This window comes from Paenibacillus sp. DS2015 (genome assembly GCF_050433705.1).
In the GTDB taxonomy this organism is placed as follows: Bacteria; Bacillota; Bacilli; order Paenibacillales; family Paenibacillaceae; genus Paenibacillus_AQ.
In genome coordinates this window covers 1-57,671 of sequence record NZ_JBNPWS010000011.1, presented here as the reverse complement: position 1 = coordinate 57,671, position 57,671 = coordinate 1, and the positions used below count along the sequence as shown (strand labels likewise).

The following is a 57,671-nucleotide window of genomic DNA, read 5'->3' as shown; positions in this document are numbered from 1 at the left end:
GAAATGAACCTGAGGAAGGTGGTTGATGCGATGGGGCAATTAAGTGATTATCAAGACCCACTTATCCGTCGAGAAATGGAACAATCAATCCAAGATCTATTGTTCGCCTCAGCCGATTTCAATGAAGTGGGTGATGTTTTCGTAGATTGGCTGCAATCAATAGTCAAGCCTTCGAGTCAACCGAGCGAGAAGAAAGGCAAAGCGTTATTCCACCGGATTCAGCAGTATATTATGGCCAATTTGGGGCAACCCTTGAACCTCTTGGTACTGACGGAAGAGTTTAAAGTTTCCAGTACTTATTTATGTAATCTTTTTCGTATCTACTGTGGGGGTTCATTTGTGGAGTATTTTACAGATCTTCGTATCAACAAAGCGAAGGCCTTACTCCATGATCATCCTGAAATTCCAATTAAGGATATATCGGAGATTGTGGGTTATATTGACCGCCATTATTTCTCTAAGGTATTTAAGTCCTCAACGGGTCTGACCCCCTCAGAATTTCGAAACCAAATAGCCCATCCCTCATCTATCTGAGGGTGGGCTATTTGGTTTGAGAGCTCCACTAAAGGATCACCTTATCCTTGTTGCAAGACGGTTTCGCTAACTTCTGCCGTATATCCCTCTGGAATTCTGACTTTCAACTCTATGCCCTCCGGGTAAGCTATGCTAAGCTTTATCGTCTTGAGGGTCTCGTTAGCAGTCCAAGAGACATCGATGCGCCCGCCAGCTGGATGTGGCACGCTGCCGCGAGCCCATTCGATCCCATTTGGGGCCGGAGCCACTTCTACCATACTCCATCCTGGGGCAAGACTTCTCACTCCAAGTACTTCCCTTCCGAGGAAATAAGCGGGTGCGGATGACCAAGCGTGACAGTGGCTGCGTGAAAGCATATTTGGATTGGCGCGATTCTCTGCGAACATCGGATATTGCTCCCAACACGTCGTTGCTCCATGAGCGATCATATTTCCATAATTTTTACGGATATCATCTAGAATCATCCCGACTTTGCCTAATTTCCCTAAAGCTTCGTAGTAAAAGAAGGACATGAACGGGCTACCGATTTGTACGAAGTGTGCGGGTGGAGCTAGCAGATATTGATCGATGACCTGTCTTCGCGCGCCTTGCGCGACACCCGTCAGCGACGCCACGACCTGTGTTTGCATACTGAGTACGTCTGATCGTCTGCTATCGGCATGGATACAGTCAATATACGCCTGTTTATCTTCGCTCCACAGGTGTTCGTTAATTGCCGAGCTGAGTTGATCGGCCGCAAGCGCGAACCGAGAGCTGTCTTCAACTTCTCCTACCAGATGACCCATATCCGCTGCAACACGGAGAGTTCGAACAAGGAACATATTCTGATGAGTGACGATACCATCATTCGGCTGATCGATTGGCGACCAGTCTAGTAAATTCCAGCCTTTGACGTTGAATAGTCCGTTACCGTCTAGCTTCAGTAAATAATGATGGAGAGTAAAACAGATGTCTGAATAGATCTCTGTTGCGAAATCTTTGTCTCCCGTCTGTTCATAATACTCATAGCATGCAATCGCCCAGAAGAAGGTCCAGTTCGGAATAACGCTGCTCCAGCCACTGGGTACTTGGTCCGCGAAGAGGGGGGACTGATCCTTTGAGCCCGGCACGAGGCGAAGGCAACGCTTGACGATATCCTGCACACCATAGAGATAGTTGCTGACTAACGCTTCATTGCGGCTATCACCGACCCAGAACACTTGCTCATAAGCTGGGCAGTCCACAAAGGTGTCTTCCATACACAGTTTCGTCGTATGGCGACTGATCTCCCAAATGTCGTTCAAGAGCGGGTCTGAGCATTCGAACCTACCTACCTCGGCCATCGGGTAATTGCTTTGGGACATACTGACGCCGTAGATCCGCACAGGAACTGCCGCATTCCTAACGTTAAGCGCCAAATAACGGAGCCCTCTGCGTATCGGGGTCTCGTATACTTGTCTACCAGACTTACATACATACCGTAGGGTATGGTCTAGGCCAAATGTGTCCTGACGGTAGTTATCCGCCATATACTCAAAACCGTACCAATCGAGGATCGTTCCTTCCGCTGCCTCCACTTCAAAAGATAAATAACCGGAATACTCTTTGCCGAAGTCTAGGATGAGTTCGGTGTCAAAGCCTTCATAAGTCGGAATCACACCTGCGTGAATATTGGGAATGACTACGTTCTGCAACTGAGCAGGTACAGCGAACTTGATGTTTTCCTTTCTCCACACACAGAGGCTGAAGACATCCACATCTGATATATACTTCTGCTCAATCGGGCGTAACCATGCACTGTAGGAATCGAGATCTTCTGCCTTCTTAACGAGCCCTAATAACTCTTTGTATACGGGGTGATCCCAGTCTAGCGGACGATTTTCTTGATGATCAAGGAGCATGACATGGTCGAAAGGACCGATGCTGCAGAACGCAGACTCTCCTGATAATTTCGAGTTTGGAGAGGTAAACGATAATATAATAGGGTCATTGGCATACACGCCAATTTGTAGTTTACCTGTATGTACGCCTCCTGAAACGTCAATGATCAGTAAATTGTCCCCTTGATGCAGTTCAAGGTCTACATAGCGTTCGGGTTCAGTGCCGTAATATTGACTGTCTGCTACTTGTTCCCCATTGAGAGAGCAAGCACGCATGCATTCTCCCCAAGCAAGAAATCCAATCGTAGCCTTGCCAGCTTGACTCGCTCGTAGTGTTGTCGCAACATATCCTGTAAATTGAAGAACATTAGCGTGATCCTCGCTACCTGTGATAAGTGCATTACGCACGTCAATTGCCGTGGAAAGGCTGAAAGTCCGTACTTTCGCTAGTGATTCTACACGCACTGGGTAGACAGTTTCATCCGTTAACATAGGGATATCGCGTGGCTTCACTGTCGTCCAAGGTTCCATACCTACTGGGCCTAGAACAACGGCAGGATCCCAAGTCGAGTCATCATAATCTCCAAGTATCCAATGATCGTCCCAAGCCGAAGCATTGATGGATTCGGAAAAGGCTTGTTGGCAGGACATTCGAGGTGCATGAGGATCCTGGCCTAGGTGACGGGACGTCTTCCATGTTGCGTCTGTAGAAACGGCTACGGTTCCATCCTCATATGCAAGATCGATTAGCAGTCCGCCTCTTCCCCGTACATAGTAGAATGTCGATACCCCGAAATGTAGTACCAGCGCGGATATTGTATTCTTTTGGCCTGCTTTCAGTAAGTGACCAACATCGTAAGTGTCATAGGAGAGCTCGGACGGCCATGAACGAACAGGTCCCCGACCTAATTGTGTACCGTTCACAAACAATACGTAACGAGAATCCGCGGTAATCCGAAGCGTTCCCGAAGGTTCAACATCAGGAGGTACATCAAACGTCTTGCGGAAACATCTCCATTCATTTCGGGGACTTGCTTCGCCATCACCCCATATCCATTGGGCTTGCCAATCTCTGTTCATCATGTGCTTCTCGCCTACCTGTCTATTGGAATTACTCTGATTATAAAATACTCACACCTAGATGTTATGGGTTGAATGCGACTTTGTATAGGTATATGATGACATTGTAGTATTTCAGTTGCATGGTGAAGGATGAGATCATATGAAGAAGCCAAGTCCTAGGGTAGAAAGAGGAGAGCAGTTTTTCTCGGATGGTCTTTCCCTGTATGTTAATCGGGTGTTTGAGGAGTTTGAATTGCCAGAGCACGAACATGACTTTATTGAAATTTGTTACGTATGGGAAGGGAACGGCTTCCATTATATAGAGGATCACACCATTCGCGTGAAGAAGGGGGATCTATTTTTTCTACCTATTGGCGTATCCCATATTTTTCGACCCTCTGCCCATCATCCCAAAGACCCACTCATTATAGGAAACTGTATTTTCGATGAGAAAATTTTTAGGTTTCTAACCTCCATTTTGCCTGTTGAGTATGGTCTTTATCTCTTCGAACATATTAATGCCAAGACAGACCGCTTTATTCAAATGCGGGAGTTGTCTGGCGAGTTCGGTCATTTATTCGAGTCCTTACATAAGGAGTTTCAGCAGAAACATATGGGGTATGAGACGATGTTATGCGGACTGCTCCTCCAGCTGTTGATCGGGATGGAACGTGCTCTGAATCGAGAACAAGAAATAGTGGATCCTGTCACCGAGAAAGTGGAGAAGATTAATCGGTATATACGAGGGCATCTGCAGGAGAAAATAACGCTTACCGCTATTGCTCAGCACATTGGGCTTGGTGAGAGACAACTCCAACGAATTGTGAGTATACACACAGGACGTTCTCTATCCACTCTAATTCAAAAGGAAAGGATCGACCGCAGTTGTAGACTGCTATCCGATCCTTCATTAGCTTCCCTCACTATCGCGGATATCGCCTCTCGCGTCGGGATTCACGACCTTACAAGATTCCATTATTTGTTTAAGTTGTGGATGAATAATACCCCGGCTCGTTATCGTCTCGAGAAGGCTTTGCAAAGCAGTCTTTTATAGGATGAACCAACAGATAGAGGGGGCTTATACGCTATTATTCCAGTATCTAAACGATGTTCTTACTTTTATGGGAAATTAGGAAATAACACCTAAAATAATCGAGGAATTTCATATCAAAAATGGTACAATGGTTGTAGGTTTAAATATCTACTACTTAAGGATCAGGAGTGGTTGCTGATGATTACGTCATATATCCAATTAACTCTTTTTACAGTAATGATTGCAGTCATTACTAATTATTGTCGCTTTAAAGGTAGTCAGGCTCTTAATAAATGGATCCTTATTGTATCGAGTCTTGTGTTAGTAGAGATAGAAGGATTATTATTTGAATTCATACATACAAATTGGATAATGTTAGTGTTTATTGGCGTCTCGGTGGTGTGTTTTCATACTTATGGGGGGGCAGTAAGTGCTTGTGCAGCTTGGCTTATTTTATTTATGCATACAGATGAAAGCGATTTATTCATTCTATTCAGTTATTTGATATTTGCGACGGTTGTATATTTAATCACCGATTATATAAGAAATATTCAAGTAGAAAGTGATGCTTGGTTAAGAAAACTCTCTGAGAACTCTAAGCAATTAAATGTTTTTAAAGAAGTAAGTTTCTCGATGCAACAAACACTTAATTTACAGAAGTTGTTGCGAACCATCTTAACGTCCGTGACTGCGGGTCATGGTCTAGGGTTTAATAGGGCAATGATTCTACTGATTGATGAAAGTGGGACAAGATTAAAAGGAACGATTGGCACGGGTCCGATGACGGTTGAAGAGGGTTATGCGGTATGGGATAGAATCACCAAGAATAAGTATAAACTCGTAGACTTAATTGAAATCAAGGAAACTGAAAAGTCTGCTGACTTATTGCTCAATGAACGGGTAAAAGAGCTTGATATCTCATTAGAGGAGCCTAATTTTCTATACAAAACCTTGGAAAGCGGAAGCCCGCTACATATCAGTGAGATCGATGAGAACGATATAGCGCTTCAGCTATTTACAGATCAATTCAACATGAGTGAGCTGGTTGTTTTTCCTTTAATTAGTCAGAGTGTCAAGGTGGGGGTTCTCATTATTGATAATCCTGTGAATAAAAAATCGATTACTGCGAATGATGTGGACAGTGTGATTCCACTGGCGACTCAAGCTGCTATAGCTATACAGCATATTCATTTGTACGCCAAAATTGAGGATATGGCACATAAAGATGGATTAACAGGACTACTCAATCAGCGAGCTTTTCAGACCTCATTGGATCAACACTTGCCACTTGGTCAGCAAGGGACAGTATCTCTGATCCTCTTAGATATCGATTGCTTTAAACACTATAATGACACGAATGGTCATCTGCTTGGTAATCAAGTATTAATTCAACTAGCGGATGTCATACGAAATTCCATACAGGAGCATGATTTAGCATTTCGATTTGGCGGAGAGGAGTTTGTCATTCTTCTTCCTCATACGACGAAAGAAACAGCGATTAGGGTTGCGGAACAAATTCGTGTAAATGTAGAAAGTACGTCGTTTCCATGTGGAGAAAAGCAGCCATTAGGTTGCTTAACCATTAGTCTAGGCGTTGCTTCATCTGTGGAATTTCAATCATCCACCCCGTTTGATCTAGTAAATACAGCAGATAAGGCACTGTACAAGGCTAAAGAAGCTGGGAGAAATAAAGTTGTTTCATGAGAAGGGATTGGAGAATGATGACTGGACTCAGCGTTATTATAGTCTTTGTGATTTTCATATCCATCATTGTGGTGAGCGGCAGATTCTTTTACGGTATGGAATTAAGGTCAGTTACTAGAAGATTAACAAGGACTCATGGGTTTCATACCCTGGAATCAGAGTATTCCTTTGAACAAATTGTAACCTTCGTTTCTTTACCCAGTAATATACCGATAATAAGAAATGCGAAGCAAGAAGACTTAGTGATTAAACTTCATTATAGATCGCTGTTTTTCCCCCGTTTATTAGGAGTTAAAATCATGATTAGAACGGATACGGACAATCTTATTCTTGCTTATTTGCCTATTAAAGATTTTCGGCTTCCGAAACTAGATCAGATTCTTGAGAAGGGAAAAATTGACGAAACGGATTATCTTAAAGCGAGTACTTACAAGTTAATGCATCAGACCACATTGAAAGAGATCTCAGATGAGGTGTATAAACAGATGCAGGTGGGCAGACGTGGAAAGGTTGCTTCACAACTTTGAGTCCGTAACGGATTTACAAAAAAAGCTGTCGGGTTAACTCGGCAGCCTTTTTGTATGGGGTTGAGCTGATCTGCTTTAGATAACGCTTAACCAAAGGTCTAAACTTTCATTTACAGAAGTACTGACTAATTGAATAAATAGTTCATCGTTTCCAGTTGTATGTGCATGATCCAATGCATCGTAATATTGTGCACGATTATTTGCTTTGATAACAGCAGGAGGGAAGCCAGCTTTCATTAATTCATAGTTCATCAGCAACCGGGAAGTCCGTCCATTTCCATCTATGAATGGATGAATTTTCACAAATTCCGCATGAACTTTAGCTGCACGTTCTACTGGATGACATGTTGACCATTCGTTTTCAACCGTTTCAACAAAACGCTCCATTAACTCCTGAACGACTACATGGTCTGGTGGACGATGGGACGCGCCCCCGATTAAGACATTTTCTTTTCGATAGATACCCGCATTTTCATCGTGTATTCCTTCTAATACCACTTTCGTTTCGGAAATAGTCAATGTATTTCCTTCAATTGCGTTTGAATTGTAGGTCCAGTCAATTAGCACATGATTTAATAGTGACTTCACTGAATGGATAGGTAGGGGGCGAGCTTGATCCGAGCTTGATCTAATCTTTTTTTCTTCAAGTCAATTTCTTGAAAGTTCACGAACAATCACCTTCCTAGTCATTCAGTATACTCATTGTATCCTTTGTCTTTTCTTTTAAACGTTCTTCGTCTCTTACTTTCATTATAAGATATGCGGTTGGACATGACTAGCAGATCGTGCGTCTCCGGTCTCGCTAACACTGTCTTTACTGTCGATGCGGGCTTCGAATGCGCTACAAGCATTCAATCCATTCCCTGAAATTACATTGCTAGAACCAGGATAGAACCCAAGAGAGGCTTTCCATACCCGGCGGTCCATCTTTATCGTTATATATTATTTAGATATTTCCCTCGTGAATACTACTTCTGATTGCCCAATCCATCTGTTTTGGTAAGACATATCATATAGCAAATACTTGATAGGTGGAGTTGAAACGATGCCAATCCCGCAAAAAAGTCAATTAAGCAGTAAGACAAAAATAGATATCTTAATTCCCGCAATTGAAAAGGATTTAGGGACACTTCCCTTTGTCATTGATGCGGCAAGGAAATTTGTGATGCACCCGATTGGTAAGATTATGATTGTTGCCCCGAGAAAGAAAAGAATCATGGATTTATGTGTTAGAAAAAAATGCAAGTTCATCGATGAGGATACAGTGCTCCCTATTACTAAAAAAAATATTAATTACCGTTCAAGAACATGGGATCGCTCAGGGTGGCTGTTTCAACAATTATTGAAATTGAATGGGGACACTTTGAGTTCCTCAGACTTTTTTTTGGTGATGGATGCAGATACGGTGTTAATTCGCCCTCATATTTTTAGGTCCGGTAACAAGACCGTTTTTTATTGCCGTAACTGGAGCAGAAGTGAATATTTCGCAACCTATCGTAAACTAATGGGGAGAAAACGCTCCTCGAAGACATCTTTTGTAACTCATTATATGCTGTTTGAGAAATCTAGACTTATACAGTTAAAAAAGGCTATTGTAGCAAAACATCATACGAGCTGGCATTCTGCGATATTACGGAGTATGGATTTAACGAAGCAGTTTGCTTTCTCGGAATTTGAAACGTACGCAAACTTCCTCCATTCTACGGATCGGAAGAGTCTCATTCTTAAGAAAGCTCAGAACAAAAGTCTGAATATGAATGTAATGCAAGCATCGAAATCAAGAGTTGAAAGCTTATCTCACCAATATAGGTCGATCTCCTTCCACAAACGTAAAGACTATACAACGAGACCGACGGTGGGGAAGAAATGACAAACTTTCAAAACTATCAAGTGGTATGGAAAGGTCCTGTACACAAAGCTTCAGGCCTCGGCATAGCGAGCAGAGCCTATGTGCAGGCCTTGAAGCGACAAGGTGTGAACATCAAGGTGGGTACTGGATTGAACGGAGGTGTCACGAATCGCAAAAATAAAGTGTTAATCTACCATTATCCTCCTCATACGATTAACTTCAAGAAAGAAAGAGCTAATTTCAACCATATCATTCTGAATACGGTTTGGGAGACAAGTAGAATACCTAATCGCTGGGTGCCCTATATGAATAAATATGATGCGGTATGCGTGCCTTCCCAACAGAATAAGCAGGCTATGCTAAATAGCGGTGTTCGTGTTCCTATATTCATCGTTCCGCACGGGGTGAATACATCGATGTATTCTCCTGCCAATAAGCCAATACATTTGCGAGAAGCAAATGGTAAATTTGCCTTTGTGTCTGTGTTTGGATTTCAACATCGGAAAAACCCGGAGGCCTTGTTGAGAGCCTACTGGGAAGAGTTTTCAGCTGCAGATCATGTCGTTCTGGTCATTAAGACTAACGGATATGCGGCATATGAAAATGAACAATGGATTCGGAATAAAATTCAGCGTTACAAAGTGAGACTTGGCATCCGAAAGCAAACAGCGCCGATTATACTTACAGCCCGACATCTGAATGCTCAGCAGCTAAAGGGGATATATACACGAGGTCAAGCGTTTGTTCTACCTACCCGAGGAGAAGGAGTGGGGTTACCTTTTCTTGAATCGTTAGCCAGCGGTACCCCTGTCATCGCGACAGGATGGGGAGGGCACATGGATTTCTTAAACAGTAGCAATTCATTCTTAGTGCCTTATAAATTAAGTAATCCTGCGACTAGAATGAATAGTAAACAATCGATATCACGTGAGTTTCGTAGTTTGTTTGCACAAAAGGGACAGCGTTGGGCGGAAGTGGATATTCGTAGTTTAAGACATAAGATGAGATTAGCTTATAGTAACCCTCTTTTATGTAAGGAAAAGGGGCGTAAAGGTAGGCAGGATGTGCTTAAACTATCTTGGGATAGGGCGGGGTATTCCTTGAAACAAGCGATAGAAAAAGTCATGCTGACTAGAAAATATCAGTCATAGAATCATAGGATACTACACATCTTTTCTGAAGGGGGAGGGATACATTGTGAGAATCGTTCTATTGTCTGGGGGTTCAGGAAAAAGACTTTGGCCGCTCTCCAATGAGATTAGATCTAAAGTATTTCTTAAACTGCTCAGATCTGACGATGGCAGTAAGGAGTCGATGATTCAAAGAGTGTGCAGACAATTGGATGCAGTAGGATTACTTCAGTCTGCCTTGATCGTTACACATAAAAGCCAAGTTGAGATTACACAAAACTATGTCGATGCTGGGATATCGATCCTCGGTGAGCCGCACAAGAAGGGAACGTTCACGGCCATTGCACTAGCTGCAAGTTACTTTCATTCACAGATGAATGTGGATCCGAACGAAACGATATGTGTTCTTCCGGTTGATTCATTCGCGGAGTTGGCATTCTTTCAGCTACTTCATACATTTCCCGATGTCTTATCTCAATCCCAGGCTGAACTAGCTCTTCTTGGAACTGTACCTAAATATCCGTCCGATCAATATGGTTATATTGTGCCTAATTCCGATCGTAACGAAAATACAGAATACTTATTCGTCACTCATTTCGTAGAAAAGCCCGATGAGCAGCATGCCATACGACTCATTAATAGGGGAGCATTGTGGAATTGCGGTGTCTTCGCGTTTTCTTTAAAGTTCATGCTGTCATTTATGAAGAACAAGAGTCTACCTACGGATTATGATGAATATCTTCTTCATTATGAGCAGTTTCCAGAGCTGAGTTTCGATCATGAGGTCGTCGAGAAAACAAGTCATTCTGTGGTTATTCCGTATAATGGATCGTGGAAGGATCTTGGAAGTTGGGATACACTGTCGAGCCATTTCGAGAGTAGTGTTGTCGGTGCAGGGCAAATTTCTAATGATTCCATCAATACACATCTAGTTAACGAGCTTTCATATCCAATTCAGGTTATCGATGTATCTAATATTATTGTAGCCGCAAGTCCAGATGGGATTCTTGTTGCAAGTAAAAGTAATTCCAATCAAATAAAAAATAAGCTTCAGAAGGCCCAGCAAAGACCCAGATACGAGGAAAAAAGATGGGGGACAACTCTGGTATTGGACCATTCTAAGTTAGTTGGTGACGGAACAGAAGCTTTGACGAGGAAAGTGAATATGTTGCCAGGAAAAAATATAAGTTATCATATGCATCGAAAGAGAACAGAGATATGGACCATTATTTCAGGATTCGGAGAGGTGATCTTGGACAACAAACGATTCTCTATTCAAACCGGAGATGTAATACAAATCCCTTGTGGTGCCCAGCATGCAGTGAAGGCTATTACGGCACTTGAATGTATTGAAGTTCAAATAGGGGCGGAATTGGATGAAGAGGATATCCTGCGTTTGGCGATGACGTGGGAGGATGCAATCCAACTGTGTAAGAATGAAGATGAACATATTTAATTAAAAGATAGACTCCAACTAAATAATCAAGAGTTGAAAGCCTGAGGACATCACTCTAGGCTTTTTTGCTTCCAACAAGGAAGCGTGCTTAATCTAGCATCGCAGACAACACGGGAATTGCAATGTAATATCAAACTTGAAACTTGTATCGCCTCAAGCCAGTCTATATTATGTATAGGTTACAATTATTAACAATAAAAATAATGGAGGGATTATCCATGAAAAGGAACTGGAAGGTCTTGATTGCTGCGTGTGTCGGATCCATGATTTTATCAGGCTCGGTTCTAGCTGTATCACCTGGTGTACGGATTTTTATCAATAATGTAGAATTTGCTAGCAGTGCCTTTAAGTTGAATGTGGACAAAGGAACAACGATGGTATCCTTGAGGTCTATAGTGGAACAATTTCGTGGAAAATTGACTTATAAAGATAACAGCATCTACGTGACTATGCCTGAATCATCCAATGTGTCTATGCAAGTGAATAGTCTGGAGAATGCCCTGAGCGCAGGCTCTGCAGAAGAAGCAGTTCAGACCTGGATCAAGGGAGTACAAAAGAGAAGTGGTGCAATGCAGTATGCGGTATTATCGCCGACTCTCCGCCAGAATACCAAGCAAGAATTCGAAGATAATTTCTGGGTAACCGGTGGCTCTAGTCCGCATATGGGAGAAGTCGAAGCCACACAACTGCATTCCAAGCAACTAACGCCTGATAAAGTTGAATTTTCATTTGATTATCCACTCGTGGTGATGACGGAAACGATTGGAACGGGCAGTGCTTCCATTACGGTGGACAAGATAAAACGTGAATCGGTTGATTATTGGGCCATTTCGGATATTTCCCTAAGGGACTCGGGTGACACAGGGATCATGATCGGAGCGACTGCCGCTAGCATCACTTATCAGAATACTACATATAACTTCACGCTCACCCTTCCTAAGAGTTGGGAGGGGAAATATGAGGTGAGGGACAGGGTATCTGACCGTGCAGGTCATAATCTTGATTTTATTAATAAAGTAACTAAAACGGGGACGTTATTCACGATCTCGGTATGGTCTAAAGAATTTTGGCAAGCTAATGAGGCAGATATTAGTGGTATGATTCCTGCGGAAAAAGTGGGCGAAAAAGGAAACAATGTGTACATTTATCATCCACCAACCGATGTCCAGTATGATTCAAGTGATGAAAAGGCAATGGAGGACTATCTGACGATGTCTAAGGATGTAAAAACGATTAAGGCCTCGTTTAAAATTATAAAATAGCCGAATATCAAATGCGTTAATTTCATGAAAATCATGAAGATGATATTCTCATATACAAATTAGGGGAATATGGATTGAAATTTGTAGGTCCATAGGATACACAAGTGCCAAACCATATTTCCGTATATTTATCTAAAGCTGCTGCACTTATGGGGATAATTCGCATAGTCAAGTCTAGCGTGACTTCAGTAGACAAGTCCGATAGATTGATTAATATAGGAGTCTTCTGTAAGAGACTTAAGTAGGAAATGAGCAACATCTGCTCTAGAGATCTTCTGTCCCCGACTGGCAATACCCGTTTCAGATTCACGATAAATTCCAGTTCTAGCCTCGTTCGTTAACTGCATGGGCCGAGCTATCGTCCATTGCAGACTACTGTTCTGAAGATGTTCATAAGATCTGCGGTGATCCGCCAGTGGATTCCTTAGCATGAATCCGACGATGGAGCCGATGATACCTTGTAATTCTTTATGAATACCTGCTGATCCAACGTACGCAATTCGAGTTACACCATTCTGCTCCATGCCTTGTACCAAATTACGTGTGATATCTGACATTAACGTCGTTTTTCCCATCCCTCTATTCCCTACGCAGCATACGACGGCATCCTGTCCTTGGATGGCATGACTGACTGCGTTGTTGTCCAGTCCGTCCCCTTGAATAAGGGTCAAATGGGGATGTTGGATAGAGATTTTATCAGGATTTCGTACAAATGCCCTTACTTCGTGGTTGGCCTCTAGCGCCTGCCGCACGACTTCTTGTCCCACGCCTCCTGAGGCTCCGAATACAACGATTTTCAAGGTTATTCCTCCTATGATTCTTTTGATTTCATCATAGTACATATGTCCATATTTATCTATGTAGATATTAGTTGGATGTGCTGCAAAGACTCTTTCAACGTCTCCGGACGTCAGATAAGATATCTTCCGATCCTAAAACAACCTTAGGAAAAATTGAAATATTGGATTATTTAATGAGAAAATGATATATAATACCAATGATACCGATATGTTACTTTCGGTACCAAGGGGGGCGTGATATGAAAGAAAGAATTATTAGCGAAACAATATCGTTAATTCAGCAAAGGGGTTTCAACTTTACTCTGAGCGACCTGGTCAAGCGGATTGCGATCAGTAAGCGAACCATTTATGATCATTTCGTTTCTAAAGATGACATTATTGAACAGGTCATTCATCGACTGATCCTAGAGATTAAAGAAAAAGAAATGCAAATCGCAGCAGACGTTCAGCTTGACGAATTACATAAAATTGAGCAAATCCTGGTGTCCATCCCTACGGAATTTGCAAGGATGGGTACTCATCTATTATCTGAACTGAAGCATTACCATTATGACCAATGGAAGATGCTTGACTCCTTCCTAAAGGAGGAATGGTCGATTGTTCTGGAACTTATGAAACAAGGGATAGAACGGGGTGTGATCAGGAACATCCATATGTCACTATTTATTGAACTGTACTTGGGAGCAATTAACCAAATCTATGATGCGTCGTCTTCTTTGAAAGATGAATTGACGATGGGAGATATTCTGCAATCGGTAGTGGATATTCTGCTGTATGGCATTTCCGCACAACAGCCGGAAAGGGGTTGAGGGTTCAAATGCATTGGATTTATTTATGTTTGGCAATTCTTTTTGAAGTAGCTGGGACGATAAGTATGAAGTTGTCGGAGGGGTTAACCAAATGGCAACCTAGTGTGTTACTCGTGTTTTTCTATGTCTGCAGTCTTGTTTTTCTAACGTTGACATTGAAGAATATTCAGGTTTCTGTCGCTTATGCCGTCTGGTCAGGTATGGGAATCGTGATCATTACACTTATTGGGTTATTGTATTTTGGCGAGAGTATCAACTTGGCGAAGGTATTATCCATTGCACTAATTATCATTGGAGTTGTCACACTGAACCTTACGGAAGAGAAGGCTGTCGTAGAGAAGTCCGTGGTCAGTCCGTCCGTCAAGTAAAAAGATACGGAATCCGAGGTCATTATCTATCTGGTTAGCAAAAAAATGTATCGTTGGAGGAACAGGATGAAACGTCTAAAACCTTTTTTTCTTATTACCGATATTGGATTTATTGTATATTGGATTATTACATATCTTCATATTATTCCTACAAGTTGGGCCTTTAAAGATTACGATAACCCGATTATCATAGCTTGGAACTGGTCGTTCTTTCCACTAGATATTATAATTTCGCTGACAGGTCTGTACAGCTTGTATTTATTTCGAAAGAAACGTTCAGCCTGGCAGGGATTTGCATTGACGTCGCTAGTGTTGACCTTCTGTTCTGGTCTGCAGGCAATCGCCTTCTGGTCGTTCAGTCAAGATTTCGATATTACGTGGTGGGTGGTTAATTTGTATCTATTGATATATCCCTTGTTCTTCATTAACCTTGTTACGCGACGAGATCACGTGAACTATTGAAGGGGTACGGTATTTAATTTATCCTGAAACAGTTTACAGCCCAGATTCATTGAGAAGCTGGGCTGTAAACTGTTTTTATATAAGAAGGTAGTTTCAATTATACTCGGCTTATATTGTTATGAACACCAGTTACGCCACACTTTGTTTGCGTTCTGTAATATAGCTGGCTATTCCGAGTAGTAGCCCCAGCCCAACAAGGATTGCGCCAACCCAAGGGAGGGATGTTAGACCCATCTGGGTAATAACCCACCCGCCAATGAATGCGCCCGTAGCATTGCCTAGATTACCGGCCGAATGACTGGTGGTAGAGGCAAGTGCGGGGGCCTCCTGCGCTAGGCTCATGATTCGTACTTGCAGTCCCGGCATAACAGAGAAGGAAGCAACACCCCAGAAGAATACAGTCACTACGGCACCTACAGGACTATGTACCGTAAAGGTGAAGACGGTAAGGATGACACATATCACAAGGTAAATCCCTAGTATGGAAGGTGTCAGCTTCCAGTCGGCAAGTTTTCCGCCGACGATATTGCCGATGGTAACGCCACACCCGAACAAGACCAGAATCCAGGTAATACTATGTTCAGCAAAGCCAGATACCTGTTGAAGTAATGGTGCAATATAAGTGAATACGGTGAATAAACTTGCATTACCTAGTGCCCCAATTAGCAGGTACAACAGTAACTTGGGCTGAATGAGGGCATGGATCTGCTTGGATAGACTTGCCGGTTTATCCAACCGAATTTGCGGAATAAACATAAGTATACCGATGAGGGCTACGACTCCGATGATGGCAATCGTACCAAACGAAGCTCGCCATCCTAAGTGTTGTCCGATAAAAGTACCTAGTGGAACACCAATAATATTCGCAATTGTTAAACCCGCCATCATAATGGATACGGCTCCAGCTCGCTTATCCGGGCGTACAAGATTGGAGGCGATGACCGCACCTACTCCAAAGAAAGTACCATGTGTTAATGCCGTAATGATGCGAACGACCATCAGAACAGTATAGTTTGGCGCGATTACAGAGATACCATTGCCCAGAATGAATAGAACCATGAGCAGACTTAACAGCATCTTTTGCGGGATTTTGCGGGTAAGGATCGTCATTATAGGTGCGCCGATCGCTACCCCAAGGGCGTAACTTGTAATGAGTTGGCCCGCTGATGAAATACTGACATTTAAATCTGAAGCCACATTGGGCAAAAGACCCATAATCACAAACTCAGTCATACCGATCGCAAAGGCTCCTACTGTAAGAGCTAAGATGGAAATAGGAAACCGTTCTTTAACTGCTTGTGTCCTGTTGATACTGTGAGAAGTATTCATGATGAAAAAGGCAACCTTTCTTTTATCAATGATGAAATAACCTAGTATTGTTATGTAGCGATATTTTAGCATGAAGAACCCAATCTAATGGGCTACGAGGTGCGAGACAGGTATCAGTCATCGGGTTGCTATTTTGTTTAGATGAAATAGTAGAGCCTAATGCAGCTACATCCTCTCATGGCCACGTACATGCAACAGTAACTTCTCCAACCACTCTACTTCGAGCTCCATTTGTCTAAGAACATGATCTCGTATAAAGTGAACGGTTTGAGGTGTATCTTGTTTGAGGATGTCCCATTCGTCATGGTTCCGCTGTATTTTATCTCGTACTTTTGCTATACCTTCTTCAATGATAAAACCAAGTTTAGTTAAATCGGTGTATTTTAGAAAGAGTGTGGATGAGTATAGAGACTGGATATCTTTGAAGTTCTTGAAGTTCGTGTAAATTTCCTGTTCTAGCGTTGCCCGTCCTTTATCTGTAATGCCATAGGTCGTTTTCTCTGGACGATTCTCATCACGTAGGACTTCAATCTTTTCAATACAATCTTTTTTGAGCAGTACTTCAAAAGTATAATACAAGCTTCCGTCGTTGATCTTGTACACGTCCTCCATATTATCGCGTTTGAACATTTTTTTTATATCATATGGGTGATGATTTTCTTTACATAGAACTCCCAATATAAAAACTCGAAGTGACATTCAGTTATCCTCCCTTTTGTACATACTAAGAGCCGGCATACTCGATATGAGTAGCTGGCTCTTAGTATACATCTGACGGATTTCTAAGTCTTGTCGTACTTGGTTAATCATCCATCATATATTTAGTTCTTTCATTATAGCTTAAGATGCAGTGGTGGGTGTAATACTCTCATCCTTAGAGACTGGAGATGTTAATAAATAGGACAGGCCAGCGATTAAGAAGGACGCTAGGGCCATAATAATTAAACCCGTGAGATGCTGGGTAGTCTTGCCGCCTCCAAAGAAGAGGCTGAAATCAGTCTGCACGGTATAGAACATGATAGAAATGTGACTTAAGAATTTGAAGAATCCAGGCATCATATCATAGTCCACAGTGGCACCACTGCTAATGGTTTGGATCAGCATAAATGTCAAATTGATGAAGATAGCCTTCTCTTTTAACAAGAAACTGAAGATGGACATAAACTGAATAGCTGCGAACAACTCGAGTGAATGTAACAGCCATACCTTTATGAAGGTTTCTGCACCGTATCCGCCTTGAATACAGAAATAAATGGTGATCCCAACAAGTGGCGCAATCAAAGAAACGACAGCAATGACAGCTTGAGAAGACCAGAATGCTTGCGCTCTACCCATTTTAGCTTTAAGGAAGTTGATTGCACCTACAATCATCATGGAGAAGATCATAGCCCCTGTATAATTAACCATCGTCAAGAAGAATGGAGCCATTTGGTTGTGCATTCCAGCTGGAGTTGGGTTGGTATTCACAATATTAGATGTCATTTTTACTGGAATATCTGCGGCAAGCTCTTTAGCTTGATCAGTAGGCATTTTCATTCCTTCTAGTATGCCTTGAACGCCCTGAATAGCAAACTGTTGATTTAAATTAGCCGCGATCTGTGAAGATACAGTCTGCATGGTGCTGGAGATCATTGCAGAATTAGATTGGTTAATGAAGAAGTCCATCTGAGGATGCTCACCTTGCTTGGATAGCAATTGTGTGAAGTCAGCTGGAATGTGGACAATCATATGAATATCACGATTATCTAAATCTTCCTTGGCCTCATCTAACTTCAGATCTGAAACGATATGAAAAGGAAGTTGTTTCTCGAACTGTTGTGCAATTTCTTTTCCTGCAGTGGCATCTTCATTGACGATAGCAATCGTCAATTTACTGATGTTCTTAGGGATTGCAGAATACCCGCCCATAAAGACCGATATCATAACGATTTGATAAAAGACGACCATGGTAATACCGCCGATTACGGAACCATTTTTTAACATGGTAAGGAAATTTTTCACTTACAACTACACCTCTTATTATATTTAATTTTGATTACTATAATTAAAGTAATTATGATTTGACTATTATACTTTCAGAAAAGTCATGTGTCAATAAGTACATAATGATACTCAAATGAAGAAGAAAGATATTAGTTTAATGCACCCTATGTGTGAAGGCCGATTATTAAATTTACAATTGTAATAGTTACCAATATGTGATATATTACAATTGTAATAATTAGAGATGTAAGTAATTTGGAGGCTAGCATATGAAGGATATTCCTAAGATAACCGACTCAGAGTGGGAAATTATGAAGGTGATTTGGAAGAGTCATCCGATTCAGACAGAACAAATTTTAAGCCAACTTCCGGGCATGATTGTGTGGAGCGATCAGACGGTAAGAACATTTATCAACCGATTATTGAAGAAGAAGGCGATCGGGTTTGAGAAATCAGGCCGAAGTTATTTATATTACCCACTAGTCTCAGAGAAGGAATGCGTTCAAGCTGAGAGTCAGTCTTTTCTGAAAAGGGTGTTTGGTGGGGCAGAAGCGATCCTTGTCACAAATTTCCTGGAAGAGGCGCATTTATCGGATCAAGAGATTGAAAGATTGGAGCAGATCTTATTGGATAAGAAAGAAAAGAAAAACGAGGAATGACGACTATTATGATCTTACAGACAATCCACTATGATGAGGTAACCTATGACGATACTATGTAATGTGTTTCTATGGTTCTGTAATTCTACTTTGATGGCAGGAGCAGTGGCGCTACTGGTGATGCTGGTACAAAAGTTGTTCAACCGTCACCTGAACCCGCGGATCCGTCAGATGCTGTGGCTCATTGTCATACTAAGACTACTGTTACCTGTCCTTCCTAGCAGTTCTATGAGTGTTTTTAATGCGGTGGATTGGATAGGCGGTATGCAAAATTCCGCAAGCACCCTAATGAAGCCGGAAATAAGTCAGATAACAACGGATATTCCATCTTGGCGTGAGGGGAACCAAGAATTATCACCAGCGGAATTGAATCTGAATAGGCAATCATCAGAAGTAAGAGAAGTTTATACGGGGAGTACAACAGAACCTGAAAAAGTGAATTATCCTTTATACTTTCAAGTGGCCGCTGTGGTATGGATCATTGGGGTAAGCGTAGTTTTACTGTATTTAGTGGCTTATCAAATCGTAATGAGAAGAACATTTAGATCATACCAAAGGGTGACCGATAAGCAGATTGTAGCTGCGCTGGATGATTGTAGGAGACAGTTCGGTATACAGAGGTCGATTCCTTTGTATACGGGCAGGTATGCGAGAAGTCCATATATTGCAGGTCTGATTCGGCCATGGATTTATATTCCTGAGGGGATGGACAAACACCTGAATGAGACGCAGCTGTACCATATCTTTGCCCACGAGCTAGCTCATTATAAGCGCCGAGACGTCGTCTGGAATTTTATAGGTAGTCTGTTGCTCGCCGTTCATTGGATGAACCCAGTCGTGTGGATGACGGTCAAACAGATGAAGGCAGATCGAGAGCTGGCCTGTGATGCTTGTGTACTTGAGACCTTAGGGGAAGCAGAAGCACTGTCCTATGGCATGACGATGATTACTTTGGTCAAACATTCATCTGTGAGAAGAGATCAACCTCATCTCCTGTATTTCTATGGTCATGATCCGAAACGTCAAATTATAAGGAGAATAACCATGATCAAGTCTTTTCGAAAAGGTTCCTATAGGCTATCCCTCATTGCCGTGGTATGTCTCGCGCTAATCAGTGCAGTTACGCTGACCAATGCGAAGAGTGATGTGCCGTCTCCCACGGCCAAGACAGAGAGTAACTCCTTCTGGTCACCAACAGGGCGTGTCCTATTCGACTCCACTTTCTGGACCTATGATAATATGTCCAAAGCAGTCGATGTAGCGAATTTCAAATTTAAAGTTCCTGGAAATTTACCTTCAGGATTTACGTTTGAAGAGGTTAATCTTCTTCCAGCAGGTACGGTACAGGAACAGGGACAGGGACATACAGGGGATCAGGTAAGGATGACGTTCACAGCATGGACTGGGATCAACAGCAGTTTTGGAAGCTTTATTATTAAAGCATATCAAGATGGCAAGGGGCTGGAAGAGGCAGCTGCTGATATTGAAGCATGGGAGAATCAGGGTAAGACAGAGGATAGTAGCGTTCATATCCAGAAAGAATCACTTCGTCTGCAGGGTCATGATGCGATTAAGCTGACTCTAACTTACAGTAGAAACGAAGAACGCTATTATTATCTTTGGTTGGACGAAGGAGTAAGGTATCAGATCGAGGAACACTTCACCTTAAATGATAAGGCGTTACAAGATGTGATGGCTTCAATGACGTATCCTGATCAGCGTTTATTAGATCGTGATGTTAATCATGATCATATGATGATGGCTAATATTTACGATACAGGGGATATAGAGCTGGCTAAAGAGAGCATCGGATTCACACCGAAATTTCCACAGCTAATTCCGGGTTCATTTAAAGCTAGCAAGGCCTATGTGACGCTTAAGCTGAATTTTAGCTATCCGAAGGACGATACCGATTATAGACGAAGATTACTTGCAATTCAGTATGATCGGGAAGAGTCATCTACATCAGGCATCCAAGGTGTAGAATTTTCGCAGATCAAGGATAAGGGTATATATGATGAAATGAAGAGCGGCAATCAGGCAGACTTTTACCAAGTCTTCGATCGAAATAGTGCGAAGAGTAGTCGTCCTATGAGAGTTGAGGAAGTGAGGAATGGCTTCGGTGAGGTAACCTATATCCAAGTGGAGGGTCAAAAGAATACGGTTAAGCTTAGTCCCGTTATGATTGACGGTCAAGAAGCGTTACGAACGGAAAGTTACACAATCGGTGGATCATTTAGTATGCCTAACGACAGCGATAATGTAAGTTACTTCTGGAAAGAGAATGATGTTTGTTATCAAGCCGTTCTACAAGGCGAAGGGCAATACACGCAAGAGGCTGAAATTGTAGCTTATCTCATGAAAGAAGGTCCGGTCTCTATTAATGATCTACAATAATTGAGTTCGTACATACCGCTGCAGAGTGTCTGCAAGCGGTTTTTTTGAGATAACAGTTCCTCTATATTAATGTGAATACGAATTAAAGTACCCCTCATTTGAGATAATAGGAAAAAGATCGAACCGATATGCATTCGCAGGCGATACCGTTCGCTCTGCTTATGGAGCCTCTAAGGCAGCCGTTGTAAATCTTACCCGGTACATTGCTGCACAGTACGGTAAAGATAAGATTCGTTGCAATGGGGTCGCTCCAGGACTTATCTTAACTCCTGCAGCTAAGAATAATATGCCGGAAGCTGTGCTGGATATGTTCATGAAGTACAATGCATTACCTTATCATGGGGAAGCAGATGATATTGGAAACACGGTTCTATTCTTGGCATCTGATGAATCCAAATTTATTACTGGACAGACTATTCAAGTTGAGGGTGGGCATTATATAGCCAACCCGACCGTGCCAGATTTCAATCAATTTCTGGAGCAAGCTCGATCTAAATAAAACTAAGAAATCAGTGGACGAATATAAAAATAGCTGCTGAGAATGTCTCAGCAGCTCGGACAGACCTTAGGGTCTGTCCTTTTTCTTTGGAAAAATAGGCATACCCAAGACACAATGTTACACCGAGGATCTAAGAAAAGTTTGTTTTATGCACAGCGCTTTATGTCATGAGCAAGTCAGTGCTATTAAGCGTCGCCCCATGTTCGATCGCCTGTCAAATACTTTTCAGTCAATATGGAGAGCATTTGAATGCCGACCTCATTATGCCCGCCATCAGGAATGATCAAATCGGCATATTTCTTGGAAGGCTCAATAAACGCTTCGTGCATAGGCTTTACCGTAGTTAGATATTGGTGATGAATCGATTGAATGGTACGACCACGTTCTTCGATATCTCGTAATACACGACGGAGTATACGCACATCCGGGTCGGTATCCACGAATACTTTGATGTCGAGTAATGTCCTAAGTTTCTCGTCGGATAGCACATGAAGTCCCTCGAGGATGACGATATTGTTGGATTTCAGTTCTACTGTATCGATAGTGGAGCGGGCATGGACAGTGAAGTCATATACTGGTGCATAGGCGAGGCGACCCTCTTTTAGAGATTTGAGATGTTCAATGAGTAGCTCATTATCAAAGGCGAACGGATGATCATAATTGATCGCTTCACGTTCGGTCAGGCTAAGGTGTGAATGGTCCTTGTAGTAGTTATCTTGAGATATGAAAGTCACTTTGCCCGAACCAAGACGGTCAATGACGGATCGAGCCACCGTCGTTTTGCCGGATCCGGTGCCGCCGGCGATACCAATAATGAGCATGGTGATTCAATAGACCTCCCTAAATGCTTGCTTTTTGCAATTCCAATATTGTAGCACAGCGAACGTATTATTTCACCTTGATCTAGGCAAAGAAAGCTTGGCATATATTTGAATTTGTCGATTTCAAGAATTAAGACATAATAAAATGAAAACTCGGAGTACTCGTGGCTAGGTGGAACTACCCTATTAGTATCATCCGCTGAGCCCTGACTTATGTTGCTAAGAAGATAGACAATGGTGTTACATTGAGATTTGTGATAATATTTACTCCTATATAGAAAGAGGAAGTGAGCTATAGTGATAAACATAACCATTCCAAAACCGGATGTCTCCATTTTGAAACAAGATCATCCCGAGCTTAGTCATATTTACGGGTTTACCGATTTCCACCTGATTCCGAGAGATATGGGTGGTATATTTATGTTCTACAACGACAATGAGGAACTATTGTTCATGGGCAAGGCTAGGAAGTTAAGACCAAGAATCAAGAAACACTTCGAGGATACAGTATCCCCGATGAAAATGCATAGAGAAGAAGTCACTAAAATTGATGTTTGTCTTATCGAAAGCCCAGTTCATAGAGAAATATATGAAACGTATATTGTTAATGAACTTCAGGCCAAATATAATGTGGACAAAGTGTTATTCAAGTAAACCAATGATTTACAAATAGCAGTAGACACGGTCAAGTGACTGAGCCTACTGTTTTTTTATGCCCATTATCAGTCTTACGACCTTGTTGGATCGGCTATTTGTAGGAGGGTTAGGTCATACTGACGACAGTGTAACTAGGACTTTAGACGCATTTAATCAATTTAGATATAAAGGCTCACTTACATGCAGGATATTTACACTATAATAGAATCGTGATAACTCTACATTTTTTTACATTTTTCGCCAATATAATTTCTATTTTTATACATTTATTTAAAGAGGTGATAGTATAGATGATCTCTCCCTTTTTTAAAAAGAAGGATTCGACGGAGAAACAGCTGAAACCCAATGTGGTTCAAAAGTTACAGTCGGATGAAGAGGCCGATGTGGAAATGGAAACCCATGAAACAGGTGAGAATTTGACTAGTCTTGTTTCTACAAGTAAGTCTCAGTTAGATAAAAAGTCGTTGGATTTGATCTTCGCCGTAGAGCAAATGATTCAGGCGAGGCAACATGCTGAGACCAATATTAATGAGCTTCAAGATCGTTTGACACATTCCAGCGGGCATGTTGAGCGGTTAAACCGGGATATGAAGAACCTCAATAAAGTCATTGAGGAGAGAGAAAAGAACGTCTTAGAGCTTGAACATAAATTAATCGAGAAGAATCTGAAAGTAGATCAAGTGATGGAAGATTATCGTGAACTCCAGGCTAGCATGTCCAATGAGATCGATGAACTAAAAAGCACAGTTGATCTAGAACAGCAAAAGTACGTGAGTCTTGTTCAGAAACATAATGAAGCTCATGCTGAAAAAGTCAAAAAGATGAATGATTTAGAGGAGAAGATTAGCCGTTCGGAAATCGAAAACTCCCACTTAAGACAGAAGTACGAAACGATAAGACAAGAAAAAGCATATCTCTCGAACATGATTAGTGATTTTACCAATCGAATGACGTTACCCTTTGGCAATAACATGACAGAGCGTAAAGATGGAAGCGGGGATACATAGGATTCATGTCATCTAATGAGACCAGCACAATTCTAATGATTGAGTTACTGTCGCTTGCACACAAGTTAACAGGTTATCAGATAGAGGTAGATCTAATCCGTGAGATCGGATCTGAAAGATGCATTCTTACCATTGATGAATTTACATATATTCAACTGAACATGCTGGGTCCCTTTACCGAAGAAAGAGTGAGATTATCACTTTATCCTAAATGGGATCCTTTTCGGAACGTACATTACAGCAGTCTGATTAAAATGAATAAAAACTTTAGTGAAACGTTGTATTTCGTATGTTCTAAATATTATGTATCTCAACTTCTTGAATTGAAACAGGAAGAGCAAAGTCAATCAAAGACTGAGATGGTCTATCAAGCTGAGTTATCATCTGTTGGAGCGCCCCTTCTCAAACCTTGTGGGATACAACGAATGGGACACGCGGGCTTGCGACGTATCATATTCAGTTTTTTGTTGATTCTATGTACCCTGCGAATGGATGGTAATCTGTTTGTGGATAACGCCGATGCTCTGGAGAATCCTACAATCAAAGCCAGCTCTAAGGAGACCTTCATTGTGCCGCTCCTTCCCCTTGTTCATACCACCGCTATTATGCAAAACAAGCAAGATCAACCTTCCGAAGACGTTACAGAACCTCCACAGGAAAAGACGCCAATGTATGATGAAATCGAAATAGATTCCAATAAATATGAATATAGTCTACCAGAAGATTATGTAGCTTTAACATTTGATGATGGTCCGTCCCAATACACGAAAGAAATTGTGGATATCTTGGTGGAACATGAGGTGGCAGCTACGTTTCTCTTCATTGGTAACAAAGTCCTCCGTTATCCAGAAGAGGTTAGCTATACGAATCAACATGATATGTCGATCGGTAGTCATTCATGGGACCATAGTGAAATGACTAAGAATAGTGATAAAGAGAATAGGGAGAACCTTACTAAAGCGAATAAGGCGCTCGAACAAATTATTCAAGCACCTATTACTATTTTTCGGCCGCCTTATGGTTCAATTAATGATAGACTAGCCAACTTGGTGACGAAGAAACAGATGAAGGTACTGCAATGGAATCGAGATCCTATGGATTGGAACGCAAAGAATCCAGAGGAGATTATGGACTACTTCCATAAGTCCGATCCGACTGGGGGGCTTTATCTTCTACATGAAAGAAAGATGACAGTAGAGGTGTTGCCTGAAATCATCGAATATCTTAAGGAGCAAAACTTGAAATTCGCCATTTTTAAATAGAGTAGATGTGAAGGGGTTATCTCTTGAGAATAACCCCTTCACATTATTTACGAATAACATCTCTCTTATTGCAGGACAAGCTCGGCTGTTACCGGGTTATGGTCACTATGCTTAAAGGATAAATCATGGCCTTGTATTATGTTAAGCTTAATATTTGGCGAGATTAGAAAACCATCAATAACGGCTCTAAAGTTAACACCTTCTGAATAGGGGATATCCAGTGTCCGAACCGATGGCACATTGGGATCAATCACCCAGCTAAATCCCTCAGGTGTGAAGCCTTCAGGGAACTGTTGCAACCACTCAGGCCATGTCTGGGTGGTTTTGAATGTTTGGGGGTCTGTACCAGGGAGGACATGATTCCAGTCGCCACCTAGGATCAAGTAATTACCTTGGTCATGTTCTCTTTTCATAAAAGATGATAGATAGTCTAATTGCTGCTTGCGAATGGTGCCACCTTGGTCAAAGGCAGACAAGTGAAGATTAACAAGAACCAATTCTTTGCCGTTATCGACAGGGAATCTGCTTTCAACAAAGGCCCGGTCCAGATCTAACTGTTGGCGCGGCCAGGATTCTTTTCCCGGCAGATTATATCTGCTATTGTCTGTGCTTTTGAATCTAGATAACGTTAATAAGCCGCTGTCTACGGAGCCCATGGGATCAAGGATAGGAACGGGTACCCAAGGAACCTTATAATTAGTCGCAAATACATGACTATACTCCGATAATTCACTCGAAAGGTATGTGACCTCATCCACATGATAACTCCGGGAAGAACGGACATCCACCTCCTGCATCATGAACAGGTCCGAGCGGAGCGTCGTCATAAAAGAGGCTATGGCTGCAAGGTTTATCTTCGTTTGTTCTTCGCTGTTAGAACGGGACATTGTTCCTCCATCCATAAAGAAATCCTGATCTTTGTCTAAACCGGCATAGCCAATATTGAATGTTGTAATGGTAAAAGGTTCATTGAGCTTCAGCATTCGTTCGTTGTTGTTGTCTACAGAGAGCTCCTCAATGATACCGGGGTTATAATCTGTTAACGTAATATAGAGTAAGAATCCCCCTACAATCAAGGTAGCCACTAGAACAACCGAACCTAACATTTTTAATAATCGTTTTTTCATTAGATTTCTCCATTGGTTTTTTGGATTTTCCCCTATTAAAGGTAGAATGCTACCGAGAATGTACCATGATATAGAGGATGGGTCTAGTGCGAAGGTGGTGTGACCTGTAATGGTTTGCTACAATATATAGGATAATCAAACCGGAGGTAACAAGAAAATGCCTAGAAACCCCTTGAAGGATCAGCAGTTGCGCCAAGAAAGAACGAAACAAATCCTTGATTCCACTTCGCGCGTTTTCGCGAGGAAAGGTATCCAGACCAAGGTGAGTGAAATTGCTGCGGACGCAGGTCTGAGTCATGGTCATATTTACAATTACTTTGGTTCTAAAGAAGAAATACTGATCACTCTTATTCATCAAGGACAGGATGCTTTCACGAAATTGCTGTTGGATACTCAGCAACAGGCCGGAACCGTGATAGAAAAGCTGAGAAATATGTCCACTTTCATAATAATGAATAAAGATACGGATATCTTGCTGGTGACACTCCAAGCCTTGTCTTCCGACGTGCTATCTGAAGAAGCAAAGAAGGTAATCAGGCAGAGAGTGGAGGACAATTTGTCGCTCTGTACAGCTCTGATCGAGGACGGTCAGCGTGAGGGATCGATTATGCAAGGAGATGCCAAGGAGATTGCGACATTGTTCATTTCGGTTCTGCATGACTTTACTATTTTTGAGTTGAGGGGCTTTAAACCTGCGACACCGCTAACCATTGAACTACTGCTACAGATGGTGGGTACGATAAAGGAAGGATAGTAAGTAATGTACATAACCTATCAAGGGTGAGGAACATGGTATGCGAGTGTATTCGTGAGTCATGTTCTTTAGGGTATCTAGTTACATTGAATGAAATCTAGCAAGCTGTGGGAAATACTCGGAACTGAAAAGTGGTAATATAAGATTTAAGTAAGCAATCCTAAAGGAGGACAAGGGTAATGTCACTAACATCTGAGAACACTGTAGTAGGTTTTATTGGAACTGGCGTCATGGGAAAAAGTATGGCCAAGCATATTCAGAACGCAGGGTATGCATTACATGTGTATACCCGTACGCCTTCTAAGGCTGAGGAATTGATCAAAGAAGGAGCCGTATGGCATGATACAGTGGCCAAGTTGGCCGATGTTTGTGATGTCGTGATCACGATTGTGGGTTATCCAAAAGATGTGGAGGAAGTTTACCTTGGTGCTGATGGCTTGGTGGCAAATGCTAAGTCCGGTGCCTACCTGATTGACATGACTACATCCAGTCCTCAGCTCGCAGAGCGCATCTATGAGGCTTCTGTTACGAAAGGGTTACATGCTCTTGATGCACCCGTATCGGGTGGGGATATCGGCGCAAGGAATGGTAAGCTGTCCATTATGGTCGGCGGAGATTCAGGTGACTTCGAAGCGGTGCGTCCCTTATTCGAACTGATGGGGGGAAATATCGTCCTTCAAGGTAAAGCCGGTGCCGGACAGCATACGAAGATGTGTAACCAAATTGCCATTGCTGCTAACATGATGGGTGTCTGTGAAGCTTTGGCATACGCCAAAACTTCAGGACTTGATGCGAACACCGTATTGAAGAGTATTGAAACGGGTGCTGCCGGAAGCTGGTCTCTTAGCAATCTCGGCCCACGTATGATCGCTGGCGATGATGAGCCTGGTTTTTATGTGAAACACTTTATTAAAGACATGGGGATCGCCCTAGCAGCAGCTAAAGAAATGGGTCTCGATACTCCGGCACTTGCTCTGTCAGAGTCTCTGTATAAGGAATTGGCTGACAAAGGATATGAAGATAAGGGAACACAGGCATTATTCAAGCATTGGATTGAGGATTAGCCTTAAACAAGGGATGCCTCCGTTATGGTTATTATAATGAATATTACTTTGATCGCAGCTTCAATAAATTTCTAAGCTCATGCATGATTTGAATTGAATAGTCCATAATATATCAGGAATGTTCAACTTATCATGAAGGAGAAGGTTAAATGAAAAGAATATCATCTAAGTTGACACTGTTATATATGTCCATGTCCCTTGTACTTGCATTTAGTGTGACACCCATACAAGCGGAAGCAACACGAAGTAAACAAGTTCAACAATTCCATATGGAAAAACAAGCGTGCATAAGTCCATCCCAAGTAAAGCTCAAGAGTGACTTGAGGGAGCTTTGGATTGATCATGTTGTATGGACGAGAAATTACATCGTAAGTGCCGTTGCGGGTATGGAGGATCAACAAAAAGTGTTGGCGAGGCTCTTGCAGAACCAACAGGATATTGGAAATGCAATCAAGCCCTATTATGGTGAGGCAGCGGGAAATAAGCTGGCCGGGATACTGCGAGAGCATATTCTGTTAGCAGGTAAAATAGTAGATGCAGCAAAGGCTGGAAATCAGAAGGATGTAGAAAAGTATAATAAAGAGTGGCATAGGAATGCCGATGACATTGCTAAATTTCTTAGTAGTGCGAATCCCAACTGGTCGAATCAAGAATTAAAGGATATGTTGTATGTACATTTACAATTCGTAACCGATGCACTTACATCGAGACTCAAGAAGGATTGGGATGCTGATATTGTTGCCTACGATAAAGGCAAGGAGCATATGATCATGTTCGCAGATGTCCTCACGAAAGGAATTGTTAAGCAATTCCCAGATCAGTTCTAAATGACTTAGAGGAATCGCTTGTTTGTATTTTGTATTGATATACTGTTCTTATGAATGGAGCTACCTAGGGTAGTTCCATTTTTGTTTCTATCCCAATCCAACCTTGAGTAGAGGGCAAGAAAAATAACCCCTCGCTAGAAGCAAAGGGGTGTGGCCTTTCGCACAAATATGATATTCGTTCTCAAATATGATATTCGTTTCTAAAGTCCTTAGGATTAAGCTTCTTCTTTTTGTATTTTGGCGGGATTGTTGATCTTGTAAGGAACAGGATGCTTTGTAAGCTTCTTCGCTACGATTTTAGCCTCAAATGTGATCGTATCACCGATTTGGAGTTCCATTTTTTTAATAGTGGCACTATGGCTGGACCAAGCGGTACCCACTTCGATTTCGGGTTCAGCGATGATACGAATAGCTTCGTAAATAACCACCTCATCTTCATTATCGGAGAAGTGATTGGGTACGGTCGTGAACTCTTGTACCTTAGCGATCATTTTCACCTTTTCTTCTGGTAATTGTAGTTTTGGTGATGTTTTGGACTTTTTAGCTTTAGGCTCAGCAGGCTTGGCCTTCACTATAGGTGCTTCTTCTTGTGGATTTACAAGTGTTTTAGGCTCTTCGGACTCTACTGACTCTACTGACTCAGACTCCATGGCTTGTTCCCCTGCAGCTGAAACCCGCTGGCCGTAGTTACCGGTCTGCATCTCCTTCAGGTACGAGGGATGGATGCAATGAAGCTGGTTGTTGTCGAATTGGATAACCGCAGTGATGTTATCGACATAGCCGATGATGGTGCAAGCCAGATTTAGTCCATTTCCCTTATAGAAAAAAGGCTTATTCTTGGAAGCTTTCTCTGAAAGCAAGCTCCATTCTTTGCATTGTTCAATCTGTGCCGCCTCGTCTTCGAAGGCGTGATAGGTGCTTGGCTCGATGATGAATGGATAGGCCATATCTGCTCCACCTTTCTAATTTTTTATTATTTTTTGTATAAATATTCATTGATTTATTTGTTTAGTGTTTCATTCCTCAGAATAAACTATAACATAAATGCAACGTTGGAATGGGGGTGGCCTATTGCCTGATCATCAGTGTGGGTTAGAAGGTTATATTGTATACAAGAGAGGGTAGCGCATCTCCCCTTGTTTTAAACTAAAAAATTTGGGACAATGGAATCGAATGGTTAGCTTCGGCTGCTTAAGATAGATAATATTGAACTTTATAGTTTTGAAAAGAGGGTAACGTATGAATAAGGCATCCATCTATGGATTAACATTTGAACAGCTAACAGCATGGCTCTTAGAGCATGAGCATAGAAAGTTCCGCGCATCACAAGTATGGGATTGGCTATATCGGAAGCGGGTAACCGACTTCGCGGAAATGATTGATGTCAATAAAGAGTGTATACAGCTATTGGAAGAACACTTTGTCATTCAGACCTTAACGGAACATGTTAAACAAGAATCGGCAGATGGAACGATAAAGTTCTTGTTTAAATTAAAGGATGGCAACCTGATTGAAACGGTATTGATGAGACAGAAATACGGGTTAGCCGTTTGTGTCACTACGCAAGTAGGTTGTAACATCGGTTGTAGTTTTTGTGCAAGTGGCTTAATTAAAAAGAGCCGTGATTTAACGAGCGGTGAAATTGTGGAACAAATAATGAAGGCCCAGCAGCATTTGGATCAAGCGCAGCAAGATGAGAGAGTGAGTCATGTTGTGGTGATGGGGATAGGTGAGCCATTCGATAATTTCAAGAACCTGGTGGACTTCTTGCAAGTGATTAAAGATCAGAAGGGATTAGCCATTGGGGCGAAGCGTATCACGGTATCGACCAGTGGCCTGCCTGATAAAATCATTGAATTCACCGATGCGGATCTGCAAGTCAACTTGGCTATTTCATTACATGCCCCGAACGATAAGCTTCGGACACAGATCATGGTCATCAATCGTGCCTTTCCCATTGAGAGATTGATGAAGGCTGTAGACTATTATTTAGAGAAGACTAATCGAAGAATTATGTTCGAATATATTCTACTAAAGGATGTAAATGACCGCAAGGAGCACGCACTGGAGCTTGCTGAGTTGATTCGTGATAAGCAGAATCTATGTAGTGTGAATCTAATCCCGTACAATCCGGTAGATGAACATAGTCAGTATCAGAGAAGCGAGCAGGAATCGATTCTGGCGTTCTATGATACGTTGAAAAAGCAAGATATTAACTGTACAGTTCGCCTTGAACATGGGGCAGATATTGATGCGGCTTGTGGACAGTTAAGAAGTAAACAAATTAAAAAGCAATCCGAAGATGATATCTCGGATCAAGACCGATTTGCATTAGGGTGAAGTTTACTTATTCATTTCTTTGTATATTTAAATAAGGGAAGTAGTTTAATAAAAAAAACCTCTGGTAATGTGAAAGAACTACAATCACATTACCAGAGGTTTTTTTTTAAGCAGGAAGCATTGAAAGGCCTATTTTGCCATCCGAATTCACCGTAGCAGTTATCGTACACCCTTCATAAACCCCTGAATTTTAGGAGAAAGCATGTAGAGGAGAATGCTGAGTAGGATAGCTACTCCTCCAATCACACCAAAGTAAAGCATTTCAGTCTTGGGGCTATAGAATTTAACAATTTGTGCATTAATTGCCTGCGCGGCAGCGTTGGACAAGAACCACAGACTCATCGTTTGTGCCGAGAAAGCAGCAGGTGCTAATTTGGTAGTTACTGAGAGCCCTACAGGTGACAAGCATAATTCTCCAATCACGATAATGAAATAACTAAGAACGAGCCATAGTGGGTTAACGAGTGATTGGCTACCCCCGAAGTAAGCGGGTAAAAGAATGATCAGAAATGATAATCCGGCAAACAATAGCCCCAAAGAGAACTTGGTAGGGACTGAGGGCTGACGAACGCCGAGTTTTACCCAAAGCCACGCAAATACAGGGGCCAGAACGATAATAAACAATGGATTCAACGATTGGAACCAAGCCGGCGAGAGTTCAATTCCTGCAAAATTTAGCTGCGTACGCTTGTCCGCATACCTGGCAAGGATCGTTGATCCCTGTTCTTGAATGGCCCAGAACATCACAGACGCAAGAAATAGCGGAATATAAGCAATGAGTCTGGAACGCTCGATAACAGTTGTTTTAGGACTGCGATACATGACAACGAAGTAAAGGGTTGGAATTAGAATTCCTAATATACCTACAAGAGCAATAAAGGTATTGAATGTAAGAAGCCCCATTGGAATAGTAACTGCAATCAAGGCAGCGATAATCACCGCACCCAGACCCATGAAGGTAAAGGTCTTTTTCTTTTCTGATGGGGATAGAGGATTCGCTATTTGGGTGCCCGCAAGACCTAGATTTTTCTTCTTGGTCATGACAAACAATATCAATCCTACAAACATCCCGACAGCTGCAACTGAAAAACCCCAGTGGAAGTTATTCTGTTTCATTCCAATGGTTCCTACAATTAGAGGAGCAAGGAATCCTCCAAGGTTAATTCCCATGTAGAAAATGCTGAACCCTGCATCCCGGCGAAGATCCTCTGGACTGTATATCTCCCCCACGACACTAGATACATTTGGCTTCAGTAATCCTGTACCAATCACGATCAGAACCATGGAGACAAAGAACATAGGTACGCTTCCAGGTATCGCTAGGATAATATGCCCGAACATAATTAAAACTCCACCATAGAATATAGCTTTTGAAGTTCCTAATATTCTGTCCGCGAGCCATCCGCCGATAATTCCAGACATATACACGAGTGATCCGTAGATCGACATAATCGCTAGAGCGGTACTTTCGTCAAAACCCAACCCGCCCTTTGATACCTCATAGTACATATAGTAAACAAGAATTGCTCTCATGCCGTAATAAGAGAAACGCTCCCAGAACTCTGTGAAGAACAGAGTAAATAATCCCTTGGGGTGCCCAAAGAATCCTTTTTGTGGGACACTATCCACTATTTTTTGCCTGCTTATGTCTGCCATCGGACAACCTCCCTCTTATTAAATGTTAGAGTACTTTGTTGTTATTATACTCTGTTATTATCCCTAAATAAGAAATATTAATCACTTTCATTCAGGAAGGGTAAGATAATTAAGAATTTTTATTGAAAACGAGCAGAATAAGGAGTGGGATTATCAATAATTAAGTATAAAATTTAAAATAGTTATTGACAATGAATTGCATGTATTGTTATCATTTACACAGAGTGATTAATTAATCATTCTGTTATATTTCAATGATTTAATTTCGAAATCATCAAAGAAACGAAGTAAATTTCTATATAGGTAAGACATAACTCAAGGAGGACTACAACAATGGGAAGCTTAAACGGAAAAGTAGCGATTGTGACAGGTGCTGGAAGTGGAATGGGACGTGAAGAGGCAATTTTGCTTGCCAAAGAGGGAGCTAAAGTTGTATTAACGGATATAAATGAAGCAGCTGTTCAAGCTGTTGCTCAAGAAATTATAACGAATGGTGGAGAGGCAACGGCATTTGCTCATAACGTTGCTGTGGAAGAAGAATGGATCAAAGTGGTAGATGATACCATCCAAAAATATAGCCAAATCGACGTATTAGTTAACAATGCGGGTATTTCCTTAGCGGTTAACCTACTGGATACAACGATGGACCAATGGAACAGAGTCATGAATATCAATGTTACCAGTGTTTTCTTAGGAATGAAGTACGTCATTCCACATATGAAGGACAATAACGGTGGATCGATCGTTAATATTTCCTCTATTGCTGGGTTGACAGGCGGTAGTGGAGCGGGTGCTTATACGGCTTCAAAAGGGGCTGTTCGTATGCTTTCTAAGGCAGCTGCGGTTGACTACGGTAAATTTAATGTTCGCGTGAACTCGGTTCACCCAGGATTTATTGAAACTCCAATGTCTACTGATATGATTAGTAATGATAAGATGCATGCTTGGTTCTTATCTCAGACAGCTCTACCAAGAGTTGGACGCGCGTCTGAAGTCGCTGAAGCGGTACTTTTCCTTGCTTCTGATTCTTCTTCTTATATTACAGGTGTTGAACTTCCTGTCGATGGCGGCGTTACAGCGAAATAATAAGATCTGATCAACTGGACGTACAAATGACTTTGTGCGCCCAGTTTTTTGATTGCCAATGGTATATACAATACTAACGCCTTTGTGCATAATATCAGTGGCCTTGGTGAAAAGTAATGAAACGCAGCCTCTGTGTATACCTTATTTGTGAACAATTTGTGAACACATGGATTTATACTTCGTCCCTGAGAAAAGAAGTTTGATAATATTAGTGGTTAGTCGTATGATTAAAGTAAGAGTTTAAAATTTTGAATGTTCAGTATAAGCATGAACCATAATCATTAAGCCCATAAGTGCGAGTTCAAAAAGTCGACTTTTCAGCACCGGAAAGACCGGCTGAATTCAATCTTCGACGTCGATTAGGCCTCTTGATATGCTTCGTGATCAAAAGATGACTTTTTGAACAACCTCTATAAGCTTAGTGATTATTTTATGAATGACGGATTATCCATAATATGCGTGACAATCCATCAAATACAAAGCTGAAGCGAATACTGCTTATCGTAAAGGAGAATTAGATATGTCAGAATCAATCACTCAGACAACGTCTGAACAAGAACCACAAGCCGTGTCTGCAAGTACAAATGATTTACTGGATCAGTTATTAAAACCTGAGGTTCAGGAATCTCTAACTGCTTTAATAGAGCAGTTGCCTAAATTGACTGAAATCGTTACATTCATGACGAAGTCATATGATTTCGCCCAATCCGTTGCGACGGATGATACATTGAAAAGCGATACCGTTGGAGCGATTACAGAAATCGTAGGACCGGTGAAAGACTCCGTTAAGAACATCGCGGCAACTGTTATTGAAGCCAAAGACCGTGCTGAAGTAAGCAACGAAGCGATCGGTATTTTTGGTCTGATGAAGATGCTTAAAGATCCACAAGCCCAGAAGATGTTCCGTTTCGTGAATGCTTATCTTCAAGTTAGTGAAGAACGCAGCAAAAAATAGTGCATGTACAATAATTAGTAAGAGCGGAGGATACACGATGTCAAAACATATTGTTATATTAGGTGCAGGTTATGGCGGACTTCTAACAGCTTTAAGTCTTCGCAAGTATTTGACTAAGGCTGAAGTGCAAGTGACTGTCGTAAACCAGACTCCAACACACCAAATCATTACTGAATTACACAGACTAGCAGCTGGTAATGTAGATGAAAAGGCTGTTGCAATGCCATTAGATAGACTTTTCAAAGGGAAAGACATTAATCTGAGAATTGCTAAGGTTCAATCTTTCTCAGTAGATAATAAAGAAGTTAAACTTACAGATGGATCAACATTAACTTATGATGCTCTTGTTGTCGGTTTGGGAAGCCAAACGGCTTTTTTCGGGATTCCGGGGCTTGAACAGAATAGTATGGTCTTGAAATCTGCAGCAGATGCGAACAACATTCATAAACATGTTGAAGATCGTATTCGCGAATTTGCAAAAACAAATAATGAAGCTGACGGAACCATTGTCATTGGTGGCGGCGGTCTATCGGGTGTTGAGTTAGTTGGCGAAATTGCCGATGGCCTACCTGAGCTTGCCAAGAAATATGGTGTAGATCCTAAATCAGTGAAGTTATTACTTGTAGAAGCAGGTCCTAAGATTCTTCCTGTGTTGCCAGATCATTTGATTGAACGTGCAACGAAAAGTTTGGAGTCTCGTGGAGTTCAATTCTTAACAGGTCTTCCTGTAACGAATGTTGAAGGAAACACGATTGACCTAAAAGATGGTTCAAAAATTGTTGCTAACACATTTGTATGGACGGGTGGAGTACAAGGAAGTCCTCTAGTCGGTGAATCGGGGCTTGAAGTGAACCGTGGACGTGCAACCGTCAATGAACATCTTCAATCTGTTTCTCATCCAGACGTATTTGTTGTAGGGGATAGTGCTGTATTCTTTGGCCCGGACGGACGTCCATATCCACCAACGGCACAAATCGCTTGGCAAATGGGTGAATTGGTTGGTTACAATCTATTCGCTAAGCTTAATAACAAATCATTAGAATCATTTGCTCCTATTGACTCTGGTACACTTGCAAGCTTGGGTCGTAAAGATGCTGTTGCGACAGTTGGAGCCAATGGAACGCCACTTAAAGGATTACCAGCTTCTCTTATGAAAGAAGCAAGTAATATTCGTTACTTGTCGCATATTAAGGCTTTGTATAGCTTAGCATATTAAGAAATCCTACTTTCTTGATGTATAAATAGAAGTTGGTTGAAAAAGAAAACAGTGAGCCAAAGAGTATGAATTACTTTGGCTTGCTGTTTTTTCTAATCTTTTGAATGAGTTTATTAACATTTTAATAAGATTTAGGTTAGAATTAAAGAACGCAAGTAAAGTGGGGGTTGTCAATATGTCTAATAATGATGAAGTGATTTTGACGGAAGAGGGATTGGCTCAATTAGAGGATGAACTCAGGGATCTCAAAACAGTAAAACGTAGGGAATTAGCTGAACGTCTTAAATTAGCTATAAGCTACGGCGATTTGAAGGAAAATAGTGAATATCATTCAGCGAAGAATGACCAATCTTTTATGGAAACAAGAGTTATGATACTGGAAAAAATGATCAGGAAAGCTCAGGTAGTCAGTGCAGATAGTCTGAACTTATCCGCAGTGAGCATCGGTTGTATCGTTGTTCTCAACGATATCGAATATTCCGAAAAAATAGAGTACCGGATTGTGGGTACTGCTGAGGCAGATGTCTTGGAAAATAAAATTTCCTATGAGAGTCCCTTAGGTAAAGAACTGATAGGTAAAGAAGTAGGCAGCATCGTTAGTGTCAATGCACCTATGGGGATACTTAAATATGAGTTGCTTGAGATAAAAGCGATATAACAGGTAAACAATGAAACTCCAAGCTCACTTTTACAGTGACTTTGGAGTTTTTGTTTTTTTTCAGTAATCGAATACAAATTTGAACCCAAAGCTAAAATTAGCGGTTGGCAAAATTCAAGCGAACATAAAGCAAGGGTGAAAATGGAAAAGAATCTGTCTAATCTGTATTGTTGTAAGTCCAACCATATATTCAAGGCCTCTCACAGATTCGATTCGCAAGCTTTGCAGAAGCGAGCATGACAAAGAATAATGATTGATGAAGAAAAGCCCCTCTATTGGGGCTTTTCTTCATCAACATATATTTATAAGCCGTTGGTATAGGTATACCCTGGAAATACCCTAAGCGCATCAATAGATATGGATTTGATTTCCTCTCTTTTCTTAACGGTAAATTCCATTTTACCACCTCTAGATAGTGTATTTCCATCCTTTATAGTTGCAGTAAGTCCTACAGTAAGATCCCAGTAATCTATCGTTGGTTTATCTGACCATGTTTGTATTGCTACTCGTACTTTATACTCTGGTCTATTTAAATCATTCTTGATCGTTTTCATATCCATAATTTTTGTGGATAACATGGTTGGCCCCATGGAAAAATGTAGTTGCTTCAATAATTCCACATCCATGCCTGTCGTAGATTTTTTAAGAAGTTCTTCAATACCTGTATCCATTCCAGCCATGAATACTTGAACCGCGTTATTAACAGCTGCCACGTCAAATATACCCATCTCATTCATGTTTTCATTCCAAACATTCTCATGAGGGATCCCAATACTTTTTACTGAGACCGTCTGTGTCTTGTCATCCCACGCAACGTAAGCACCAAGCGCTTTGGAAACGAAGCTAACAGGAACCATTACCCGATTATTGATTTTTCGGGGTGCAACGTCTGTCGAAACTTGCTTTCCATTAACTTGGATTGTAATCACACCACTTGCATATGCTACTCCGAATACTGTAGATACCATCAACAGTGTGGCCATAACGGAAATAACTATCATTTTTTTCATATACTTAATATTCCTCCCATTCTACTTATATACGTATAATAGACGTAAGATACCCTTAATAAGTTACATTAGAAACATTTCCTTCCATAATTAACTTAAGCGAGTAATATATCCTATCTGCACACTATTTCATTCCGGTCCATTTACAGGCCGACGCCGTTTATTGGGCTGAAAATATCAACTGCTAATTTTTAGATGGGGCCCAAATTTGAACTATTTTTTCAGTACATTCAACAAATAAGGATAATGTAAGTTCACATTCTATATGTTGATGTCGTATGCTGACTTCAGAACTTTAATATACGGACAACAATAATGATGATATGACTTCATTCAAAGAGGGAGATGTACAAATAATGAACGATCGTTGGGGTGCCTACAGTCAGCGCGATGTGATAGTGGAGCCACTGGCTAGCGGTCCACTAGACGGTTTGTCATTTGCTGTGAAGGATGTTTTTGCTATCAAGGGTCATGTGTCTGGTGCAGGTAATCCAGATTGGGCGCTTACTCACCTAGCAGCAGAACGTCACGCCCCGGTTATTGAACAATGGCTCAATGGTGGGGCGCGTCTGAATGGTTTAACGCATACAGACGAGATGATGTTTAGTCTAAATGGAGAAAATTATCATTACGGAACGCCTATCAATCCAAAGGCGGAGCGACATATTCCTGGAGGTTCATCTAGCGGCTCAGCTGTTGCTGTCGCCGCAGGGCTTGTTGATTTCGCTGTGGGAACAGATACAGGGGGTTCAGTTCGTATACCGGCATCATACTGTGGCATTTATGGTTTTCGCCCTACGCATAGTCAAGTAGAGATGGAAGGGGTCATTCCCCTTGCTAAGACCTTTGATACGGTGGGATGGATGGCAGAATCGGCGAAGCTATTGGCTCTTGTTGGAACGCCGTTGCTTGGGGATATGGCTAAGGGACACTCTTTTCGCAGGCTCATTATTGCGGAGGATGCACTTGCGATTACAGATAAGGAGACTCGGGAGGCCCTTGATCCGTTACTTGATCGACTTACACCTGCTTTTGCAATTTGTGAAACCAAGACGGTGTCTGCGGAGGGTCTCCCAGAATGGATGCGTATATTCAGGGTTCTACAGGGCGTAGATATCTGGCGCACGCATGGAGCGTGGATTGATCAGACGAAGCCACATTTCGGTCCGGATATTGCGGGACGATTCGCTTGGACTCGAACGCTAGATGCAGCAGCAAGTGGGAGTGAACGTCAACTTATGGAGGATATCCGTGAGCGTCTATCTACGCTACTAGGAGATGATAGTGTGCTGCTCATTCCAACAGCTCCCGGTCCAGCTCCGCTACGAGATACACTGGCAGAGGAGCTAGAGGAACATCGTTCACGAACGCTCCAACTGACCTGTATTGCGGGTCTTGGAGGATTGCCACAGGTGACGATGCCTTGGATGCAGGTTGAAGGATGCCCAGTGGGGCTATCTCTGATCGCAGGCCCAGGTCAGGATTGGAAGTTGCTGCAATGTGTTGCACAACTAGAGGAGCAAATAAATAGCTCTGAACACACTCAAAATCAAATGAACACATGAAGGGAGAGCTGAACGATGCGCTTAGTAAGTATAAGACATCAGGGTGTAGAACAGGCAGGCATCTTGACGACACGGGGGATTGTGACGTTTGCGGCGCTGAACGAGGCCGAGGGTCGGAATTGGCCAACACAAATGTTGGCACTGATTGAGTCGGGTAGTCTGGACGCCGTTCGAGGCTGGCTTGAGGACGGGGGCGAGGAGCGACTTAGTTCGATGCCTACAGTTTCCGTTGATCATGCAGAGAGGCTGCCGTTGTACCGTCGGCCTCGTAAAATATGGGGTATTGGCTTCAACTATGCTAAGAATGCGGAAGAACTGAAGACCATCGACCTCACAGAAGAACCGGTTGGATTTATGAAGCCGGATACGAGTCTGATTGGTCCAGGTGAACCGATATGTCTTCCAGATTGTATTGGACCTATCAACGCAGAGGCAGAACTGGCTATCGTTATTGGAGCTGTCTGTAAACATGTGAGTGAGGAGGATGCACCACGGTTTGTGGCGGGATTCACGACAGCTCTAGATATGACGGCAGCCGACATTCATGCTCGTAACCCTCGGTTTCTAGCGCGGGCGAAGAGCTTTGATACTTTCTTTAGCTTCGGTTCGGAGTTAGTGACACCAGATGAAATAGCGAATGTGCTGGATTTGAAGGTGAGCACAATACTGAATGGGGAAATTAGGCATACAAATACCGTGTTTAATATGAGATATCGACCTTGGTTCGCTGTAGCGTATCACTCACAATTCATGACCTTACTTCCAGGGGATATCCTGCTGACAGGAACACCGGGTTCGGTTCATATTCGTTCAGGAGACACGGTGGAATGTCACATTGATGGGTTCACGAAGCTAAGTAATCCAGTACAAGGATAGCAAAATGTGAGAACTTGGTACCTCGTTGGACTGGAAATTTAGGATAAACACATAACTGGCTGAGTAACGCCAGATAGATAGAATCTTGAATCCTTCTCTGGATCTATCATCTAGGTGGAAACCAGATGTGTCTGAGGTCAACCCAACCCTGACTATTAAAGGTCACTCCGCGAACAGAGGGGAGATAGGCGGTCTGAACTGGCTTTTCATATAGAATATGTAATTGATGCGCTTGAATGAGATGGGCTTCAATGGCGTCGAATAATCGAGTTCTTGCTAGGGGCTCTGATTCACGTGTTACGTTGTGCAGTAATTTCATGATATCAATGCGGGTATGAGGTTCAACGTGCGTTGACATCGTCTGATATAGGTCGAATAAGCGCAGCTGTTCATCTTGATCTCGAAATAAAGAGAATACAATCAGATCTGATTCTAATCGAACAGAACCTTTGAACTCCTCTGGGGAAGACGATACAATCTTGCATTCATAACCGAACGATTGCAGTCGTGCAGCAATATATTTAGCGTCCTTCCTATATTGTGGGATGGTAGCAATCTGTAGTGGACTGACGTTCATAGCTTCTACCTCACGATTGAGGTTAGCGCCCTCGGATTCATTGTCACTTAGACAGGATAGGACATGAGCGCGAACAACGGGATCACTTAGGGGTCCGGTTTTTTGGGTATTACAGGTTACAAACTTCCGCACAGAGGCTTCGGAATGGATCTGGCTCCAAGATTGTCCCTCAGCCGAGGATGGGCTTAGAAGGACGTGAAAGGGAGACGTATGTTCACCCTGCTCAGGAGATTCGGGTTCATTTCCCCAAGGAATCTGGAGGATTTCCACCCGATCAAGATGTGCTCGTTCTTGGAAATAATGCGTAAATGCCTCTAGCACACATACCGTATTATTCATTTCTGTCACTTTGAACGGTCCGGTTCCGATAGGTTTCGTACCGAAGCTAGCTTCTACCAACTGATCTAAGCCTCTCGGGACAATCGCAGCACGACTCGTACATAAGAAGGATAGGAATAGCTCATTTGGTTCTTTTAACGTCATACAAACGGTCGTGGGATTGATGGCTTGAATAGATTGGATTTGTTTAAAAATAGAGCTATACAACGTTCTTCGTGGGGTTCCCATTAATCGCTGGAACGTATATACCACATCTTCGGCTGTCATCATGTTGCCATTATGAAATAGGACTTCCTTACGTAAGAAGAAAGTCCAGACCGTACGATCATCATTGACGTCCCAAGCATGGGCAATATTCGGTACAATTTCGCTACCGTTAGTCCCTCTTCTCACGAGCCCATCAAATACATGACTAGATACAAAGGATTCAGCTAGCAGGTTCATATAGAGTGGATCAACAGTATGAAGTTGCTGACGAATAGGGATTCGCAGGGTATCGATCCGTTTATCACTCTTCATCTCTGTATGGTGCCCGAAATAAGAAAGCATCCATCCCTGAAGTTTGTCCTCCATAGAGGATGAGCGTGAATGGACTCTAATCTGATCAATCGCTTCCTTGATGTCTTGTCTATTTATCGCCTGCATCATAGATTCCACGGCAATTTCTTCAGGTTGGATAAGGAATTGCAGCTTCGAGCGGCGTCCACGTCCGCGCTGAGGGAACCAGAGAATCCATCCGTGCTGGACCATCTTGTTAATGAGCGTTAATGCATTACGGTGTGTACAGGTGAAGGTTACGGCTAATTCATCTAAGGTGATAGAAATCACTTCGGAACTTCCGTAATGGGAATGGAGTCTTAAAAATTGGATGTGTAACTTCATAGAAAATCCGCTCCTAAAATAGGAAATTAATAATATTTTATTTCTATTTATCTTCTTATTTTATCATCTAGAATAGGGATTAGGAAGTAAAAAGCGGAGGTATTTACCATGTTGAGTAAGATGTTAACGATGTCTAATCGATCACTTATGGCATTAATGAGCGCGTTCGCGTTGGCAGTTGTTCATCAGTATTTGTTCTACGGCAACCTTCTAGGTATTTCTTATCCTATCTTTATCGGACTCCTTTACTTGTACATGTTCTACAATGCTAAGGATCAAATGGTTCAATCAGCTTGGTTCGGGTGGATGTTATTTGGAGTTATCCTGCTCCTCTCATTGACATATGCTTTATTTCAGAACCCGTTCTTTCATGGGCTTAACGTAGTTGTTATTCCTTTTCTTTTCTTTGTACACATGGCATATATCTTAAGCGAAAAGAGACCTGACTGGTATAAGCCTCAGGTGATAACGGTCGCATTAGATCATTTTATCGTACGAAGCTTACGACAAGTTCCAACTGCATTTAGAATCGTAAAGACTTCATCATTAGGCAACATGGGAGAACGTCGCAAAGCGGTTGTAGGTAAAGTGCTCATTGGGCTTGCGATCGCCATGCCATTATTAATGGTTGTTATATCCTTGTTGTCTTCTGCAGATGGCGTATTCGACCATCTTCTGTCAGGAATTCCTGGTTTGCTGAGTAACTTCTCCATAGGAGAGGGGATATTTCGATTTGTGTGGATATGTATTGTCTGTATATTATTGTTTGGATACCTATGGGGATTTATAGATTCCAAGAAGGATGAGTGGGGGCAAGGGCTAGAGACAGATCAGGTGGACCCACATGCAACGAATGTCATTGGAGTCGTGCTAGATCCGATTATCACAGCTACGGTATTGGTAGCCATTAACATTGTGTATGTACTGTTTGTTATGGTGCAGTTCTCCTATTTGTTTGGTGCTTGGGAAGGAACACTACCGACAGGAACCTCTTACGCAGATTACGCAAGAAGTGGCTTTCTTGAGCTCGTCGTCGTAACGGCAATCAATTTTGTGCTGTTGATGGGTACTCTTGTGTTTAGTGAGACAAAGCGTGGTCTATTACAAAAGGTCAATAATATGATGTTGTACATATTGGTTGCATGCTCTTGCGTGATGTTGTACTCCGCATATATGCGATTAGTCCTGTATGAGGAGGCGTATGGTTATACGTATATTCGTTTCCTCGTCCATGCATTTATGATCTTTCTAGGTATACTGTTGATCGTTGCGGGACTTCGAATTCATTATGCTAGTCTTCCTCTCGCTAAATTGTATATTATCATGGGGCTGTTATCGTATGTGATCATGAACTATGCCGGTATGGATAGCATCATTGCAGAGAAGAACATAGAACGTTACCGCGTTACTAATGTTATTGATGTAGATTACTTAGGTAGCCTATCTACGGATGCGATTCCTCTGCTCTTAGAGTTCAATAGCGTGGATTCCGTGGTGTTGCAGGGGAATTTACAAGGGATCTTGCACAAACGTTGGTTGGAATTGTCGCAGGAAGATCGTCAATGGCCATCGTTTAACCTTTCATCTTACCGAGCGGAGAAGGCATTAGAGCAATATTTTAGATGAAGCAGGAGAGATAGGGATGCCATCGGGCTTCTTGCTCGCGATTATGATAGCATTCAACCGAAAGTACGCTACCGCGGCTGGGTCGTGAATGCTAATTGGCAAGAAAATGTTATAGCGAGTGGACTTATTGTTATTGGGATTCCGCCTATTGATGCATATCAAATTGCTTCTGCAATAGTGTGGTTGGCAGGCTTATAATAATGATATTATAAGATTAGTGTAATATACTTTACTTCGGTTTGAAGTAAAGTATATTTTTCATTATAGTAATGTGATATTAGGGGGATATATGACTTTCTCAAACGTTTTGGTATTAATAGCCGTTGTCCTTATTTTATTTTTTATATTAAATGAGATGATCAATTATATTGCTCGAAGAGATCATGAGGACCCTCCATCATACTATAATAAATTATGGTTAATTCCAGTGATATCGATATTAATTATTATTCCTCTTATAGGATTCACATTTATATATGGAATGTTTTTTTATTCATTTGGGATGATGACTGATTTTCTTAGTTTTGATTATTTAGGTGATGTCTTCACCTTTTCTCTAATTGTGCTATTGGGATTTATTTTTTTGGAAACCTTTGTTCATCCTATTGTTATTGCCTTATTAAGATATGGGCTTAAAAGGAAAGTATCCGTTTATACCAAATATGCTATTACTATAATTGTTGATAGTATCACAATTTACTTTTTATCAAATATGTTTAATGGTGTCTACGTAAAGGACTTTTTATCTGCTCTTTCTATTTCAGTGATCTATCATATTATTGAATGGATATTAATTGGGTTCTATTGGTTTTATAAAAAAATAAATAAAAATAGTGATGATTAAATACCTGGAAGGCACGACCTAGAGGATTATTGAAGTTATTACTGAAATAAATCAAAAGCAGATAGTACATTATGAAGATTATAAAGGTGAATGAATGTTTGTAATTCTACTGCTATCTATGGATGCGATCCCCCTGCTCTTATCATCTTAATATAGCTTCTATTCTTTTAATGCTCACGAATAGGGTCACCGTTTATTCCTCAGGCATGTATTTAATGTTTTTTGCTACCTCTAAGAAAGTAGGCAAAACCTCTTTTATATTTTTATTAAAATACCTAAATATGATCACCGTATCAGGTGCCTTGTCATGGTTGACTAAAAAAGCGTCTGTTCTTACGGCACTATCTATGGTACTCCCCACATATTCATCATATTTTGATAATTCATCATCTCTAAAAAGCTTATCTCCACCGCCACCGATGGACTCATGAATGTTTTGGGGATTTCCAAGTCTATCCACCATAGTTAGGTAAATGAATTCGGCGTCACTAAATCCGATCTTAGAGCCATCTTCATAAGTGAAAACTTTCATAATATCTGGGACATAGAATCCAAATGGCTCTAACTCTATCTGAACAAATTTGGATGGATATTCTTTTTTATGTAGGACAAGAATTTTTTCGTCTACTTTATAGTTTAAATCATCAATCAATTTTATCTTATGGATCTCAGTCTCTTTTACTGTCTCTGTCTGATTTATTCCCTCAATCGTAACCGCTGGGGTTGGAGACACGATGTCTTGTTTTTCGTTCTTGGAACAGCTAATAAGGGCCACACTAGAAAGTATGACACATAATTTTATGAATTTCATCATGCTTTCGCCTCCTTCAATTACATAGATATACCATATATAAAATATATTACATTAAATAGGGAAAAAATCCAAAGCGTTTTCTGCCTAAGCTTATTTAATCTCTAATTAAGAGTATCTATATGGAAATGGTCACTATGATCGGCTATTATCACAATTTTAGATGAGGTAAGTCCGTGATTCGAATGATACAAAACCACGGGAAGTTTGGACCGTTTGATAGTTGAAGCAACTATCCCAGGTGTAAAAGTAAAGAATAATACTTAAATGGGAGATCGCAGTAGGGACGGTCTAGGAAAATAGCACTTAGAATTTAACAAGATACCGACGACAATTCATAGACTTGATTTACGGATGGAGGTCTATGCTTCTTGTTGTAAATTGAGGGTGAGGTTTGGGGATACATTCTATGGAAGATATGTGGCATAGAATCGTCTTGCATGAGGGAGAAGAATTTAGGCAAAAACGAGGGAAAGCATTTATGTACAAAATGAATGCAAATGTGAACGTTTCGAATACGATGACTATCTCGATCACAAAAGGTGAGGTTGAGAAAGCTTGGAACCGAATGGCTGTAAATGGACCGGATAGAAATAGTGTGCAGATAGGATATATTACTCACTTAAGTTTATTGTTATGTAAAAAAATGTTTATAATGTAATTTATTAAGGGTATCTTACGTCTATTATACGTATATAAGTAGATTGGGAGGAATATTAAGAATATGAAAAAAATGATAGTTATTTCCGTTATGGCCACACTGTTGACGGTATCTACAGTATTCGGAGTAGCATACGCAAGTGGTGTGATTAAAATCCAAGTAAATGGAAAGCAAGTTTCGACAGACGTTGCACCCCGAAAAATAAATAATCGGGTAATGGTTCCTATTAGCTTCGTTTCCAAAGCGCTTGGTGCTTACGTTGCATGGGATGATAAGACACAGACGGTCTCAGTAAAAAGTATTGGGATCCCTCATGAGAATGTTTGGAACGAAAATATGAATAAGATGGGTGTATTTAACGTAGCAGCTGTTAATAACGCGGTTCAAGTATTCATGGCTGGAATGGATACAGGTAGTGAAGACCTTCTTAATAAATCTACGACAGACATGGATGTGGAGTTATTGAAGCAACTACATTTTTCCATGGGACCCATCATGTTATCTACAAAAATTATGGATATGAAAACGATCAAGAACGCAGAAGAGTATAAAGTACGAGTAGCAATACAAACATGGTCAGATAAACCAACGATAGATTACTGGGATCTTACTGTAGGAGTTAGTCCAACTATAAAGGATGGAAATACAGTATCTAAAGGTGGTAAAATGGAATTTACCGTTAAAAAAAGAGAGGAAGTCAAATCCGTACCTATTGATGCGCTTAGGGTATTTCCAGGGTATACCTATACCAATGGCTTATAAATATATGTTGATGAAAAAAGCCCCAACTTCAACAGCCTCCTGAGTTGATCTACCTAGTTGGATGCAATTATCTGGCACGACGTTTGGAGGGGGAATTCAGGGAGGCGAATATCCTGTAGTGTGACACTTTAGGGTGTATTTATATAAATAAGAGTGCCTCTAGGAATGAGGCACTCTTATTTGTAATGAGTATGAGTTAGAGCTGGAGCCACCAAATTCCGGCACACTCAGGTAGGTGTACCCGATGTTCATTTACGACTCTGTTAGCTAATACATCGCCGAAGAAAAATCTTGTTAACTCCTCAGCTTGTTGTATGTGATCGAACTCGTAATCCGTTCTGATCCATTTATGTGAGAAGCCGTACTTGTGAATTAGTGCTGAGTAATAAGGTTGTAAGAAATCGGGAGGAGAGGGTACCTCGAATCCTGTACCTAACGTCTCTATAATAATAAGCGTTCCGTCGCTTCGGACTACACGTGACATTTCTCTGATTACTGTATCTATATTGTGTTCCCAATCAGGGATATGGTTGCCTCCTAGATAACTAATACTCCAGCCTGAGATGATAAGATCAGCACTTGAGTTCGCTAAAGGTAGCTTGCGATGATCAGCAACCTGAGTCTGCCAGTTATTTAATCCTGCTGTACGTAATCTGTTGGCTGTTATTTGCAACATCGCTTCAGAAGCATCTAGAGCAATAAGGGATTGTGCTTGTGTTGCTAATACTGTAGAGAGCCTTCCTGTTCCTGCTCCCATGTCTACCACATCTAGTCCACTGAACGGTCGGATGGCTTCAATTTCATCTTTTAAAATAGGTTGTTTGGAGATGAGTTCGTGGTATTTCTCAGCTTCTTTCTCATAAATGCTAGTATGATCAGGCATGTACGTGACCTCCTCGATATTGGGATGAATCTACTGTAGCGTATATGTTCACGTAACGAGAAGGTCAAGAAGAAGGTCAAGAAGATCAAGTAGAAGGGCAACTAGCACTAGCATGGAGTTATATTTTCAGCTCCGAATAGGTACCGCATAAATCACGTGTAATAAGGAGTTCACTTGGCGATGGTTAATAATATACCCGTGATTCTCAAACCACTGAATGAGTCTGGATACGTTAGGGTACAGCAATGTATGTATATTTGAGTATTCGTCCAGGTGTTCTGTGCCTTGTTTGTCTATCCGTTCGTCTGTTTGTTCATTCATAAGCACATCTGTAACCATCAGATCAGCAATACATATCCGGCCATGGGGTTTTAGTACCCTCCGTATTTCCTCTAATGCAAGTTGTTGCTGGTCATCTGTGAGATGGTGAAATGCAAAGCTGGATACGACAAAATCGAACTGCTCGCCGACATAAGGAATGGTAAGGAAATTGCCAAGTCTAGTCTCTAGATTAGGGTATTTCTGCTGACACTGCCGCAACATTCCTTTAGATTGATCAACCCCAGACATATGAGCACCCTGTAATGAGAATTTCACAGCTAAATTGCCTGTTCCGGTTCCCATATCCAAACCGTATTCCCCTATTCCCGGTGCCACCCACTGTACGATTAGATTCAAGGTACTCTCGTAGTCCGCATAATTCCCTGAATTGTCAGCCACGATTGCATCATGAGTAAGGGCTAATTGATCGAAGTTCCACTTGTCTTTCCACTGTTTGCGTTGCTCCTTCATCTTTTTGGAGGCATTGGCAAGTTGATAGATATCTTCTATGGGTAATGTTTGTTGCGATTTCACTAGTGTGATCATTCGATCCGTGGTCTCAAGAACTTGTTTGATCTCTACCCAGTGGGACATCATAACAGCGCGTTGAAGTTCTAGATAATAGTGAAGCTCGTCATGATGGTTAGCATCTATTTGGAGGAGTGCTTGTTGTATATCTGCTAGGGACATCCCTGCCTCACGGAGAGAAATAATGGTCTGTAATCGCCATATATCTTGCTCCGTAAAGGTACGATACAGATTATGCTCCTGCTTATGCGGGAATAACAACCCCTTTTCTTCATAAAATCGTATGGTTCTCGCAGAAATGTTAAGCTTATTAGCTACTTCGGTAATTTTCAATGAAGAACGCCTCCTTAAGTACCATTGTAAACATTACCGTAGCGTGAATGTAAAGAATGATTATTAGCTTCTGTATAAAAAGACTAATTTTACATGGCTCAGAGAAATTTGTTACATGTTCGATGAATGGATGTATAATAAGATATAATTAGTACTTTATTAGTAGTTAGCTAGTATTAACATTGTTTTTAAGCGGTATTCCATTATTGGAATCTGTGTATACTGCTTAAGACGGAGGTGGAGAGTATGACTGACTCGATAGAAGAGCAGATTGAACCCTATGTTAGGGATAAATATATATCTAAACAAAACTTTATATACAGACAGAAGGTAGCCACGGGTGCTTTAAAGCTGTGGGAGGAAATTAGCGATAGAAGAAAGAAGGAAAGTATTCAGGTTAATCTAAAAGATCAAAAAGGGAATAAACTGTGGTTTGTCATGACTCCAGAGCTCGAAACTCTTGTAGAGAAAATTGAGTACAGGATTTCAAATGATATTCAAGGTATTATATCCCGTACTACAAACTGGGATGAGAAGGTTCAAGAACTACTGATCGATGAGGCATTCCATTCTAGTGTCATTGAGGGTGCGATTTCAACACGGAAAAGAACGGCTGAAATGCTGAAAAAGAAACAAGCTCCTCAAGATCACAGTGAAAGAATGATTTATAACAATTATGAGGCGATGATGTTCATCCTAGACCACATTGATGAACCTTTGACTGAGGAGGTTTTTGTACAACTTCATAAGATCATTACAAATGGAACGCTAGAAGAGGACGATATAACAGACAAATATAGAGATGACGACGTACAAGTAAAAGATATGTCCATAGATAGAGTTATTTATCAAGCGCCAATAGCAACGGAAGTACAATGGATGATGGATGACCTATTTGAGTTCATCCATTCTGATACACCTGATATACATCCGATTATAAAGGCGAGTATCATTCAGTTTTATATTGTTTACGTTCATCCCTTTTTCGATGGAAATGGAAGAACGGCAAGGGCATTTACGGTCATGTATTTGCTAGGTAAGGGCTTTAATTTTTTTAAATACTTATCTATTTCTACTGCGATAAATAAAAGGAAAAACCAGTATTATAAAGCAATTGAGGATTGTGAGAAAAACCCCACGGATGTGACATACTTTCTTATCAATCAGTTGCAATTAATGCACGAAAGATCGATTGAGCTTTTACAAGATCTACAGGTTGAAGTCGGGAGATTATTGATTGATCAGTGGTTAGATAAAAAGGGAATAGTGTTTGCTAAAAGACAGATGAAAGAAATATGGTTTTTTAGTAAAAAAGAGAAGAGTCTAGTTACCATTGAAGAATATCAGAAAAGGCACAAGGTTTCCTATGAAACGGCAAGGACTGACTTAATGGAATTAGATGCGCTTGGTATTTTTGACAAGATAAAAGTAAGCCGGAAGTATGTGTTTAAATTTAACTTTCGAGAATTCTGCGAAAGAATTGCTAAGGAGTTCGTGGAGGGATCTGACCAGATAAAGGTCTTATGAAGTGAATAACTTTAATAGCCTTTGTGACTGTAGAACTAGAGGACTTTCTGGCAGGAATGGGGCTGAGTTTCACGCCGTTGGCACATGGTGTTCTGGCTTCTGTACCGGAATCCTCAGCGGGTGAGGCAAGTGGGATGAGTAATGCTACTCGTGAGATGGGCGGCGTATTCGGTATTGCAGAATTTAGGACAGCGTCTGTTAGACCACTACGTGGAACGTTTGTTGGTGAAGCTGAGATTAGCCTTATAAGCTAATTTTGGCTTTTTACTATCGAAGAACTAAAGTATTTTCTGTATTTCGAGTATAATAGGGAGTATGTGATAGATGATTCGTGGAAACATATGTCCATAAGTACAATAATTTAGAATAGATGAGGTTACTACATGAGCGATCAAAGTTTCAAGGACTATACATTAAGTGAAGATATCGTACGTGCACTCGACAGTTTGGGGTACAAGCATCCAACCGAGGTGCAACGTGAAGTCATTCCGATGGCGCTCGACAAGAGAGATCTTGTCGTGAAATCTCAAACAGGTAGTGGTAAGACGGCATCCTTCGGTATTCCGATCTGTGACATGATTGATTGGAAAGAAAATAAACCGCAGGCGTTAATTCTAACCCCTACGCGTGAGCTGGCTGCGCAAGTGAAAGAGGATATTACGAACATTGGGCGATTCAAACGAATCAAAGCGACAGCATTATATGGCAAGCAGCCCTATGCTCCACAAACCGCAGAATTGAAGCAAAAAAGCCACGTGGTGGTAGGTACACCAGGGCGAGTGCTCGATCATATTGAGCGAGGAACACTTGCATTAGACCGTCTTGAATATCTTGTGATCGATGAAGCAGATGAGATGTTAAGTATGGGATTCATTCAGCAAGTCGAGTCTATTATTCAGAAGCTACCTAAAGAACGCGTTACGATGGTATTCTCAGCTACGTTGCCTAAGGATGTAGAGAAGTTATGCTATAAGTACATGAGCAACCCCACTCAAATTGAGATCAAGGCTACGGGAATTACGACGGCTACGATTGAGCATTCAATATTTGAAGTGAGAGAAGGGGACAAATTCGCCCTGCTTAAAGACATTACGATTGTTGAGAATCCAGATAGTTGTATCATCTTCTGCCGTACTCAGGAACATGTGAATCAGGTGAGTGAGCAATTAACGAATGCCGACTATACGTGTTCGAAGATCCATGGTGGGATGCTACAAGAGGACCGTTTTGAAGTGATGAATGATTTCAAAAGAGGGCAATTTCGATACCTTGTCGCTACAGATGTTGCCGCAAGAGGGATTGATATTGATAATATCACGCATGTCATCAATTATGATCTACCGCTTGAGAAGGAAAGTTATGTGCATCGTACAGGCAGAACAGGACGTGCAGGTAAGACGGGTAAAGCAATTACGTTCATAACTCCTTTTGAAGGTAAATTTCTGAATGAAATTGAAAGCTACATCGGCTTCAACATCCCTAAAGGGAATGTTCCTTCTAGAGAACAAGTGACAAGTAAGAAGGCCGCTTTTGAAGGCAAAATAGGGATTGAGCCTACGCTTAAACACGATAAGAATGAAAAATTAAACAAAGAAATTATGAAGCTCTACTTCAATGGTGGTAAGAAAAAGAAGATTAGAGCGGTAGATTTCGTGGGTACGATTGCGAAAATTGAAGGCGTTACGGCGGATGATATTGGGATTATTACGATTCAAGATAACGTATCCTACGTGGAAATATTGAATGGCAAAGGGCCGCATGTCATTGATGTTATGAAGAACACGACAATCAAGGGTAAGTTATTGAAAGTGCATAAGGCGAATAAATAATTCCGCATGTTTCTATAGTAAGCTCTGTTTTATCTTTACTTTATTGTGAAGATGAAATGGAGCTTATTTTTTTATGGTTGCTATTTTGTCTTTGTTAACAGCATGAAAAGTGAGCCTAGTAAGCATGTTGGGGCGGAAATCCATAATTCAGACATAGCCAAATTTCTGCTAAGTCAGATCACTGACCAGCAATACATAAGAAAGTAGTAATGAATTTCGACACTAATGTTGGTGTTGAAGCTGAATTTCCAATATATTTCTTTTTATGTGGGTAATGTGTAGTAAAATGGAAATATTAACAATTGTTACGTAGCAGGAGGCCATGATGAAGGAATTTAAGGAGCGCTTGGTATTCGTTCAAGATCATCAGCGTAAATTAATGACAGAGTATCAGAATATCATTAATGATTATGAGTCCAATGATTTAATTCATGAGAATGAAGTACTACGAGAGCAATATGAGGAACTGAAACATAACTTAACGAAGCTTCAGAATAAAGCTACAAAGATGGAAGAGGAGAATGCACATTTACGTTCTTCGTTATCAGAGCAGATCTATAATGAGAAGCTCAATATCATTCATGTATCGCGTGAGAAGTTGGAGACGTACTTTGCTGGGCGAGCGAATAAGTATGCCAACCGACTGGAATCCTTTGAGGCTGAAACCAAGCTTAAATTTAATAAGCTTTATGATCATGCATCGAACCAGCTCAGGGAGGAGAAAGAAGTAACTACGGTAAAGATCGCACAAATGTCTGCTGAAGTAAATGACAGAATCATGAAGCAACGTGAGCGATTGAAAGAAGATGAGAAGAACCTTCTGAATTATGCGAGCGCCGGATTGGATCAACTAGGTTCTGAGGAAATTAGTGAAGAAGTGATGCAGAAGAGAATAAAGCAGAATCAGTTCGAGATGAAGATTGGTCTGAACTGGATCAGTAAGTTAGGGATGTTACTGCTTATTTTGGGCGTTGGGGCGGGTTTTCAATTAACCTATTCGAATGTTTTTAATGATTATATGAAGGGGAGTACCTTTTTTCTACTTGGGGCGTTGCTACTTGTTAGTGGGGAGTGGCTGTACCGTAAGCAGAAGCAGACTTTTGCATTAGTGTTGTTAGGTGGAGGTATTTCAGTATTATACGGGTCCATCTTTTATAGCTATTTTTTACTACATATTATAGATATTGTTGTGGGTATATCTTTATCGGTTCTAGTGTCTATAACAGCGGTGCTATTATCATTAAGGTTCCAATCGCGAACGATTTGTTCACTAGGCCTCGTAGGAGGGTATCTGCCCTTATTCTCATATATGGGTGCCTATGGTCTTGAGGGCAATGCGGTGTATGCCGCGATGGTCTATTTATTTTTACTGAATGGATTCATTTTACTTGTATCCTTTAGACAACGTTGGGTCATTGTCAATTATATAAGTTTTATATTCAATGTCCCTTCGATGATTGCTCTGGTTGTGATAGCACAAAGTGAAGCTATAAGTATGTTGTACGTTGTGGTTACATTTATGATGTATCTCGGTATTACTCTGGTCTATCCATTTAAGGCTCAGAAGATGTTATCTTGGTGGGATTTCACCCTACTTGCTTTAAACACGACGATTAGTTGTAGCACATTGTATGTACTGTTTGCTTCGGCAAATTTAGAAGATTTCAATGGCCTGTTAGCCCTCGTATTCTGCCTGGTATATATGGGTCTGGGACGATTCGTTGAGAAGCGTGTGCAGCAAGAGAAGCAAACGACGTTACTCTTCTATGCGACTTCGCTTACATTCGCCGTTCTTATCATCCCATTCCAGTTCGGTGTGCAGTGGTTATCCATGGGATGGCTTGTTGAGGGGATTATCTTAACAATCTATGGTAGCTTGAATCGATTTAAACAGTTGGAGAAGGCGGGCTGGGCTATTCTGGCTTTATGTCTTGGAACATTCCTGTGGGTGGATGTACTGGCGAATAACGTAGTGGGTTATCACGATATTTACTTCGCTCTGAAGTATACGTTTGTAGCCGTAGGCATGCTAATGGTTACAATATTCTATGCCTATCAAGAGAAGCAACGCGTAGCTCAATTGTACAACCGACCCTTTGAAGCACAAATGATGACTTATTTTAAATACGTGACACTGGTGAATACCTGGTTCTATCTGCTGTACGAAGTGAGTCATCTGTATAAGCAGTTCGTGCCTTATGAACTCGCTCATTATAATTTCTATCAAGGGTTACTAAGCGCCCTGCTAACGATTGCTCTAGCCTACACGCTTATGAAGATTTCATTGCTTTATGATGTGGTTGTGAAATACTACAGCTTGTTTCTATATGGGGTTGGGTACATTATTTGTTTGAGTATTACACTGACTCTTCCGGTATTGAGTTATGATTACTCAGATAATGGACCTGCAGAATATATAGCGCTCGGGATATTAACTGGTTTTAATGTGCTTGTATTTTTCGGTGTTCGAGATTTTCTAATCGCATTTATTCGCCAGCAATACAAGAGCATCGAACTCTATCCGGTGATTCTAGGGATTTACTTATTGGGTATATTGACGACATTCTTAATGGTTCAATTGCAATTAACCGATGCCGGATTAATATTCAGTATGATGTACTTGTTACTGGCTATTGTGTATATCACGTTTGGGTTCCGGTATAAGTATGTGTATATAAGAAGACTGGGTCTGGGTCTGACCTTATTCTCAACAGGTAAGCTGTTATTATATGACTTGAGTATATTGACGACTGGTAATAAAATCATTGCTTACTTCTGTTTTGGACTTGTGCTACTAGGGATTTCCTATGGTTATCAAAAGGTATCGAACAGAATGGGGGAGCCACAACATGCTAAGGAGCAACTGGATTCGAAGAGTTAGCACGATAGTGTTATTAGCATCCTTTATATGCTTATTTACTGGAGTGAATGCTACGGCTATTGCTGCAGAAGATGATAGCCAGCAAGGGTGGCGGTTCTCGAAACCATTGATCGTGCAGGAGGAAAGTAGCCGATACCAAGCTTTCTATATCGATGAACAAACGTATGCAGGAGCAAGTAGAGATTTAAGCGATCTACGCATTGTGAACGCTAAGGGACAATATGTCCCTTTTTATATCGATAGTGGGTATGGAGAATCGGTAGAGCAGGGGGTAACGTATTCCTCCACTCTGGTTAATACGGCTAAGAAGAATATGAATACGGCATTCGATTATCGAGTCGATCCTATCCAAGATGATGTAGATATCCAAGGAAATATCCTCTTGATTGAATTACCGGAAGAGGCTTTCCTGAAGCATGTTGATGTCTACGGAAGTTACGATGGTGATGATTGGACGTATATGGGGCAGGAAGATCTCTATCGGACAGACTCGTTGCAGAAGGCGACCATAGATCTAGAGACAGAGTATAAATTCAGCTATTATCGATTGAATGTGCTGGATAATGTGGAGAATCTTTCGTTTCCGAAGCTAGAATTGATCCATAAGACACGTGATGTCAGGTGGAATGAATATAATAAATCGGCAAAACCAAAGTTCGAAATAAAGCAGGATGCGAAGTTAACTCAACTTATCGTTCACAATGAGAATAGGCTTAAGATAAATAAAGCACAGCTTCAAGTGGAGGGGAATTTCAAACGCTCCTATCAGGTACATGATGAGAACGGCAACAGAGTGAGGACAGACGGTGAGGATGAATTGTATCGTCTAGATTTCAATGATGCACAAATTTCGAACACTACCATTACGGGAATGGTTCCGATCAGGGCACCTTATTTCACGATAACGATTAACAACTATGATGATGCCCCCTTGGAAATCAAGGATGTAACGATTGAATATGCGATAGATAAAGTAGTATTCGAGAATCAAGGCGATCAGCCCTATCAGTTGTTGTATGGTAAGGATAACGTAGATCAGCCACAGTACGACATCGTAAACTTCAAGGTGCATATTGAGCAAGAAGATGTACCGATGGCTACATTGGGTGCAGAAGTGATCTCTTCAGAAACGGGAACTCCTTCGAATTTACCTACAACATGGTGGTTACAGCCAAAGGTATGGTTTAATGGCGTCATCGTACTGGTATCCGTCCTACTGGTCATTTATCTTATTCAGAAACTTAAGAGTAGTAAGAATGAACAGAATGAATAAGTATTATTCAATTGTAAGAATAAAATAGAGAGGTCCTCGTGAAATTATAATTATAAGAGGTGCCTTCCCTTACATTTTATATACTCATTTCCGATATATAACATATATAGAAGTTTGTTTACGGTATTCGTAAACGAAATAACTAACGTATTGGAGTGAGTGTGTGTGGGATGGTATTTCAGAGTGCTCAAGAAGTACATAGGATTCGGAGGGAGGGCAAGGCGTAAGGAATACTGGATGTTTTTTCTTTTTAACAACATCATTAGTATCGTATTAGCAATCATACCGCCCTTATTGCTCCTTTATGGGTTGCTTGTCTTGTTACCGTCTCTTGCTGTTCAAGTTCGTAGACTGCACGATACGGGAAGAACAGGACTGTGGATTTTCATTGGTTTAATACCTCTAATTGGTACTCTTCTTCTACTGGTGTTTACGTTGGAAGATGGTGAAGGGGACAATGAATATGGAATAGATCCTAAGGGTTCTGAGGTTTGGGAATAGTCGTAATTAATGAGTGAGAGTGAAGCTTTCACACGGTAACATTCTATTCTCACTTAAACAGGTGTAGATAAATAGGAGTCTCCCTTTACAGCTAACGTAGTAAAATGTACCCTTTGTAAAGGACAATTATAAAAAGGTTAGCTAACTTATTGAAGCTGCTGTCTGTATTTTGCAGGCGGCAGCTTTTTTAAATTCCACTGACCACGGTAGTGGTTGTAATAGATCATATAATCTTTAACTTCTTGTTTCACCTGTTCGAACGTTTCACAGTCTTTGATCCTCGTTTCATCTTTAAAATGCCCAAAGAAGGATTCTTGTGGAGCATTATCCCAACAATTTCCCCGACGTGACATAGATTGACCTAACTTCATTTTCTGACTAGCTTTTGAAATTTAGGACTCGTATAGTGCACACCTTGATCCGAATGGATAAAAGCATCTTTTGTTAAATGGCGATGTTTTAATTTCAGTTTCTGGAGTGTATTGAGTGC

General features: G+C 41.2%; 51 protein-coding genes and 2 pseudogenes (1 of these 53 running past the window's edge). 37 read left to right on the top strand and 16 right to left on the bottom strand.

Annotated elements, in window-relative coordinates:
- On the top strand, positions 1-534 hold the 3' portion of the coding sequence (locus tag J2T13_RS11735) for a response regulator transcription factor (RefSeq protein ID WP_429371402.1). 1,026 nt of this gene lie to the left of the window's left edge; 534 of the gene's 1,560 nt are visible here — the last part of the coding sequence; its start codon lies beyond the left edge, outside the window; its stop codon occupies positions 532-534.
- A gap of 41 nt (positions 535-575) precedes the next feature.
- Here J2T13_RS11735 and J2T13_RS11730 read toward each other — a convergent pair whose 3' ends face one another.
- A complete protein-coding gene (locus tag J2T13_RS11730) occupies positions 576-3,476 on the bottom strand; it encodes a family 78 glycoside hydrolase catalytic domain (RefSeq protein WP_429371400.1) in 2,901 nt (966 codons plus the stop codon).
- A gap of 139 nt (positions 3,477-3,615) precedes the next feature.
- Here J2T13_RS11730 and J2T13_RS11725 point away from each other — a divergent pair, with 139 nt between their 5' ends.
- From J2T13_RS11725 to J2T13_RS11715, 3 genes are all read left to right on the top strand, one after another.
- Entirely contained in the window at positions 3,616-4,509 is an 894-nt protein-coding gene (locus J2T13_RS11725; RefSeq protein ID WP_429371399.1) for an AraC family transcriptional regulator, read from the top strand.
- A gap of 177 nt (positions 4,510-4,686) precedes the next feature.
- Entirely contained in the window at positions 4,687-6,192 is a 1,506-nt protein-coding gene (locus J2T13_RS11720) for a sensor domain-containing diguanylate cyclase (RefSeq protein WP_429371398.1), read from the top strand.
- A gap of 299 nt (positions 6,193-6,491) precedes the next feature.
- Positions 6,492-6,719: a hypothetical protein gene (locus J2T13_RS11715; RefSeq protein WP_429371397.1), complete on the top strand. Its 228-nt coding sequence runs from the start codon at positions 6,492-6,494 to the stop codon at positions 6,717-6,719.
- Between the two features lie 75 nt (positions 6,720-6,794).
- Here the strand turns inward: J2T13_RS11715 and J2T13_RS11710 are convergent, their stop codons facing one another.
- Positions 6,795-7,307, bottom strand: coding sequence for a Fic family protein (locus tag J2T13_RS11710; protein WP_429371396.1), 513 nt, complete (start codon positions 7,305-7,307; stop codon positions 6,795-6,797).
- 457 nt (positions 7,308-7,764) lie between these two features.
- Here J2T13_RS11710 and J2T13_RS11705 point away from each other — a divergent pair, with 457 nt between their 5' ends.
- The 4 genes from J2T13_RS11705 to J2T13_RS11690 all read left to right on the top strand — a co-directional run bounded on the left by J2T13_RS11705 (position 7,765) and on the right by J2T13_RS11690 (position 12,416).
- Positions 7,765-8,589, top strand: coding sequence for a DUF6492 family protein (locus tag J2T13_RS11705; RefSeq protein WP_429371395.1), 825 nt, complete (start codon positions 7,765-7,767; stop codon positions 8,587-8,589).
- A complete protein-coding gene (locus J2T13_RS11700) occupies positions 8,586-9,719 on the top strand; it encodes a glycosyltransferase (protein ID WP_429371394.1) in 1,134 nt (377 codons plus the stop codon). Before J2T13_RS11705 ends, J2T13_RS11700 begins: the two co-directional genes overlap by 4 nt.
- Before the next feature lie 46 nt (positions 9,720-9,765).
- Entirely contained in the window at positions 9,766-11,154 is a 1,389-nt protein-coding gene (locus J2T13_RS11695; protein ID WP_429371393.1) for a sugar phosphate nucleotidyltransferase, read from the top strand.
- Between the two features lie 218 nt (positions 11,155-11,372).
- Entirely contained in the window at positions 11,373-12,416 is a 1,044-nt protein-coding gene (locus J2T13_RS11690) for a hypothetical protein (protein WP_429371392.1), read from the top strand.
- 185 nt (positions 12,417-12,601) lie between these two features.
- Here J2T13_RS11690 and J2T13_RS11685 read toward each other — a convergent pair whose 3' ends face one another.
- Positions 12,602-13,216: an NAD(P)-dependent oxidoreductase gene (locus tag J2T13_RS11685; protein WP_429371391.1), complete on the bottom strand. Its 615-nt coding sequence runs from the start codon at positions 13,214-13,216 to the stop codon at positions 12,602-12,604.
- A gap of 239 nt (positions 13,217-13,455) precedes the next feature.
- Between J2T13_RS11685 and J2T13_RS11680 the strand changes: the two genes are divergently transcribed.
- From J2T13_RS11680 to J2T13_RS11670, 3 genes are all read left to right on the top strand, one after another.
- Complete coding sequence (locus tag J2T13_RS11680) at positions 13,456-14,025, top strand: helix-turn-helix domain-containing protein (protein WP_429371390.1); 570 nt, start codon at positions 13,456-13,458, stop codon at positions 14,023-14,025.
- An 8-nt stretch (positions 14,026-14,033) separates the two neighbouring features.
- Complete coding sequence (locus J2T13_RS11675; protein WP_429371389.1) at positions 14,034-14,393, top strand: DMT family transporter; 360 nt, start codon at positions 14,034-14,036, stop codon at positions 14,391-14,393.
- A gap of 66 nt (positions 14,394-14,459) precedes the next feature.
- Positions 14,460-14,855, top strand: a complete 396-nt coding sequence (locus tag J2T13_RS11670) for a YvaD family protein (RefSeq protein ID WP_429371388.1) — start codon at positions 14,460-14,462, stop codon at positions 14,853-14,855.
- A gap of 129 nt (positions 14,856-14,984) precedes the next feature.
- Here the strand turns inward: J2T13_RS11670 and J2T13_RS11665 are convergent, their stop codons facing one another.
- The 3 genes from J2T13_RS11665 to J2T13_RS11655 form a co-directional block, all read right to left on the bottom strand.
- On the bottom strand, positions 14,985-16,184 hold the full coding sequence (locus J2T13_RS11665) for an MFS transporter (protein ID WP_429371387.1): 1,200 nt from the start codon (positions 16,182-16,184) through the stop codon (positions 14,985-14,987).
- Positions 16,185-16,349: 165 nt separating this feature from the next.
- Entirely contained in the window at positions 16,350-16,883 is a 534-nt protein-coding gene (locus tag J2T13_RS11660; protein ID WP_429371386.1) for a PadR family transcriptional regulator, read from the bottom strand.
- Between the two features lie 141 nt (positions 16,884-17,024).
- Positions 17,025-18,185, bottom strand: coding sequence for a YhgE/Pip domain-containing protein (locus J2T13_RS11655; RefSeq protein WP_429371385.1), 1,161 nt, complete (start codon positions 18,183-18,185; stop codon positions 17,025-17,027).
- A gap of 251 nt (positions 18,186-18,436) precedes the next feature.
- On the opposite strand from J2T13_RS11655, the gene J2T13_RS11650 reads away from it, so the two are divergent.
- The 3 genes and pseudogenes from J2T13_RS11650 to J2T13_RS11640 form a co-directional block, all read left to right on the top strand.
- Positions 18,437-18,826 carry a BlaI/MecI/CopY family transcriptional regulator gene (locus J2T13_RS11650; protein WP_429371384.1) on the top strand — a complete coding sequence of 130 codons (390 nt, stop codon included), beginning with the start codon at positions 18,437-18,439 and terminating at the stop codon, positions 18,824-18,826.
- Between the two features lie 45 nt (positions 18,827-18,871).
- Positions 18,872-21,223 carry a M56 family metallopeptidase gene (locus J2T13_RS11645; protein ID WP_429371383.1) on the top strand — a complete coding sequence of 784 codons (2,352 nt, stop codon included), beginning with the start codon at positions 18,872-18,874 and terminating at the stop codon, positions 21,221-21,223.
- A 130-nt stretch (positions 21,224-21,353) separates the two neighbouring features.
- Positions 21,354-21,722: pseudogene (locus J2T13_RS11640) on the top strand (SDR family oxidoreductase); the annotation flags it as partial.
- A 185-nt stretch (positions 21,723-21,907) separates the two neighbouring features.
- On the opposite strand, the gene udk reads toward J2T13_RS11640, so the two are convergent.
- Entirely contained in the window at positions 21,908-22,543 is a 636-nt protein-coding gene (gene udk, locus J2T13_RS11635; RefSeq protein ID WP_429371382.1) for a uridine kinase, read from the bottom strand.
- Between the two features lie 297 nt (positions 22,544-22,840).
- Here udk and J2T13_RS11630 point away from each other — a divergent pair, with 297 nt between their 5' ends.
- From J2T13_RS11630 to J2T13_RS11620, 3 genes are all read left to right on the top strand, one after another.
- On the top strand, positions 22,841-23,197 hold the full coding sequence (locus J2T13_RS11630) for a nucleotide excision repair endonuclease (RefSeq protein ID WP_429371381.1): 357 nt from the start codon (positions 22,841-22,843) through the stop codon (positions 23,195-23,197).
- Positions 23,198-23,490: 293 nt separating this feature from the next.
- Positions 23,491-24,207 carry a hypothetical protein gene (locus J2T13_RS11625; RefSeq protein ID WP_429371380.1) on the top strand — a complete coding sequence of 239 codons (717 nt, stop codon included), beginning with the start codon at positions 23,491-23,493 and terminating at the stop codon, positions 24,205-24,207.
- Between the two features lie 5 nt (positions 24,208-24,212).
- Entirely contained in the window at positions 24,213-25,469 is a 1,257-nt protein-coding gene (locus J2T13_RS11620; RefSeq protein WP_429371379.1) for a polysaccharide deacetylase family protein, read from the top strand.
- A 65-nt stretch (positions 25,470-25,534) separates the two neighbouring features.
- Here the strand turns inward: J2T13_RS11620 and J2T13_RS11615 are convergent, their stop codons facing one another.
- Positions 25,535-26,596, bottom strand: coding sequence for an endonuclease/exonuclease/phosphatase family protein (locus J2T13_RS11615; protein ID WP_429371378.1), 1,062 nt, complete (start codon positions 26,594-26,596; stop codon positions 25,535-25,537).
- A gap of 157 nt (positions 26,597-26,753) precedes the next feature.
- Here J2T13_RS11615 and J2T13_RS11610 point away from each other — a divergent pair, with 157 nt between their 5' ends.
- The 3 genes from J2T13_RS11610 (at position 26,754) to J2T13_RS11600 (ending at position 29,241) form a co-directional block, all read left to right on the top strand.
- The gene (locus J2T13_RS11610) at positions 26,754-27,350 is read left to right on the top strand and encodes a TetR/AcrR family transcriptional regulator (RefSeq protein WP_429371377.1); all 597 of its coding nucleotides are present in this window, start codon (positions 26,754-26,756) and stop codon (positions 27,348-27,350) included.
- Positions 27,351-27,529: 179 nt separating this feature from the next.
- Positions 27,530-28,414 carry an NAD(P)-dependent oxidoreductase gene (locus tag J2T13_RS11605; RefSeq protein ID WP_429371376.1) on the top strand — a complete coding sequence of 295 codons (885 nt, stop codon included), beginning with the start codon at positions 27,530-27,532 and terminating at the stop codon, positions 28,412-28,414.
- A 149-nt stretch (positions 28,415-28,563) separates the two neighbouring features.
- Positions 28,564-29,241: a glycosyltransferase gene (locus J2T13_RS11600; RefSeq protein WP_429371375.1), complete on the top strand. Its 678-nt coding sequence runs from the start codon at positions 28,564-28,566 to the stop codon at positions 29,239-29,241.
- Between the two features lie 215 nt (positions 29,242-29,456).
- Here the strand turns inward: J2T13_RS11600 and J2T13_RS11595 are convergent, their stop codons facing one another.
- Positions 29,457-30,188: a hypothetical protein gene (locus J2T13_RS11595; RefSeq protein WP_429371373.1), complete on the bottom strand. Its 732-nt coding sequence runs from the start codon at positions 30,186-30,188 to the stop codon at positions 29,457-29,459.
- 292 nt (positions 30,189-30,480) lie between these two features.
- Between J2T13_RS11595 and rlmN the strand changes: the two genes are divergently transcribed.
- Positions 30,481-31,581 carry a 23S rRNA (adenine(2503)-C(2))-methyltransferase RlmN gene (gene rlmN, locus J2T13_RS11590; protein WP_429371372.1) on the top strand — a complete coding sequence of 367 codons (1,101 nt, stop codon included), beginning with the start codon at positions 30,481-30,483 and terminating at the stop codon, positions 31,579-31,581.
- A 159-nt stretch (positions 31,582-31,740) separates the two neighbouring features.
- Here the strand turns inward: rlmN and J2T13_RS11585 are convergent, their stop codons facing one another.
- Positions 31,741-33,237 carry a peptide MFS transporter gene (locus J2T13_RS11585; RefSeq protein ID WP_429371371.1) on the bottom strand — a complete coding sequence of 499 codons (1,497 nt, stop codon included), beginning with the start codon at positions 33,235-33,237 and terminating at the stop codon, positions 31,741-31,743.
- Positions 33,238-33,570: 333 nt separating this feature from the next.
- Between J2T13_RS11585 and J2T13_RS11580 the strand changes: the two genes are divergently transcribed.
- The 4 genes from J2T13_RS11580 to greA all read left to right on the top strand — a co-directional run bounded on the left by J2T13_RS11580 (position 33,571) and on the right by greA (position 37,152).
- Positions 33,571-34,323, top strand: coding sequence for an SDR family NAD(P)-dependent oxidoreductase (locus J2T13_RS11580; RefSeq protein ID WP_429371370.1), 753 nt, complete (start codon positions 33,571-33,573; stop codon positions 34,321-34,323).
- 520 nt (positions 34,324-34,843) lie between these two features.
- Positions 34,844-35,278: a DUF1641 domain-containing protein gene (locus J2T13_RS11575; RefSeq protein ID WP_429371368.1), complete on the top strand. Its 435-nt coding sequence runs from the start codon at positions 34,844-34,846 to the stop codon at positions 35,276-35,278.
- 37 nt (positions 35,279-35,315) lie between these two features.
- On the top strand, positions 35,316-36,494 hold the full coding sequence (locus tag J2T13_RS11570) for an NAD(P)/FAD-dependent oxidoreductase (protein WP_429371366.1): 1,179 nt from the start codon (positions 35,316-35,318) through the stop codon (positions 36,492-36,494).
- A 175-nt stretch (positions 36,495-36,669) separates the two neighbouring features.
- A complete protein-coding gene (greA, locus tag J2T13_RS11565; RefSeq protein ID WP_429371364.1) occupies positions 36,670-37,152 on the top strand; it encodes a transcription elongation factor GreA in 483 nt (160 codons plus the stop codon).
- A gap of 302 nt (positions 37,153-37,454) precedes the next feature.
- Here the strand turns inward: greA and J2T13_RS11560 are convergent, their stop codons facing one another.
- Positions 37,455-38,162, bottom strand: coding sequence for a copper amine oxidase N-terminal domain-containing protein (locus J2T13_RS11560; RefSeq protein ID WP_429371363.1), 708 nt, complete (start codon positions 38,160-38,162; stop codon positions 37,455-37,457).
- A gap of 356 nt (positions 38,163-38,518) precedes the next feature.
- Here J2T13_RS11560 and J2T13_RS11555 point away from each other — a divergent pair, with 356 nt between their 5' ends.
- Positions 38,519-39,727, top strand: a complete 1,209-nt coding sequence (locus J2T13_RS11555) for an amidase (protein ID WP_429371361.1) — start codon at positions 38,519-38,521, stop codon at positions 39,725-39,727.
- 15 nt (positions 39,728-39,742) lie between these two features.
- On the top strand, positions 39,743-40,603 hold the full coding sequence (locus J2T13_RS11550; RefSeq protein WP_429371359.1) for a fumarylacetoacetate hydrolase family protein: 861 nt from the start codon (positions 39,743-39,745) through the stop codon (positions 40,601-40,603).
- A gap of 106 nt (positions 40,604-40,709) precedes the next feature.
- Here J2T13_RS11550 and J2T13_RS11545 read toward each other — a convergent pair whose 3' ends face one another.
- Complete coding sequence (locus J2T13_RS11545; RefSeq protein WP_429371357.1) at positions 40,710-42,401, bottom strand: ABC transporter substrate-binding protein; 1,692 nt, start codon at positions 42,399-42,401, stop codon at positions 40,710-40,712.
- Between the two features lie 108 nt (positions 42,402-42,509).
- On the opposite strand from J2T13_RS11545, the gene J2T13_RS11540 reads away from it, so the two are divergent.
- Both J2T13_RS11540 and J2T13_RS11535 read left to right on the top strand, forming a co-directional pair.
- Positions 42,510-44,027: a DUF4153 domain-containing protein gene (locus J2T13_RS11540; protein ID WP_429371355.1), complete on the top strand. Its 1,518-nt coding sequence runs from the start codon at positions 42,510-42,512 to the stop codon at positions 44,025-44,027.
- A gap of 289 nt (positions 44,028-44,316) precedes the next feature.
- The gene (locus J2T13_RS11535; protein WP_429371353.1) at positions 44,317-44,871 is read left to right on the top strand and encodes a hypothetical protein; all 555 of its coding nucleotides are present in this window, start codon (positions 44,317-44,319) and stop codon (positions 44,869-44,871) included.
- A gap of 193 nt (positions 44,872-45,064) precedes the next feature.
- Here J2T13_RS11535 and J2T13_RS11530 read toward each other — a convergent pair whose 3' ends face one another.
- The gene (locus J2T13_RS11530; protein ID WP_429371351.1) at positions 45,065-45,685 is read right to left on the bottom strand and encodes a hypothetical protein; all 621 of its coding nucleotides are present in this window, start codon (positions 45,683-45,685) and stop codon (positions 45,065-45,067) included.
- Between the two features lie 406 nt (positions 45,686-46,091).
- Here J2T13_RS11530 and J2T13_RS11525 point away from each other — a divergent pair, with 406 nt between their 5' ends.
- Both J2T13_RS11525 and J2T13_RS11520 read left to right on the top strand, forming a co-directional pair.
- Entirely contained in the window at positions 46,092-46,343 is a 252-nt protein-coding gene (locus J2T13_RS11525; RefSeq protein WP_429371349.1) for a hypothetical protein, read from the top strand.
- A gap of 63 nt (positions 46,344-46,406) precedes the next feature.
- Positions 46,407-47,105: a copper amine oxidase N-terminal domain-containing protein gene (locus J2T13_RS11520; protein WP_429371347.1), complete on the top strand. Its 699-nt coding sequence runs from the start codon at positions 46,407-46,409 to the stop codon at positions 47,103-47,105.
- A 196-nt stretch (positions 47,106-47,301) separates the two neighbouring features.
- On the opposite strand, the gene J2T13_RS11515 is transcribed toward J2T13_RS11520, so the two are convergent.
- Entirely contained in the window at positions 47,302-47,988 is a 687-nt protein-coding gene (locus J2T13_RS11515; RefSeq protein WP_429371345.1) for a class I SAM-dependent methyltransferase, read from the bottom strand.
- Positions 47,989-48,114: 126 nt separating this feature from the next.
- Positions 48,115-49,170 carry a MerR family transcriptional regulator gene (locus J2T13_RS11510; protein ID WP_429371343.1) on the bottom strand — a complete coding sequence of 352 codons (1,056 nt, stop codon included), beginning with the start codon at positions 49,168-49,170 and terminating at the stop codon, positions 48,115-48,117.
- Between the two features lie 246 nt (positions 49,171-49,416).
- Between J2T13_RS11510 and J2T13_RS11505 the strand changes: the two genes are divergently transcribed.
- The 6 genes from J2T13_RS11505 (at position 49,417) to J2T13_RS11480 (ending at position 57,181) form a co-directional block, all read left to right on the top strand.
- The gene (locus J2T13_RS11505) at positions 49,417-50,697 is read left to right on the top strand and encodes a Fic family protein (RefSeq protein ID WP_429371341.1); all 1,281 of its coding nucleotides are present in this window, start codon (positions 49,417-49,419) and stop codon (positions 50,695-50,697) included.
- A gap of 23 nt (positions 50,698-50,720) precedes the next feature.
- Positions 50,721-50,951, top strand: a complete 231-nt coding sequence (locus J2T13_RS11500; protein ID WP_429371339.1) for a hypothetical protein — start codon at positions 50,721-50,723, stop codon at positions 50,949-50,951.
- Positions 50,952-51,080: 129 nt separating this feature from the next.
- Positions 51,081-52,526 (top strand): DEAD/DEAH box helicase, encoded by a 1,446-nt coding sequence (locus J2T13_RS11495; RefSeq protein ID WP_429371337.1) that lies wholly within the window; start codon positions 51,081-51,083, stop codon positions 52,524-52,526.
- Between the two features lie 322 nt (positions 52,527-52,848).
- On the top strand, positions 52,849-55,407 hold the full coding sequence (locus J2T13_RS11490; RefSeq protein ID WP_429371336.1) for a DUF2339 domain-containing protein: 2,559 nt from the start codon (positions 52,849-52,851) through the stop codon (positions 55,405-55,407).
- Positions 55,376-56,680, top strand: a complete 1,305-nt coding sequence (locus J2T13_RS11485; RefSeq protein ID WP_429371334.1) for a DUF3999 family protein — start codon at positions 55,376-55,378, stop codon at positions 56,678-56,680. Before J2T13_RS11490 ends, J2T13_RS11485 begins: the two co-directional genes overlap by 32 nt.
- 165 nt (positions 56,681-56,845) lie before the next feature.
- Complete coding sequence (locus tag J2T13_RS11480) at positions 56,846-57,181, top strand: DUF805 domain-containing protein (protein WP_429371332.1); 336 nt, start codon at positions 56,846-56,848, stop codon at positions 57,179-57,181.
- 146 nt (positions 57,182-57,327) lie between these two features.
- Here J2T13_RS11480 and J2T13_RS11475 read toward each other — a convergent pair.
- Positions 57,328-57,671, bottom strand: a pseudogene (locus J2T13_RS11475) (IS3 family transposase); the annotation flags it as partial.

Coding starts and splice junctions, on each gene's coding strand:
- J2T13_RS11730 (WP_429371400.1), bottom strand. CDS start 3,476: ATGATGAACAGAGATTGGCAAGCCCAATGGATATGGGGTGATGGCGAA.
- J2T13_RS11725 (WP_429371399.1), top strand. CDS start 3,616: ATGAAGAAGCCAAGTCCTAGGGTAGAAAGAGGAGAGCAGTTTTTCTCG.
- J2T13_RS11720 (WP_429371398.1), top strand. CDS start 4,687: ATGATTACGTCATATATCCAATTAACTCTTTTTACAGTAATGATTGCA.
- J2T13_RS11715 (WP_429371397.1), top strand. CDS start 6,492: ATGATTAGAACGGATACGGACAATCTTATTCTTGCTTATTTGCCTATT.
- J2T13_RS11705 (WP_429371395.1), top strand. CDS start 7,765: ATGCCAATCCCGCAAAAAAGTCAATTAAGCAGTAAGACAAAAATAGAT.
- J2T13_RS11700 (WP_429371394.1), top strand. CDS start 8,586: ATGACAAACTTTCAAAACTATCAAGTGGTATGGAAAGGTCCTGTACAC.
- J2T13_RS11690 (WP_429371392.1), top strand. CDS start 11,373: ATGAAAAGGAACTGGAAGGTCTTGATTGCTGCGTGTGTCGGATCCATG.
- J2T13_RS11680 (WP_429371390.1), top strand. CDS start 13,456: ATGAAAGAAAGAATTATTAGCGAAACAATATCGTTAATTCAGCAAAGG.
- J2T13_RS11675 (WP_429371389.1), top strand. CDS start 14,034: ATGCATTGGATTTATTTATGTTTGGCAATTCTTTTTGAAGTAGCTGGG.
- J2T13_RS11670 (WP_429371388.1), top strand. CDS start 14,460: ATGAAACGTCTAAAACCTTTTTTTCTTATTACCGATATTGGATTTATT.
- J2T13_RS11665 (WP_429371387.1), bottom strand. CDS start 16,184: ATGAATACTTCTCACAGTATCAACAGGACACAAGCAGTTAAAGAACGG.
- J2T13_RS11660 (WP_429371386.1), bottom strand. CDS start 16,883: ATGTCACTTCGAGTTTTTATATTGGGAGTTCTATGTAAAGAAAATCAT.
- J2T13_RS11650 (WP_429371384.1), top strand. CDS start 18,437: ATGAAGGATATTCCTAAGATAACCGACTCAGAGTGGGAAATTATGAAG.
- J2T13_RS11645 (WP_429371383.1), top strand. CDS start 18,872: ATGACGATACTATGTAATGTGTTTCTATGGTTCTGTAATTCTACTTTG.
- udk (WP_429371382.1), bottom strand. CDS start 22,543: ATGCTCATTATTGGTATCGCCGGCGGCACCGGATCCGGCAAAACGACG.
- J2T13_RS11625 (WP_429371380.1), top strand. CDS start 23,491: ATGATCTCTCCCTTTTTTAAAAAGAAGGATTCGACGGAGAAACAGCTG.
- J2T13_RS11620 (WP_429371379.1), top strand. CDS start 24,213: ATGTCATCTAATGAGACCAGCACAATTCTAATGATTGAGTTACTGTCG.
- J2T13_RS11615 (WP_429371378.1), bottom strand. CDS start 26,596: ATGAAAAAACGATTATTAAAAATGTTAGGTTCGGTTGTTCTAGTGGCT.
- J2T13_RS11610 (WP_429371377.1), top strand. CDS start 26,754: ATGCCTAGAAACCCCTTGAAGGATCAGCAGTTGCGCCAAGAAAGAACG.
- J2T13_RS11605 (WP_429371376.1), top strand. CDS start 27,530: ATGTCACTAACATCTGAGAACACTGTAGTAGGTTTTATTGGAACTGGC.
- J2T13_RS11600 (WP_429371375.1), top strand. CDS start 28,564: ATGAAAAGAATATCATCTAAGTTGACACTGTTATATATGTCCATGTCC.
- J2T13_RS11595 (WP_429371373.1), bottom strand. CDS start 30,188: ATGGCCTATCCATTCATCATCGAGCCAAGCACCTATCACGCCTTCGAA.
- rlmN (WP_429371372.1), top strand. CDS start 30,481: ATGAATAAGGCATCCATCTATGGATTAACATTTGAACAGCTAACAGCA.
- J2T13_RS11585 (WP_429371371.1), bottom strand. CDS start 33,237: ATGGCAGACATAAGCAGGCAAAAAATAGTGGATAGTGTCCCACAAAAA.
- J2T13_RS11580 (WP_429371370.1), top strand. CDS start 33,571: ATGGGAAGCTTAAACGGAAAAGTAGCGATTGTGACAGGTGCTGGAAGT.
- J2T13_RS11575 (WP_429371368.1), top strand. CDS start 34,844: ATGTCAGAATCAATCACTCAGACAACGTCTGAACAAGAACCACAAGCC.
- J2T13_RS11570 (WP_429371366.1), top strand. CDS start 35,316: ATGTCAAAACATATTGTTATATTAGGTGCAGGTTATGGCGGACTTCTA.
- greA (WP_429371364.1), top strand. CDS start 36,670: ATGTCTAATAATGATGAAGTGATTTTGACGGAAGAGGGATTGGCTCAA.
- J2T13_RS11560 (WP_429371363.1), bottom strand. CDS start 38,162: ATGAAAAAAATGATAGTTATTTCCGTTATGGCCACACTGTTGATGGTA.
- J2T13_RS11555 (WP_429371361.1), top strand. CDS start 38,519: ATGAACGATCGTTGGGGTGCCTACAGTCAGCGCGATGTGATAGTGGAG.
- J2T13_RS11550 (WP_429371359.1), top strand. CDS start 39,743: ATGCGCTTAGTAAGTATAAGACATCAGGGTGTAGAACAGGCAGGCATC.
- J2T13_RS11545 (WP_429371357.1), bottom strand. CDS start 42,401: ATGAAGTTACACATCCAATTTTTAAGACTCCATTCCCATTACGGAAGT.
- J2T13_RS11540 (WP_429371355.1), top strand. CDS start 42,510: ATGTTGAGTAAGATGTTAACGATGTCTAATCGATCACTTATGGCATTA.
- J2T13_RS11535 (WP_429371353.1), top strand. CDS start 44,317: ATGACTTTCTCAAACGTTTTGGTATTAATAGCCGTTGTCCTTATTTTA.
- J2T13_RS11530 (WP_429371351.1), bottom strand. CDS start 45,685: ATGATGAAATTCATAAAATTATGTGTCATACTTTCTAGTGTGGCCCTT.
- J2T13_RS11525 (WP_429371349.1), top strand. CDS start 46,092: ATGGAAGATATGTGGCATAGAATCGTCTTGCATGAGGGAGAAGAATTT.
- J2T13_RS11520 (WP_429371347.1), top strand. CDS start 46,407: ATGAAAAAAATGATAGTTATTTCCGTTATGGCCACACTGTTGACGGTA.
- J2T13_RS11515 (WP_429371345.1), bottom strand. CDS start 47,988: ATGCCTGATCATACTAGCATTTATGAGAAAGAAGCTGAGAAATACCAC.
- J2T13_RS11505 (WP_429371341.1), top strand. CDS start 49,417: ATGACTGACTCGATAGAAGAGCAGATTGAACCCTATGTTAGGGATAAA.
- J2T13_RS11495 (WP_429371337.1), top strand. CDS start 51,081: ATGAGCGATCAAAGTTTCAAGGACTATACATTAAGTGAAGATATCGTA.
- J2T13_RS11490 (WP_429371336.1), top strand. CDS start 52,849: ATGATGAAGGAATTTAAGGAGCGCTTGGTATTCGTTCAAGATCATCAG.
- J2T13_RS11485 (WP_429371334.1), top strand. CDS start 55,376: ATGCTAAGGAGCAACTGGATTCGAAGAGTTAGCACGATAGTGTTATTA.